The following is a 57,671-nucleotide window of genomic DNA, read 5'->3' on the forward strand; positions in this document are numbered from 1 at the left end:
GCTGCTGTCATCGTCCGGAAATGATGCAGTGATGCTGTTGATACCTTCGCGTTGAATGTCAGAACCCAACTCTTCAGGACTGTGACAACTAGTTACTCCCCATAGAAGAACTACTGCCTGGATGATTGATATAATTTTGTTTTTCATTGTTCTAAGAGTTTTTATTGTTATTTCCATTCATCATATTGCTCAATCAATGAGTTATTCTTCAATTCTTCAGACGGTACAGGAAGGACATATAATTTCTTTATAAACTTGCGGTCCTGTCCGTCGCAATCAACATATTCGTATGTATTGGTAGCACCAATAATTTTGAAGCCATGTGTGCGATAGTTGTTATATTCAATATGAGCTAATTCCCAACGACGCATATCCCAGAATAAATGGCCTTCATAGGCTAGTTCAACCTTTCTTTCATTTCTGTAATCTTTGAACCAAGCTTCGCCTGTAGAGGATTTACCCGGTAAATTCACTTTTACTCTGGCGCGTACCTCATTCATGGCACTTTGGGCTTCCCCGATCTTATTGAGTCGATAAGCTGCTTCCGCTTTGTTCAATAAAACTTCGGCATAGCGAATTTCAACCCACGGTTGGGCGCTTTTCCCATTTTTGACGTCTGTCAGCGTTTCGTCTAACAATTTCCTTAAAAAATAACCGGTTGTGGTTTTGCCGTATGAAGTACCCTGTTCCCGGTAAGGCATAAACACACCATTCTTTCCGTCAAGGCTGCAATCCATCTTTTTCCCTTTCCAGGTACATCCTCTATAGATTACAGTTGCAGCGAAGCGAGGTTCCAGTTGGTCGTATGGAGGAGTTTCATCAGTAATGCCATGCCAGGGTGTCCAGTCTATCTTTTCTCCATTTTTGCTTTCATAACATTCTACCATTTCCTGCGTAGGAGTTCCTGTTGAACCATTGTCATAGCCATCACATTGTGGTACATAATATCGGTCAAAAAGATGATTAGGTCCGTTGGCGGCATCATAATCAAACTCTAGAATCGCTTCTTTATTATTCCCTTTCCATGCATCTTCATATTTGTCTGTCAGACCATATAGCTTGAGCGCAATTACATTATTAGCAGCATCATAGGCATCCTGCCAGCGCTTGGCATATAACATTGCTCTGGATTTCAGTGCATAGGCTGCTCCTTTGGTGATACGCCCTTTGTTTGCCGCATCCCACTCCTTGGGTAAATTATTGGCTGCAAAATCAAGATCGTCGGCTATGAATTGCCAGGTTTCTTCAGCACTACTGCGGGCTTTATTAGTTGATACCGGCAGATCGTCATACAAGATGACGCCTCCATGTCTTTTGGCTAACTGGAAATATACAAATGCACGGAAAAAGCGTACTTGAGCTTCCCAGAGCTTATTTCTGTCTGCTGAAAATTCGGAATATTTTCTTTGTAGAGATAGAAATTGATTTGTTTCTCGGATCTGTTTGTATGCTGTTGAACGTAGCCAGATACTGTATAGACAGTTGTCCGGAGAGATAGCATCCGGTGTTAGCACATAAAGATTAGGATGGCCGGCTCTGTGTCCCAGCGTATATGAACCATACTTAAATGCGTCAGTCAGACTTTCTGTAAAACTTCCGTAGAATTGGGCCTCCCCGAATTGACCGTAATCATGCAGGAGGGGGTAGAAACTATTCACATATTTGTCAACCTGGGTTTCATCTTGCCAGATGATTTCATCACTAACGGTAGTCGTTTGTTTTACTTCATCCAACCAGTCGTTGCACGAACTTAAAGTCAGCAACACAAAGAAGAGTGATATATTAATAGATAACTTTTTCATATAGCGTATATTTTAGAATGTGATTTTAGCTCCAAGTGTATAAGTCCTTTGTTGCGGATAATATCCATTGTTTACAGCTGGAGATTCCGGGTCGATGTTGTACTTAGATACAGCGCTGAAAGTCAGAAGGTTGTATCCCTCGACATAGAGGCGAAGAGCTTCCACTCCCAATGGACTCAACCATTTTTTAGGGAAATTGTATCCTATTTGCGCTGTTTTTATTCTCAAATAGTTTCCGTTACGGTACCAGAATGTAGAGGCCAGCCCGTTATTCAAACTTCTCGGATTGATTTCCAGACAAGGAAACTCTGCATTTGTATTCTCGGGTGTCCAGGAGTTTGCCACCAGATAGACTGGTGCATTACCATTCTGATAGAAAGGACGCGTGAAGGCCGTAGCACTTTGGATTCCGGATGAACCACTTGCCGTATATACCCCGGTTAATGCAACATCGCTACCAAGTCCCCATGATGCCAAAATATCGAAATCGAATCCTTTCCAGTTACCAAATAAATTGAAAGAACCTGTATGGGTCGGTCTTGAGCTTTTACCTACATACCCCTGATCTTGATTGACTGTTATAATACCGTCTCCATTTCTGTCGACATACTTGATATATCCGGGATAAGCCGGTCGGTCAGGCATAGTAGCGGAGTTGGCTATCTCTTCCTCACTTTGGAACAATCCCTGGGCTATGAATCCCATTTTCGAACCGATTTGCTTTCCGGTCAGTCGTCTGTATTCCGGTGTGTTTTCAGAATCACCTGCATATTTGAGCCACCTTCCGTATGCGTATGACCAGATTAATTTAGCTCCATAGCTGAAACTTCCGATTCTGTTCTGATGTGTAAAGGTGACGTCAAAACCTTTATAATCTGCTTTATTAACGTTTGCAGTTGAGAAGTAATAGCCTCCCATGGAAGGAGTGTGTGAACCGGTTACGGAAGATAATTTGTCATATTCATATTTATAGAAAGCATCCAGTTCCATTCCTAATAATCCATTCCATAAAGTTACATCTACTCCAATATTATAGTTGAGGCATTGCGCCCATGTCAAATTGGGATTTCCCAATACGGACGGATAGATAGCTGTCTGACTGGCTCCGCCTATTACGACAGAATTGGGGGATGTGCTCATCGTATTTCTCCATTGGAAAGGCTGGATACCGCTGGTTGCAGTTTTTCCAATACCTGCTCTTAATTTCAGGTTGTCTACCCAAGTAGCATGAAACCATTTTTCATTATTGATTCTCCAGGCAAGAGAGAGACCGGGCAGGGTGACCCAGCGTTTGTTCATACCGCCAAACAGATAACTACCATCGTGGCGTAGTGAAGCTTCCAAATAATATTTGTCAGCGTAATTGTAGTTCAAACGACCTACAAAACCGGCTACGCGTGTTTGGCTGCTGCTACCCGAAGGTATAGCAGGTTGCTCTTTCCCTTCTTTGGTGAATCCTGTGATTTGGTTCAACTCATCCAACTGAATAAAATCTAATCCGGTTCCCGTTACACCGAGATTGTTGCTATTACGTTCCCGTGTTTCGGCCAGTAATAATACTCCGATCGAGTGATCTCCAAATTTGTTATCGTACGTAATACTGGTTTGCGTAGTGAACTCCTGGGCGCGTGATGCCGATTCGGATAATATAGGTGTATCTTTCAAAACACTGTAGTCCTTATGGTAGGTGAGTGTGGTAGTGGCTGCATTAGGTAAATCCATAATCATGACTTCATTCGGCTTGGTTAACTGTTTAGTCATCCCATGAACTAAGTCGTACGCTCCCTGAAATTTTAAACTTAATCCTTTAAGCCAAGGTGTGTCGTATTTCAGACTGAAATTGGACTGCATATATGATTGGTTGGACCTGTTATATCCTGAATCGTATATGGATGCGATAGGAGCTACCGGAGAGCCGGAAGTCGGGGTTGAAACATCGTATATTTTCCCATTATATTCATAAGTATCCTGTACGTATGGCAAAGCATAGCATACCTGTTGGGGAATATTCATCCAATCATCCGGATCGGCAGAAAATTTGGGAGCATCCCGTTTTTCTATACGCCCCGAAACACCTAATGACAGACTAAGTCCTTTAGCCAACTGTGCATCAATATTAGAACGAAGATTCATTCGACGGTATTTGAACTTATCTATATTTCCTTTTTCTTCCAGATAACCGATAGATGTGAAGAAACGAACCTTTTCACTTCCTCCTGATGCTGAAATATTGTGATGTTGGCGAACACCGGTTCCATATACTTTATCGTACCAATTGGTATTTCCCCATCCGTCGACACCCTCGCGCATTTTGCGCACCATGTCGACGGTAAATACTTCCGTATCACCTTGTAGAAGACGGGCTTTATTGTACCAATAAGCATATCCCGGTCCGTCGAGCCATTCTTGTTCTTCTGCATTCTGGCTGATACCCACAGTACCTGTATAGCTAATGGTGACTTTATCTGTTTGTCCCTTTTTGGTTGTGACAATGAATGCTCCATTTGCGTCCAGACCATAAACGGCTACGGCGGATGCATCCTTTAATACAGATACAGATTCTATTTCATTCGGATCGAGTCCGTTGAAGTCACTTGCGCTTCTTCTGATACCGTCAATAACATAGATAATACCACTTTGTCCGCGTATGGACAAGGAGGCATTATCCGCACCGGGTTGTCCACTGGCTTGTACGGCGGAAATACCGGCAACACGTGCACCGATGATATTACTGATTCCCATGGTTGGGGCTTTAAGGATTTCTTTATCGGAGACAGTAGATATAGCGGCGGTCAGACTACCGCGCTTTTGAGTTCCATAGCCTACTACTACGATTTCATCCAGAGAGGAAACATCTTCTTTAAGAGTGATATTGATATTCGTCTTATTGCCTACCTTTACTTCCTGGCTGACCATTCCGATATAAGAGAATACCAATACGTCATTCTTATGGGCATTAATGCTATATTTTCCATCAACATTTGTAATGGTACCAACATTAGTAGTACCCTTGACAGCTACAGATACGCCAGGTAATGGTTCATCATTACCATCTTTCACAAACCCTTTTATTACTTCTTGTGCAAGACAATCGAGAGTGCACATTAAAAGAGTAATAAACAACGAGGTTACTAACCTTGGATTCCATCTGATTTTCTTCATTGCATGATAAGTTTTTAAATATTAGATCGTCGATTTGAAATTTTAATTTCTAACAATAGTCTCTTTAGACCGGTTAACTAGTTAATGATACAAAAGTATTCTGTTTCAAAGACATGCGCGGTGGCAAAAACGAAAAACTATCTTCAAAAAACGAAGAATAATACATCGTTAATCTTCTTTTGGCGTTTTTCTTTTTAAGAACCATTCGAAGAACTTATATATGGTTTCGTTTGATTCGGGAGTAGGATCATGCTTGGGTCTGTTCGTCATTGCCACTCGATGATGATAACCCAAAAGCCGGTTGACTGCGACAGAGTGATTTAATGGAATCCATCTGTCTACATTATCAGAATAACCGCCTGATACGAGAAATGGGCGAGGAGCCAATAAAGAATGGAGTTCATGTAAATCATGCCCCTCTTTGCATAGTCTGGCATAGACACCTGTTGAAGAGTTATTGCCGTTGTTGCTCCAGATATTTTTCCAGGGTGGGGGATAATATCCCAGGTACCAAGGTTCCCAATAATTGATATAATTATCTTTGGTTTCATCAAAGACGATACCTGGATCACTCCAGACGGTACAGGCAAACTTTTCATATAAACAAGAAGCAAACATTGCCCATTTAGCGCCGTAGGAGTGTCCCATGATACCAATTCGGGTAGAGTCGACACTTTCGACTCTGGCTAATACTTCCCATGCATTGGCTGCTGCATAAGCAAGTACTGAAAGAGGTTGCATAGTGGAGTTGTTAATAGTCGGGTAATAGAGAGAGTAAGTCTTATCTTTGGTGGTCTGTCTAGTTCCTAATGAGAGAGTAACGAATCCTCTTTTTGTTAATTGGTAGGCGAAATCTCTATTAGCTTTTCCTCCCCATCCGATAGCAGTTTCCGGTTCGTAGAATACTGTGATAACGGCAGGATGTTTCCCTTTTTTATTCGGTTCCAGTAAATAGCCGTAAGTCTGTTCCAGAGGAGTCCAATAAAAACGCACTAAATGTTGTTTGAAATCTTCGCGTTCTGTGGTTTTTATAATTTCCAGTTTTTGATTGGCGATGATGGCCGGCCAATGACCGATTAGGTTCAACCATTTGTCTTTTATTTCTTTTCTTCGTTTTAGCCAGTCTTCTGCGTTTTTGACTGTATCTCCATTGTAAAATAAAAGAGGATTGCGGTAAGTCCCAAATTTTTCCTGGTACAGTGGTGGTGGGGTAAAGTAAGCGGATAGCTTCTCCCAGTTTCTTTTTGTCTGGTTAATCTTTAATCTTTTGCACCCCATTATTGAGGTGACCCCCAAATAAATAATAATAGGATAGATAATCGTTCTTGTTTTTCCTCTTATGGTATGTCTTCGCATAGTATTAATATCTAAAATGTATTTCGAAAGGTATGAAAACAAAGGTAGGTCATTCTCATGAATGATCTTAATGTCAAAACGAAAAACAGCCTTCAGAAAGCGTTTATTTTATCTTTGTCTAGTCTTTTTCTGCCGGTATTCAATAGGTGAACATCCTTTGAATTTCTTGAAAATCCGGGCAATGTTATTATAGTCTGTAAAGCCAACTTCCATTGCTAAATCGGCCAATGGGCGGTCGGTTGTGAGTAGTAGATCTGCAAGATGATTACACCGGCAGTTCAGAATATACTGATATATAGAGGTGTTCAGTGCATTCTTGAATTTCACTTCGAAGTTTCTGCGGGATAGCGGAATGTTTGCAAGCAAAGACTCTATGGTCAAGTCGGAACCGTAATGGGTCTCTATATACTTCACTACTTCCAGAATATAAGGATCTTTGATATTATGTTTCTCCGTAGATTGCCGTAATTCAATACGGATAGGGTTGATGACGATATTGAAACTGCCTTCGTGTTCCTTTTTTATTTGTTGGTGAATCAGTCTGCCGATAGAATATCCGCCTCTTTCCACTTCGAGTTCTATAGATGAAATAGGAGGGTCGGAGATATTACACATCAGTTCGTCATTGTCCACGCCTAATAAAGCAATTTCTTCCGGAATAGGAATATTCGTCATTTTGCAAGTTTCTGAAATGAACAGGGCATGTGCATCGTCGCAGCAAAATAAAGCAACCGGTTTGGGAAGCTCCTGTAACCATTGGCTGACTTCCATCCTTATTTCATCTTCCTGTTTATCAGATTCGAAACTGAAATACTCACCGCCCATACGTTTCACTTCCTGACGGTAGCCTTGACTGCGTTCATCGGACCAAACCACCCCTTTGACACCAAAATAAGCAAAGTTTCGAAACATCCGTTTAGCAAAGAATTGAGCTGCCATTCTTCCCGTACCTTTATAGTCGCCCGTGAGATTAGAGTAAGTGACACTTCGGTGATGGTAGTTTTGCAATACGACAGGTATATTCAGTTCTTTCTGCAAATCAATCGTATCATTGTTCCATTGTCCGATGATGGCATCCGCTTTCCATTCTTTGGCCCATTTCAAAATACCTTGTTCTCCATACATTGCACTGTAATAGGAGGGGAGGCGGTAAAATAACCAGGGGCCGTTCTCTTTGGAGTATTGTACAAGACCCCGTAGCAGCTTCCTGTCGAACTCACTGGAATAGTCTATCAGTAGAAGAATCTTGATCATAGTTTTATGTTTTTCTTAAGTATATTGTAGGGATGGCACAAATATAGAAGAATTCCTTTGTTTTCCTATAATAAAGATTTAATTTTGTTGCAGCCAACACTTATCTGACACCCGGGTCTCATGAGCACTGACACCCGGGTGTTGGTATGCTTGACACCCGGGTCTCAAGGGCATTGACACCCGGGTGTCAGATAAAACGCGAGTATAAACGAAAAAAGAAAGGAGTATAGACGATGGCAGTGCCTTATGTAGTGAGAAAAAAAGCCGATTTAACATCGGGAGAAAGAAAGGAATTATGGTATGGTGTACCTAAAAGAATGATAGATCCGATTCGGAATAGAGAATTTGCCGAGTATATGGAAAAACGGAGTGGGTTCCATCGTGGGCAGATAGATGGTATATTGACGGAAATGGTTGATGCTATCCGTAGTTTGTTATCTATTGGACAACCGGTTACTATTGAAGGACTCGGTACATTTCATACATCATTGACCAGTCCGGGATTTGAACGTCCCGAGCAGGTAACTCCAGGAAAGGTATCCGTTTCACGTGTCTATTTCGTTGCCTGTCCTGAATTTAGCCGGCAAGTGAAAAAGATGAAATGTACGCGTATACCTTTTAATATATACATGCCCGAAAATATGCTCACCAAAGAGATGAAAAAAGCGGATAAAGAGATGGAACTGGCGGAATTCGAGGGAGAAGGTTTGGGAGTCGACGAATAATTGGATAAAAAGTGATATTGTTTTATTCACTGAATGAAATATAGCTATATTTGTTCAGGGTAAGAACCATATTAAAATATGATTGGAAAATATGAAAAAAGAACTCATTTTTGTATTGTTAAACGGTTTTGCCGATTGGGAAGCCGCACATATTGCTGTTTGCATAAATGCAGGTATAAAACCCGGAAGACCGGTTAAGTATATCACAAAAACACTTTCTCTCACTAAAGATCCTGTAAATTCTATTGGAGGATTCAAGGTTTTACCGGATTACGACATCCAGACTTTGCCCGAAGATTATGCCGGATTGGTGCTGGTAGGCGGAGATAACTGGTTTTCACCCGAAACGGAATCCTTAGTTCCTTTAGTAGAAAAAATGATTCGGGAAAATAAGTTGGTTGCCGGAATCTGCAATGCTTCGGTTTTTCTCGGTAAACACGGATTTCTCAATCACGTAAAGCATACGAGCAATGCGCTCGAATATTTGAAAAATATAGCAGGTGAGAAATATACTGGTGACGCGGATTATATCGAAGAACAAGCCGTTCGAGACGGTAATATCGTTACTGCTAACGGAACTGCTCAGTTGGAATTCTGTCGCGAAATATTATATGCGCTGAATGCCGATGAGATGGAAGTGATTGAAGAAAGCTATTCGTTTTACAAAAATGGTTTCTTGTCGAATGGAAAAAGTCCTCTTTAGGGATTTCATTCCAACGTGAGATTCGAGCATTAGTGAAATTGAAGAAAGTATTTGAATGCTGACAGTTGCCGGGTAAATAAGATAAATTAATACCCTCTCTGTCTTATTTATGAGATAAATACCTATCTTTGTGGCACTTTTTACGAAAAAAGCAAATTCAAATTAATAGATATAGAAAAGAAAATGGCACAAGAAGACGTTTTTAAGAAGCTTGTATCGCATTGCAAAGAGTATGGTTTCGTATTCCCTTCGAGCGATATCTACGACGGACTAGGCGCTGTGTATGACTACGGTCAGATGGGCGTTGAATTGAAGAATAACATCAAGAAATACTGGTGGGACAGCATGGTGCTGTTGCACGAGAACATTGTCGGTATCGACTCTGCCATCTTTATGCACCCTACTATCTGGAAAGCTTCCGGACACGTAGACGCATTCAATGACCCTTTGATTGACAATAAGGATTCTAAAAAACGTTATCGTGCTGACGTACTGATTGAAGATCAGTTGGCAAAGTATGATGATAAAATCAATAAAGAAGTAGCGAAAGCTGCCAAGAGATTCGGTGAATCTTTTGATGAGGCTCAATTCCGTTCAACTAACGGACGGGTATTGGAACATCAGGAAAAACGCGACGCACTTCACACTCGCTTTGCTAAAGCTCTGAACGACGGTGACTTGGAAGAGTTACGCCAGATCATTATTGATGAAGAAATCGTATGCCCGATCTCCGGTACTAAGAACTGGACAGAAGTTCGTCAATTCAATTTGATGTTCTCTACTGAAATGGGTTCTACTTCTGAAGGAGCAATGAAGATTTACCTTCGTCCGGAAACTGCACAGGGTATTTTCGTAAACTACCTGAATGTACAGAAAACAGGTCGTATGAAAGTTCCTTTCGGTATTGCACAGATTGGTAAGGCTTTCCGTAACGAGATCGTTGCACGTCAGTTCATCTTCCGCATGCGTGAGTTCGAACAAATGGAAATGCAGTTCTTCGTAAAACCGGGAACAGAACTTGACTGGTTCAAGAAATGGAAAGAAATCCGTTTGAAATGGCATAAGGCACTTGGCTTCGGAGATGCAAGCTATCGTTATCACGATCACGATAAACTGGCTCATTACGCAAATGCCGCTACTGACATCGAATTCCTGATGCCGTTCGGATTCAAAGAAGTAGAAGGTATTCACTCTCGTACTAACTTCGACTTGTCTCAACATGAGAAGTTCTCCGGCAAGAGCATTAAATACTTTGATCCGGAACTGAACGAGTCTTATACTCCGTACGTAATCGAAACTTCTATCGGTGTTGACCGTATGTTCCTTAGCATCATGAGCGCATCTTATTGCGAAGAACAGCTGGAAAATGGTGAAAGCCGTGTTGTTTTGAAATTGCCTGCTGCTCTGGCTCCGGTGAAACTGGCAGTTATGCCGTTGGTAAAGAAAGACGGTCTGCCTGAAAAAGCTCGTGAAGTTATTGACAGCCTGAAGTTCCACTTCCATTGCCAATATGACGAAAAAGATAGTATCGGTAAGCGTTATCGCCGTCAGGATGCTATTGGTACTCCGTACTGTGTAACAGTCGATCATCAGACATTAGAAGATAACTGTGTGACATTGCGTAACCGCGATACCATGCAGCAAGAGCGTGTCGCTATCTCTGAACTGAATAATATCATCGCAGACAGAGTAAGCATCACTTCTCTATTGAAAACTTTACAATAAACCTTTGACGAATGAGTAAAAAGATCTATTTATTCTCCTTAGTATTGCTGGCTCTTGCGTTCACTGCTTGTAGTGAGACGGAAACTGTAGACAAGTATGATAATTGGCGTTCACGCAATGAATCATTTATTGATTCTTTGGCAAATGTATTTGAAGCGGGAACTGACCCTCAATTACTACGGATTAAAGTGGAACAAGGCAATGATTATATTTATTATAAGACGAAAACTCCGATCAAAGTGAATAGCGTACATACGGAAGTTTTTGGGGAGAATCCGACATCCACAGCAGTTGTGAAGGCTTTTTATAAAGGTACGAATATATTGGGTGAACGTTTTGATGGTTTTGAGGGAGCTGATCCTGTGGATGGCGATTCAAATGCCTCTCAACCGGATACCCCTCCAGTGTCATTCGATTTGTCAGGTAGTGTAATAGAAGGCTGGAAAGAAGCAATTCCTCATATGACAGTTGGTGAACGTTGGTTGATATATATACCTTGGAAATATTGTTATGGCAGTGCGGGAAATAGTAATACAACTCTCATTCCCGGTTATTCAGCTTTGATCTTTGATATTCAGTTGCTTGATGCAGATAGTATTCGGAAGAAGCCGGATCCGTCAAAAGATTAAAAAATATATTGTCATTTAAGAAAAAGTTGTTTGATAGTTTATAGAACGTCAGATAACTTTTTCTTTTAGGTATAAATTGTGTTTTGTTTTTATTTTTTCTTATCGTATTTTATGCTACTCTCCCTAATCTGCAAATGTGTCGGAATCGTCACCTGCTTGATTGTCTTATCTCCTTTTATCTGATCGATAAGTAGTTGGCAGGCAGTTTCTCCCATTTTATAGGTTTGATGCGATACGGCAGATAATTTAGGTTCTACATAATTGGCATGCTGCTCATCCGTATATCCGATAATGGCAATGTCATTCGGTATACGAAGTCCACGGCTTTTGATAACTTCCATAGCTGCAAAAGCCAGCGTATCATTCATGGCAAGGATGGCATCGGGAGGTTGGGGGAGAGATAACAGCGTCTCCGTGGCAATCTTCCCCTCTTCATAATCAATCTTCCGGCAAACGACCAACTCTTTTTCGATAGGAATCCGATTTTCGCGTAGAGCTTCCAGATAACCGTGCTTTCTTCTCTTTACAATATCCAGATGATTCGCTCCTCCGATAAAGGCTACCCGTTTGCTGCCATTATCGAGAAGATGTTGTGTTGCCATTTGTGCAGATTGCACTCCGTCTGCTACCACAGAAGAAAATTGGTCGGTCAGGCAAACGCGGTCGAATAAGATAAGTGGCATATTGATGTTTTTTAAGGCGGATAAGTGGGAAAAATCGGTTGTTTCTTGAGACAGGCAGGCGATAATACCCTCTACCCGCATATTCACCAGATTCTCAATATTCCTTTTTTCATGTTCGTATGACTCATGCGACGTCGTGATAATCACGAAATATCCGTTGGCAATGGCCATATTTTCTATTCCGTTCAGAATAGACGCAAAGAAGTGAGTCACAATATCCGGAATTACTACTCCGATGATGCGCGGTGCATTCTTCCGTAAGCTCATGGCAAAAGGATTGGGACGATAATTCATTTCTTTGGCCAGTTCTTTCGCCTTGGCACAAAGTTCACGACTGATTTCCGGACTGTCTTTCAGTGCTCTGGATACAGTGGGAATCGATACCCCTAATGCTTGGGCGAGATCTTTGAGTGAAGTATGTTTCCGGTTTTCCATTTGAAAGTCTGTAACTTGTATTCTTTTCACAAAGAAAGCACATTCCCGGAAAATTAAAAGCATCTGAAGCAATATTTTTTACGTAAACCGTTACGTTGGTTTTTCGTGAGCCTTCAGTAGTGCTGAAACCATTCCTGACCTATTTTTGTCTCATACAAAATGATTTAAAACCTAAAAGTATGCAATACCATGAAATCGGAAAGACAGGGATGAAAGTGTCATCTCTTAGTTTTGGAGCTTCTTCTTTAGGAGGAGTTTTCCATGATTTGAAAGAAAAAGAAGGCATTCAGGCTGTGTTTACTGCTGTTGAAGCGGGAATGAACTTTATCGATGTGTCTCCTTATTACGGACATTATAAGGCGGAAACAGTTTTAGGAAAGGCACTGAAAGATCTTCCCCGCGACCGTTATTACCTTTCTACCAAAGTGGGACGTTATGGAAAAGACGGAGTGAACCTGTGGGATTACTCTGCAAAACGTGCAACAGAAAGTGTGTATGAGAGCATGAAACGTCTGAATATAGATTTTATCGACCTGATTAATGTGCACGATGTGGAATTTGCTGATTTGAATCAGGTGGTTAATGAAACTCTGCCGGCTTTGGTCGAGCTGCGTGAAAAAGGAGTGGTAGGACATGTTGGAATTACTGACTTGCAACTGGAAAATCTGAAATGGGTCATCGACCATTCACCAAGCGGTACGATTGAATCTGTACTTAACTTCTGCCATTACTGCCTGTGTGATGATAAATTAGCAGATTTTCTGGACTATTTCGAATCCAAAGGAATCGGCGTGATTAATGCTTCTCCTCTTTCAATGGGACTGTTGAGCGAACGTGGTGTTCCTGCCTGGCATCCGGCTCCCCAACCATTGGTAGAAGCTTGCCGTAAAGCCATGGAACATTGCAAGGCAAAAAACTATCCGATTGAGAAACTGGCTATGCAATTCTCTGTCAGCAATCCCCGTATAGCAACGACTTTGTTTAGTACGACTAATCCGGAGAATGTGAAAAAGAACATCGCTTTCATCGAAGAACCTATTGATTGGGAACTCGTTCGGGAAGTGCAGGAGATTATCGGAGAACAGAAACGGGTAAGCTGGGCAAATTCATAAAACAGAATCATTTGTATGGACTATACAATTATTGATGCACACGCTCATCTGTGGATAGAGCAGAACACGGTAGTAGATGGTTTACCCATTCGTTCTTTACAAAATGGACGTTCGGAATTTATGGGAGAGATTCGCCAGATGCTTCCCCCTTTCATGGTGAATGGGGTGAATGATGTGGAGACGTTTCTTTCGAATATGGATTACGCGCAGGTAGCTGCCGCAGTCATCACGCAAGAATTTATTGATGGAATTCAGAATGATTATCTGGCAACAGTAGAGGAACGTTTTTCCAATCGTTTTATCGTTTGTGGCATGTGCGAGTTCCGTAAGCCGGGATTTCTGAATCATGCTAAAGAACTTATTGATAATGGCTTTAAGGCAATCAAGATTCCGGCACAACGGCTATTACTGAAAGAAGGAAGGGTGATGCTGAGCAGTGAAGAGATGATGGAAATGTTCCATTATATGGAAGATAAGGGCATTCTGCTTTCTATTGATCTAGCCGACGGAGCCACACAGGTTCCTGAAATGGAAGAGATTATTCAGGAATGTCCGGATTTGCGGATAGCTATCGGACACTTCGGAATGGTGACTCGCCCCGACTGGAAAGAGCAAATCCGTCTGGCACGTCATTCCAATGTGATGATTGAATCCGGTGGAATCACCTGGCTTTTCAATGACGAGTTCTATCCTTTTAAAGGAGCCATAAAAGCCATCCGTGAAGCGGCTGATTGGGTGGGTATGGAAAAATTGATGTGGGGTTCGGACTATCCGCGTACCATCACAGCGATCACCTACAAAATGTCTTATGATTTTGTAGTGAAGTCTTCCGAATTGACGGAAGAGGATAAAAGACTCTTTTTAGGAGAGAATGCCCGGAATTTCTATGGATTTACAGATCTTCCCGTGCTTCCTTACATCAAGAACATGTCCGAATGATTGAGAAAACAACCTTATCGTAAAACTATATTCATGCCATGAAAAAGAATACATATACAATACCTTTAGCTTTGGTTTTCTGCCTTTTCTTCTTGTGGGCGATAAGCAGTAATCTGCTTCCTACAATGATCCGGCAATTGATGAAGACCTGCGAACTGAATACATTTGAGGCTTCTTTTACAGAGACAGCCTATTGGCTTGCCTACTTCATTTTCCCTATTCCGATAGCTATGTTCATGAAACGATACAGCTATAAAGCGGGAATTATATTCGGACTTATCCTGGCCGCTATCGGGGGACTGCTCTTTTTCCCTGCTGCCATACTAAAAGAATATTGGGCTTACCTTTGCATCTTTTTTATCATTGCCACCGGAATGTGCTTTCTGGAGACGGCTGCCAATCCGTATGTAACAGTGCTGGGCGCTTCTGAAACGGCTCCTCGCCGATTGAACCTGGCGCAGTCCTTCAATGGGCTCGGAGCTTTCATTGCCGCCATGTTCCTAAGCAAACTTATCCTTAGTGGGAATCATTACACACGGGAAACACTTCCTGTAGATTATCCGGGTGGTTGGCAAGCCTATATCCAACTGGAAACGGATGCCATGAAACTTCCTTATCTGATATTGGCGTTACTGCTTATTGCCATAGCGGTTGTATTTGTCTTTTCAAAGTTGCCGAAGCTTGGAGATGAAACAACCTCTTCAGATGCAATGGTGACTGATGCTAAAAAAGAAAAACTGATAGACTTCGGAGTATTAAAACACTCGCATCTTCGTTGGGGAGTGATTGCGCAATTCTTCTATAATGGCGGGCAGACAGCTATCAACAGCCTTTTCCTGGTCTATTGCTGCACCTATGCGGGATTGCCGGAAGATACGGCTACCACTTTCTTCGGACTCTATATGCTGGCTTTTCTTCTGGGACGTTGGATTGGTACAGGCTTGATGGTGAAATTCCGTCCTCAAGATATGCTGTTGCTCTATGCTCTGATGAATATCCTCCTGTGCGGAGTGGTGATGATATGGGGAGGAATGATCGGACTATATGCGATGCTGGCTATCTCGTTCTTTATGTCCATCATGTATCCCACCCAATTCTCCTTGGCTTTAAAAGGACTTGGAAATCAGACGAAGAGCGGTTCGGCCTTTCTTGTAATGGCGATTGTTGGTAATGCCTGTCTTCCGCAGTTGACGGCTTATTTCATGCATGCCCATGAGCATATTTATTATGTGGCTTATTGCGTGCCGATGATTTGCTTTGTATTCTGTGCCTATTACGGTTGGAAAGGTTATAAAGTAATCGATTAATAAAATTTTATCAAATACATATCAAATGAAAGCAGTTCAAATTATCAATCCCTCCGAAATGAAGGTGGTTGAACTGGAAAAACCGACCGTTGGAGCCGGTGAAGTATTAGTAAGAATCAAGTATGTTGGTTTTTGTGGTTCCGACTTGAACACATTCCTGGGTAAAAATCCGATGGTGAAATTACCTGTGATACCGGGGCACGAAGTAGGAGCAATCATTGAGGAAATCGGTCCGGATGTTCCGGCAGGTTTTGAAAAAGGCATGAATGTGACCTTGAATCCATATACCAACTGTGGAAAATGTGCTTCTTGTCGCAATGGTCGTGTTAATGCTTGCGAACATAATGAAACATTAGGCGTGCAACGCAATGGAGTGATGTGCGAATATGCTGTGTTGCCCTGGACAAAGATTATTCCGGCCGGTAATATCTCTTCTCGTGACTGTGCTTTGATCGAACCGATGAGTGTCGGTTTTCATGCCGTATCTCGTGCACAAGTGATCGACAACGAGTTTGTGATGGTGATTGGCTGCGGTATGATTGGCATCGGTGCTATTGTACGTGCCGCTTTGAGAGGTGCAACGGTAATCGCTGTCGACCTGGATGATGAAAAGCTGGAACTGGCGAAAAAGGTAGGCGCCTCTTATGTAATTAACTCCAAGACAGAAAATGTGCACGAACGGATGCAGGAGATCACAGAGAGATTGGGTGCTGATGTTGTGATTGAAGCTGTTGGTAGTCCGGTTACTTATGTAATGGCAGTGGATGAAGTAGGTTTCACAGGACGGGTGGTTTGTATCGGCTACGCTAAAAGTGAAGTTGCTTTTCAAACGAAACTCTTTGTTCAGAAAGAACTGGATATTCGTGGTTCCAGAAATGCCTTGCCGGCAGACTTCCGTGCAGTCATCAATTATATGAAAGAAGGAAATTGTCCGGTAGAAGAGTTGATTTCGAAAGTTGCCAAACCTGAAGGAGCTTTAGAGGCTATGCAGGAATGGGCGGCTAATCCGGGGAAGGTATTCCGTATTCTGGTGGAATTCTAAACTCTCGTCCATATTGATTATAAAAAAGATGAAAGGTTTCATGCTTTTCATCTTTTTTTGTGTCCGAATGTAACGTGAGTGATAGTCTTTGATACGTCGAAATAGGTCTTGTGAGGTAAAATCCGTTAACTTTGCGTTGAAACAAGATAACCTACTAAATATAATAACATGAATACAGGACTAAAATTTGCGCTTGGAGTATGCAGTCTCTCTTTGCTTTTTTCTTGCGCTCAAAAATTACCTTATCAAGACACTTCTTTAACGGCTGAACAGCGGGCGGAAGATTTATTGCCCCGATTGACTCTGGAAGAGAAAGTAGCACTTATGCAAAATGCCTCACCCGCTATTCCGCGCTTGGGAATCAAAGAGTATGATTGGTGGAATGAAGCATTACACGGAGTTGGTCGCGCAGGGTTGGCCACAGTTTTTCCCCAGTCTATCGGTATGGGAGCTTCTTTTAATGATTCGTTATTATATGAGGTTTTCAACGCTGTATCTGATGAGGCTCGTGTGAAATCCCGTATCTTCAGTGAAAACGGTGTCTTAAAACGCTATCAAGGGCTGACATTCTGGACTCCGAATGTAAATATATTCCGTGATCCTCGTTGGGGACGCGGACAGGAGACTTATGGCGAGGATCCTTATCTGACAGGACAGCTGGGAATGGCTGTCGTTCGTGGTTTGCAGGGACCGGAGGATGGTAAATACGACAAACTGCACGCGTGCGCCAAACACTTTGCCGTTCATTCCGGACCGGAGTGGAACCGGCACAGTTTTAATGCGGAGAATATTGCTCCCCGGGATTTATGGGAGACTTATTTGCCGGCTTTCAAAGATTTGGTGCAGAAAGCAGATGTAAAAGAGGTGATGTGTGCCTACAATCGTTTTGAGGGAGAGCCTTGTTGTGGAAGCAACCGTCTGTTAATGCAGATTTTACGTGATGAGTGGGGATATAAAGGGATTGTTGTTTCCGATTGCGGTGCAATCTCTGATTTTTACAGGCCGGGAACACATGGAACTCATCCGGACAAGGAACACGCTTCTGCCGGAGCTGTATTGTCGGGAACAGACTTGGAATGTGGTGGTGAATATGGATCGTTGGCAGATGCAGTGAAAGCCGGATTGATTGATGAAAAGCAGATTGATGTTTCGCTGAAACGTTTGTTGACTGCACGTTTCGAGTTGGGAGAGATGGACGAACAACCTGCCTGGGCGGAGATTCCTGCTTCTACTCTTAATAGTAAGGAACATCAGGATTTAGCCCTGCGTATGGCGCGTGAGTCATTGGTGCTTTTGCAGAATAAAAACAATATTCTTCCTTTGAATACCGGGCTGAAAGTGGCTGTTATGGGACCAAATGCCAACGATTCTGTGATGCAGTGGGGAAATTATAATGGTATACCGGGACATACGGTTACTTTACTGGAAGCTGTCCGTTCTAAATTGCCGGAAGGGCAAGTGATGTATGAGCCCGGTTGTGACCGCACGAGTAGAGAGGCACTGCAAAGCCTGTTTAGTGAATGTAGTATAAATGGTAAGCCCGGCTTCTCGGCAGAATACTGGAATAATCGGACTCATGAAGGAGAAGTGGTTGCCACTGACCAGATCTCTACTCCGTTCCATTTTGCTACAACAGGGGCCACTACATTTGCTCCCGGTGTAGAAATAACGAATTTCTCGGCTCGTTATGAATCCGTTTTTCGTCCTTCACAGTCCGGTGATGTTGTTTTCCGCTTCCAGTTGGATAGTGAAGTAATCCTGATGGTTGATGGGAAACAGGTAGCCGAAAAAGTATATGTCAAGAATCCGACGAATCTCTACACGTTGCAGGCGAAAGCTGGAAAAGAGTATCATATTGAGATTCTGTTTAAGCAACGGAATGAGAGAGCTACATTAGATTTTGATTTGGGTAAACAAGTCGAAATTAATTTGAATTTGGCAGTAGAGAAAGTGAAGGATGCTGATATCGTTCTGTTTGCCGGAGGAATTTCTCCCAGTCTGGAAGGTGAGGAAATGCCGGTGGAAGTGCCGGGATTTAAAGGGGGCGACCGTACGGATATTGAACTTCCTGCTGTTCAGCGCGACTTGCTGAAGGCTTTGAAGAAAGCAGGAAAGAAAGTGGTCTTTATCAATTATTCCGGTTCAGCCATCGGATTAGTGCCGGAATCAAATACCTGTGAGGCAATTTTGCAGGCGTGGTATCCGGGACAGGCAGGGGGTACGGCTATTGTAGATGTACTGTTTGGAGATTATAATCCGGCAGGACGTTTACCGGTCACTTTCTATAAGAATGCAGGTCAGTTGCCGGATTTTGAAGATTACTCCATGAAAGGACGTACTTATCGCTATATGCAGCAAGAACCGCTTTTCCCATTTGGTCATGGCTTGAGTTATACTGACTTTACTTATGGAGAAGCTAAATTGAGTAAGAACACAATCGCCAAAGGTGAAAATGTAGTATTGACCATTCCGGTAAGCAATGTCGGGCAACGTGATGGAGAAGAGGTGGTTCAGGTTTATTTGAGACGTCCGGGTGATAAGGAAGGCCCCTGCTATACCTTGCGTGCTTTCAAACGCATTCATATTCCGGCAGGGAAAACTGAATCGGTAGCTATTCCTCTTACTGGTGAGAATTTAGAATGGTTTGATGTAGAGTCGAATACGATGCGTCCGTTGGAAGGTACTTATGAACTATTGTATGGAGGATCTTCTGATAAGAATCAGTTGAAAACGATTGTAATGAACGTACAGTAATACCGTTTTTGGATTTTGTTTATTTTTACAGATAGACAATCCGGATTTATTTATTGAATGAATAAAGAAAGAACGACCTTGTTCCTTTAAAAGGAACGGGTCGTTTCTTTTAAACCAAGACCCCGTTGCTTTAAAACCAACGGGGTCTTTCTTTTAAAGGAAAATGAGCGTTTGCTACTGCTTGATATTCAATCTTTTACATAAGAGGAAATAAAAGTGCTGAAAGCCTGGCTATATTAGGCCGTGTAGTCATTTATCTTACCATTTTTCTATTTTAGAGTCCTTTTGTAACACCAGAAAAGAATTATGTTACATGCTTGTGGTAAATGTAACCTCCATATAGAAGCCTGTATCGTGATTGTACAGATGCGATGAAATCAAATCGATACATTTGCAAACACTACTATGGAACAGGAAATTATAGAAAATAAAAAGTTATAATATGAGAACATTAAAAATGATTTTGTCAGGCTGGCAGTCAGTAAGCCTTGTTGTATTTATTACGCTGTTTTTTAATATGGAAGTAAGTGGCAAGGGCAAAGTAGCGAAAAATGCTCCTGTCTTTACGCAATTTATTTATCAGGGGGAGGATGCTGTTTATCAAAACAACCCTTTAAAACCGGGTGAGTTTTACAATCCTATTTTACAGGGTTGCTATCCCGATCCGAGTATAACGCGGAAAGGTAATGATTATTATTTAGTGTGCTCATCTTTTGCTATGTTTCCCGGAGTGCCCATTTTCCATTCTAATGATCTGGTGAATTGGAAACAAATTGGTCATGTATTGGACAGAACCTCGCAATTAAAGGTCGAAGATTGTGGTATCAGTGCAGGTGTATATGCTCCTGCGATAAGATATAATCCGAATAATGATACATTTTATATGATAACCACCCAATTCTCCGGTGGCTTTGGAAATATGGTAGTAAAGACTAAGAATCCGGAAGATGGATGGAGTGATCCTATCAAACTTCAGTTTGACGGCATTGACCCTTCTATCTTCTTTGATGATAACGGTAAGGCTTATGTGGTGCATAATGATGCTCCTCCTCATGGGGAAGAGCGTTACTCGGGACATCGTGTCATAAAGATATGGGAGTATGATGTGGAGAATGATAAAGTGATTCCGGGCTCGGACCAGATCATTGTCAACGGTGGGGTCAATATTGAAGAAAAACCGATCTGGATTGAAGCGCCTCATATTTATAAGAAAAATGGACGTTATTATTTAATGTGTGCGGAAGGAGGAACCGGTGGCTGGCATAGTGAAGTGATTTTTGTAAGCGATCATCCGAAAGGCCCTTACCAGCCTGCAAACAGCAATCCTATTCTGACTCAACGTTATTTCCCTGCCAACAGAGAGAATAAAGTAGACTGGGCCGGTCATGCAGACTTGGTGGAGGGACCGGACGGTAAATATTACGGTGTATTTTTGGGAATACGTCCCAATGAGAAAAACAGAGTAAATACAGGACGCGAAACTTTTATCCTGCCGGTGGACTGGAGTGGAACATTCCCTGTTTTTGAGAATGGACTGGTACCTATGAAACCTACCTTGAAAATGCCTTCGGGAGTAGAGAATCAAACGGGCAAAAATGGCTATCTGCCTAATGGAAATTTTGTGTTTGACGATGATTTCTCAACGAAGGCGTTAGACTTTAGATGGATCGGACTTAGAGGTCCTCGTGAAGAATTCGTAGATATGACAGGCAAAGGTTTGCGCATCATTCCTTTCATGACCAATCTGAAGGAAGTGAAACCGACTTCTACCTTGTTTTACCGTCAGCAGCATCATCATTTTACCGCCACGACAACAATGGAGTACAGACCTAAAACCGAGAAAGATTTTGCCGGTATCACTTGCTATCAGAGTGAGCAATATCATTATGTCTTTGGTGTGACTAAAAAAGGAAAAGACTGTTATCTGATATTGGAAAGAACGGAAAAGGGACAAACAACGGTTTTAGGTGAAGTGAAAGTAGAGGCGGAACAACCTTTGACACTGCAAGTGACAGGTAAGGGAGATGAGTATCGTTTTGACTATTCAGCTGATGGCAAGACGTTTACCAATGTAGGGGGAACCGTTTCCGGTGATATCCTTTCTACTAATGTAGCGGGAGGATTTACGGGGGCAATGATTGGCTTGTATGCAACATCTGCCGGTAATTAATTAGAAAAACATCTAATCTTAAAATCATGAAGATACATCATTTATTGGGGGCTATGTGCCTATGTTTTGGCATAGGTACATTGTCGGCACAGAATTATCAGAAAACATCATCCGGTATCAGGACTACTGTGAATGCGGTTGATATCGAAGTACAGTTTTTTGCACCTGCTGTGGTGCGGGTGATAAAGTCACCGGAAGGCGTTGCTTATGCAAAACAGAGCCTTTCTGTCATTGCTAAACCGGAGGAGGTACATTTCAAGACCGCTATAAAGGATAATAGAATTGTATTAAACAGTAGTGATTTAAGTATTTGTGTGGACACCCGTACGGGAGTTGTTTCTTATCTGTCAAAGAGTGGAAAGACTTTATTGACAGAAAAGAACGGTGTGCAGTTTACTCCTTTCGATGATGCCGGAACAAAAACTTATCATGTTTATCAGCCTTTTGCATTGGATAAGGAAGAGGCCATTTATGGTTTGGGGCAGTTGCAAAATGGGAAGATGATTCAGCGGAACATGACTAAAAATCTGGTGCAGGGTAACGTGGAAGATGTGTCGCCATTCTTCCAGTCCACCAAAGGATATGGCGTGTTTTGGGATAATTATTCACCGACTCTTTTTACGGATAACGAGACTGAAACATCTTTCCGCTCTGAAGTAGGTGACTGTGTGGATTATTACTTCATGTACGGGAAGAATGCCGATGGGGTAATTGCGCAGGTACGCAGCCTGACCGGGCAGGCACCGATGTTTCCATTGTGGACTTATGGCTATTGGCAAAGTAAGGAGAGATATAAGAGCCAGGAGGAAGTGGTAGATGTCGTTCGCAAGTATCGTGAACTGGGGGTTCCTTTGGATGGTATCATTCAGGACTGGCAATATTGGGGACATAATTATTTGTGGAATGCAATGGATTTCCAGAATCCGACATTCAATAATCCGCAAAAGATGATTGATGATGTCCATGGAATGAATGCGCACATGGCTATTTCTATCTGGTCGTCATTCGGTCCGATGACCAAGCCTTATAGAGAATTGGACAAAAAAGGAATGTTGTTTAACTTTACTACTTGGCCGCAATCGGGAGTTGATTCATGGCCTCCTGATATGGAATATCCTTCCGGTGTTAGAGTGTATGACGCTTACAATCCCGAGGCTCGTGATATTTATTGGAAATACCTGAATGACGGAATTTTCAAACTGGGAATGGATGCCTGGTGGATGGACTCTACCGAACCCGATCATCTGGATTGGAAACCGGAAGATATGGATACAAAAACCTATTTGGGGTCGTTTAGAAAGGTTCGTAATGCTTATCCGTTAATGACGGTAGGAGGTGTCTACGATCATCAGCGTGCGGTGACTTCGGACAAGCGTGTGTTTATTTTAACCCGTTCGGGATTCTTGGGGCAACAACGTTATGGCGCAAATGTATGGAGCGGTGATGTAGCTTCCACCTGGGAGAGCTTCCGGAACCAGATACCTGCCGGATTAAACTTCTCTTTGTGCGGTATGCCGCATTGGAACAGTGATATCGGCGGTTTCTTTGCAGGACATTATAATAAGAGTTGGAATGACGATAGTGCTTCAAAGAATCCGTTATATCAGGAGCTTTATGTGCGTTGGTTGCAGTTTGGAACGTTCAATCCGATGATGCGTTCGCACGGAACCGATGTTTACAGGGAAATTTATAAATTCGGAAAAAAAGGTGAACCTGTATATGATGCCATTGAGAAAATGATAGGTCTGCGTTACTCTTTGTTGCCTTATATTTATTCTACTTCCTGGGATGTAAGCAACCGTCAATCAAGCTTTATGCGTGCTTTGATGATGGATTTTGTAGATGACCGGAAGGTGTGGGATATCAATGACGAATATATGTTCGGGAAATCAATTCTGGTGGCTCCGATCGCCCACGCACAATATACACCGGAGGCTGTGGTGAAGGTGTCTGAAGAAGAGGGATGGAACAGGGATGGAGCGAAAAAAACGAAAACAGACGTTGCCGTGAATTTTACGGAAGCGAAATCTACTAAAGTTTACTTACCAGCAGGAACGCTATGGTATGATTTCTGGACCAATGAGAAATATGACGGTGGACAGGAGATCACGAAGGAGACTACACTGGCTATTATCCCGTTATACGTAAAAGCAGGCAGTATTATTCCTATTGGTCCACAAGTTCAATATGCAACAGAAAAGCCCTGGAATCATCTGGAGCTGAAGGTGTATATGGGTGCAAATGGGGACTTTATCCTGTATGAAGATGAGTTTGACAATTACAATTACGAAAAAGGTGCTTATACGGAAATTCCGATCTCCTGGAATAATGCATCCCGTAAATTGACGATAGGAGTAAGAAAAGGGGGATATGATGGCATGTTGAAGAGCCGTAAGTTCACGGTGAGCCTGCAAAATGGAGTTCAGAAAACGGTAGAGTATACAGGAAAGGCAATTTCTGTAAAATTCTAAATCAAAGAGGCCGGATTTTATGGGCAGAGACAGAGAAGGGCATAAAAATAAAAGTGACTGGTAATGAGAGTAAATTGTAATATCTGGTAATGGGAGTTGATCGTAATATGAGGTATACTGTTGCATTTATATTGGTTTTCTGTATGTTGGAGATAACCCATGCGGGTAGTCGTATCGAATTTAAGAAAATGCCATGTACCATGTTACAAGGCATTACAGAACGGGAATATACGATATATCTGCCGGATGACTATAACTTGTCCGACACCTGTACTTATCCGGTACTGTATTTATTACATGGGGGAAATTGTTCAAATACCGATTGGGTTTATTCAGGGAACCTGCAAACCGTTGTTGATACTTTGGTTTCTGTCGGTTTGGCTGCAAAGATGATTATTGTGTGTCCGGAAGGAAATAAAAATAATATGATCTGGTTCAATGCCCCGCATTGGAAATACGAGGACTTTTTCTTTCATGAATTTATGCCCTATATCGAAACTCATTACAGAGTAAAGCCGGATAAGAAATATCGTTCAATAGCCGGATACTCGATGGGAGGGGGAGCATCTATTGTTTATGGACTATATCATCCTGAAAAGTTCCATGTTGTATATGGTATGAGCAGCTATCTGCGTAGTCAGTATCTGGAATTTTTGAAGGATGATCCCTCTGCTTCGTGGCGTCAGCAATTGATTGATGATAACAACCCGATTCGAACGATACAATCGGGAACGGCAAGCAAGGTCATGGAATGGAAAAAGATACATTGGTTTATCGATTGTGGTGATAAAGACTTTACGTATGAAGCGAATGTGGATTTGATAAAAGCCTTTCGCGAACAGAACATTCCGTATGAATTCCGGGTAAAAGGGGGAGGACATGACTGGGACTATTGGCGTATAGCGTTGCGTGATGCTATCGTATATGTTTCGCAAAAAATGGAATTATAACAGTACTATTTATGAAAAACCGATATAAAATGGAACGATCTCTGGTGGCATGGTTTATGATTGCCTTTATGATCTCAACGAATGCTTTCACGGCTTTGTCGCAAGTCAAGCAGACTACTTATCTGACAAATGGCATTTCTTGTGATTTGGAACAGGGAATGTTAAAGGTTGAGTTTGTCACCCCGGATATTGTGAGAGTTCAATATACGAAGGAAAACACATGGATGGGAAATGGAACGGATGTTTGTGTTCCGCGTATATCTGATAAACCTGTTCGTCTGAAATATACCAAAGAAACGGATTGTTGCTGGTTGAAATCGGACAGCCTGATGGTCAGAGTCGGTTTGAATACTGCTTCTATCACCTATTTGGATAAAGAGGGGCGATTATTGTTACGGGAAAATCAGAAGATACCCAGAGTCGGAGAAAAGAAAGTGACAGAGCAGGCTATCTATGACGAGCATTCCAAACAGATAAAGAAAACAGCGGATGGTGATAAAGAAATCAAAAGCATTTTGCGTCATGATACCATAGGGCACACCTGGAAATATCGGATTAACTTCGAATGGCAACCATTGGAGGCTTTATATGGATGGGGAGCTCATATGGAAGATTATATGAATCTGCGTGGGAAGGAACTTTATTTATGCCAGCATAATTTAAAAGCTATGGTTCCGGTGGTAAATTCGACAGCCGGCTACGGATTATTGTTTGACGCCGGGTGTGCGATGATGTTTAAAGACAATTCAGAAGGGAGTTTCGTGGAACTTGAAGCAGCCAAACAGATTGATTATTACTTCATGAAGGGCAGGACAATGGATGCCGTAGTGGCCAATTATCGTTTGTTGACGGGTAATTCTCCCATGATGCCTCTTTATCTTTTCGGTTATATCCAATCTAAAGAGCGTTATGTCAGTTCCGATGATTTGATTCATACTTTAAAAGAGTATCGTCAAAGGCAAATCCCAATTGATATGATTGTACAGGATTGGAATTATTGGCCGCAAGGTCAATGGGGAAGCATGAGTATGAATCCTGAATTTTATCCTGATAAAAGAAAACTGGCAGATGAAATTCATTCCCTGCATGCTAAATTAATGATATCGATATGGCCGAATGCCATGAACTGTCCCCAACAGGAGGATTTCAAACGGAAAGGTTTATTATTAAACGGAACTTCTGTGTATGATGCTTTTAATCCATCAGCGAGAGAATTATACTGGAGTTATGCAAATAAAGAGTTTTTTAGTAACGGCTTTGATGCATGGTGGTGTGATGCTTCAGAACCGTTGGATGCCGACTGGACTTTTATGAAGGATGGTTATGGGATTGATAATCATCGGCAGCGTTGGGAATTGAATACAAATTTATTAAGTAGTGTATTGGGAGCGGAACGTAGTCAACTGTATTCCTTATACCATGCGATGGGCATTTATGAGAACCAGCGTTTAGTGAATGAGAATAAGCGTGTTGTAAATCTCACTCGTTCCAGTTATGCAGGTCAGCAACGTTATTCTACGATAACGTGGAACGGTGATACCCGTGCAACCTGGCAATCTTTTGCCCAAATGATTCCCGCAGGACTGAATTTTATGGCTACTGGCTGTCCCTATTGGACTGTGGATATTGGAGCTTTTTTTACGAAGAATGGCGCTCAATGGTTTTGGAAAGGCGATTACGATAAAGGAGTGGCTGATATGGCGTATCGGGAATTATATACCCGAATGTTTCAATATGGTGCATTCTTGCCTGTATTCCGAAGTCATGGTTCCGATACTCCCCGTGAAGTGTGGCGTTTTGGTAAACCGGGCGAGCCTTTTTATGAGAGTCTGATTAAAATGATTCATTTGAGGTATCGTTTGCTTCCTTATATCTACTCTTTGGCAGGAAAGGTGCATCGTGATAATTATACAATGACTAGAGCACTGGCGTTTGATTTTTCAGCAGATACGCGGGTTGCCGATTTGAAAGATGAATTTATGTTGGGTCCGGCTTTGTTGGTTGCCCCTGTTACTACTCCCATGTATTATTCTGTTGATTCCCGTCCATTGGAGAATATAGAGAAGATACGCCGTGTATATTTACCGGCCGGAGCCGGTTGGACAGACTTCTGGACCGGTGAAAAGTATAAGGGCGGGCAATGGATTGTTTCAGAAGCGGCTATAGACAAAATTCCTCTTCTGGTTCGTCAAGGATCGATTATTCCAATGGGGCCGGTTATGCAATATACATCGGAAAAAGTGGATGCCGAATGGGAGATACGGATTTACCCCGGGGCGGACTCTTCATTTACGGTATATGAGGATGAGGGGGATAATTATAATTATGAAAAGGGGAAGTCATCGAGTTTTGAGATGAAATGGGATGATAAAAATAACACATTGACCCTTTCTGATCGTAAAGGCGAATATGCTGGTATGCCTGTATGCCGCAGATTGAAGTTGGTAAGGGTTGATAAGAATTCAGGAACAGGTGTAGAAGAAAATGTCGGTGGAAAGTCCATTGAATATAGAGGAAAACATCTGAAAATAAAAATATGAAATAGTAGAATCTAAAACCATTTAAAATAAAGAATATGAGAAACTTAAAATTCCTTGGTGTGTCGTTCCTATTGGCTATGACTGCCGCCACTTCAGGAGTGGCACAAAATCCTATTATCCAGACAAAGTATACTGCCGATCCGGCTCCGATGGTATATAATGATACAGTTTTTCTTTATACCACTCATGATGAGGATGATGCCGAAGGGTTTAAAATGTTGGACTGGCTGCTCTATACGTCCACGGATATGGTGAATTGGACCGACCATGGCGCGGTTGCTTCTTTGAAGAGCTTTGATTGGGTGACACGCGATAACGGTGCCTGGGCGGAACAGGTGATTGAACGTAATGGTAAATTCTATATGTATTGTCCGATTCATGGTAACGGTATCGGTGTGTTGGTGGCAGATTCTCCTTATGGTCCTTTCAAAGACCCTTTGAACAAACCGTTGGTGTGGCAAAAGGAACATTGGGACGACATTGATCCGACCGTATTTATCGACGATGACGGACAAGCTTATATGTATTGGGGAAATCCGAATGTTTACTATGTGAAGCTGAATGAAGATATGATCTCTTATTCAGGAGAAATTGTAAAATTGGCTAATAAGCCGGAGCATTATCAGGAGGGGCCGTGGGTATATAAACGTAACGGGCATTATTATATGGCTTTCGCTTCGACTTGTTGTCCGGAGGGGATTGGTTATGCGATGAGTGATAAAGCTACCGGACCATGGACTACAAAAGGATATATCATGAAACCTACAGAGAGAACGAGAGGCAATCATCCGGGAATTATTGATTATAAAGGAGATTCTTATGTGTTTGGACTGAATTATGATTTACTTCATCTGGAGACTTTCGATCATAAGGAACGCCGTTCGACATCTGTGGCAAAAATGTATTATAATCCGGATGGAACAATTCAGGAAGTGCCTTATTGGCAGGATACAAAATTGGATCAAATAGAAAATTTCAATCCTTATCGTAGAGTGGAAGCTGAAACAATGGCTTGGGGATATGGCTTGAAAACCGGAAATTTTGAGAAAGGTGGTTTATATGTGACGGATATTGATAATGACGAATACTTGTCTGTACGGGGTGTTGATTTTGGAACAAAAGGGGCGAAGAAGTTTAGTGTCAGTGCCGCTTGTGTTGAAAAAGGAGGAAAAATAGAAATTCGTTTGGATAAGGTGGACGGTCCGATAGTTGGTGTTGTCAGCGTTTCGCCTACAGGAGGAATGGATATCTATAAATTGATGTCATGCCGGATCAAGGAGGCTAAGGGAGTGCACGACCTTTATTTTTGCTTTAAAGGAGAAAAAGGGAAAAAACTTTTTAATCTGGATTATTGGGAGTTTAAATAATATGGATATTATAGAGACTAGAGCTCTAGTCTTTTGATTAAGAATAGTTTATGAGAAAACTTTTTGTTGTATTGGTATCATCGTTGTTTTTAATAACGGGATATGCTAGGGAAATAGCTCCTGATAATACAGGTCTTTTAAGAGATTCATTACCCGCTACATTCCGGAATCCGGTTATAAACGCGGATGTTCCGGATATATCCGTTATTAGGGTAGGAGATGATTTCTATATGATTAGTACTACGATGCACCTGATGCCCGGTGCTCCTGTTATGAAATCCAAGGATTTGGTAAATTGGGAAATGGTAGGTTATGTTTTTGATCGATTGACGGATAATCCCGGTTATGATTTAAAAGAGGGCACTGTTTACGGATGGGGACAATGGGCATCGTCTATCCGTTATCATAATGGCAAATTTTATGTTTTCTTTTCTCCGAATAACAAGCCTTATAAGGGATATATTTACTCGGCAACGGATCCGGCAGGGGAATGGAAATTGGTATCTCGTACACCACATTTTCATGATGCATCTCTCTTCTTTGATGATGACGGACGGGTGTATATTTTTTATGCGACGGGAGCGCTTGCAGAATTGAAAAGTGACCTCTCTGGCATCAAACCGGATGGGGTCAACATGAAGATTTTTGAACGTGATGAAGCGGAGAACGGGCTGTTAGAAGGGAGTCAGGTGATAAAGCACAATGGGAAATATTATTTGCTCATGATTTCATGGCCCAGGAATGGTATTCGTAGAGAAGTGTGTTATCGGGCGGATAAGATAACCGGCCCGTATGAAAAGAAAGTAATTCTGGAAGATGCTTTTGACACCTATGGTGGAGTAGGACAGGGAAATATTGTTGATACGCCTGATGGACGCTGGTATGGAATGATGTTTCAAGACCGGAACGGGATAGGGCGTGTACCTACTTTGATGCCGTGTCGTTGGGTGGATGGCTGGCCGATGTTGGGGGATGAAGAAGGGCGTGTGCCTTTGGCTATGGAGAAGCCGATCCAGGGCTATCCGGAAACTTCTTTAGTGGTAAGTGATGATTTCAGCGACCGGAAATTGAAACTTAATTGGCAATGGAACCATAACCCGTTGGATGAGTATTGGTCTTTAAGTGAACGTCCGGGTTATTTGAGACTGAAAACAAACAGGGTTGTTGATAATCTGTATGCAGCTCCCAATACTATCACACAGCGTATGGAGGGGCCTGCATGTAGCGCTACTGTTTCTATGGATATATCCAGAATGCAGGATGGGGATGTGGCCGGACTTTGTGCATTTAATGGCGACTCTGGTTTGCTTTCTGTTGTAATGAGCGGTGATAAGAAATATCTTACAATGGCCACTAATGTGGTGGAACTGAATGGTCCGGAAAAGACAATTCTAAAAGTGGACGCAATTGAAAAAGAACGGATAGAGCTGACCCGGAATACAATTTATCTACGAATAGACTGTGATTTTAGTCAGCATCGTGACTTGGCTACTTTTTATTATAGTTTGGATAACCAGCATTGGGCAAAGATCGGTCAGGATTTTAAAATGAAATTTGATTATACCAAGTTTTTTATGGGAACGAGGTTTGCCATATTCAATTATGCTACAAAAACGAGTGGCGGTTATGTTGATGTCGACTTCTTTCGTTATCAAAAAGGTGAATATTAATAGGTTGTAAATTAGTGGATTACATCCGCCGTGCTACAAGGGCAAAGATGGATGTAACAGTGGAAATAAAGGGTGTTATTTTGGAAAAGAACCCCGTAACATGAATATGACTGAAGTTTGGTAATGTAGCATATCTTTGCAAAAAAAACAGTAGTACATATTTCTGTTATAAAGATAATTAAAGTATTATGAAGAATACGCAGATGTTACAATCAATTTCGGTCGTCCTATGTTTCTTGTTTCTGTTGGGGGCGGTAACGATGTCATGTAGTTCAAAGAAAGAACAACAATTACCGACTATCGGAAAGTCTGTGGCTCTTTTTGATTATTTTTCTTATAAAGGAAATGATGACTTCTATATTGCTAATCCTCTGTCGGGTGAAGACTATTTTTATAATCCTATCTTACCGGGCTGGTATTCCGATCCCAGTATTTGTACCAATGGAAGAGGTGACTACTTTCTGGTTACATCGACATTTACGTATTATCCCGGTGTTCCTATTTTCCATAGCAGGGACTTGGTGAACTGGAAACAGATCGGTCATGTTTTGAATCGTGCTTCACAATTAGTGAACATGGAGGGACAGAATGTTAGTGGCGGTATTTTTGCTCCGGCCATTTCTTATAATCCGCATAATAAAACTTATTACATGGTGACTACGAATGTAGGAGCCGGAAATTTCTTTGTTAAAACGCAAGATCCGTTTGGTGAATGGTCGGAGCCGATAATGTTGCCGGAGGTCGGAGGTATTGATCCTTCTTTCTTTTTCGATGAGGATGGTAAAGCATATATTGTGAATAATGATGAGGCTCCGGACAATAAACCTGAATATAGCGGACACCGTACTATACGCATACAAGAGTTTGATGTGAAAACGGATAAGACCATCGGTCCCCGTAAGATTCTGGTGAACAAAGGAGCTCAACCGGAGGATAAGCCGATTTGGATAGAAGGCCCTCATTTATATAAAATGAACGGGAGGTATTTTCTGATGTCTGCCGAGGGTGGGACAGGAAACTGGCATTCGGAAGTGATATTTAGTGGTGATTCTCCAATGGGTAAATTTCTTCCCTGGAAAAACAATCCGATTTTGACGCAAAGACACCTGAATTCTGATCGCCCGAATTTAGTGACTTGTGCAGGTCATGCTGACCTTATTCAGGCAAAGGAAGGTGATTGGTGGGCTGTTTTCCTGGCTTGTCGTCCTATCAACAATCAGTTTGAGAATCTGGGACGTGAAACATTTTTGATGCCCGTGAAATGGAGCGAAGACGGGTTTCCATACATGACTCAAGAAGACGATTTGGTACCTATGATTGTGAAACGTACTGGCGTGAAACGTGATACGACAGTTACTTATGGTAATTTTGAGTCAATTGATAATTTTGATTCTCACATACTTGATATGTCATGGATGACTTTAAGGACTTCTGCTTCCGATCTATATTCTTTGTCGGAAACACCCGGATACCTGACCTTGAAGTGTGCCGATGTTAACGCTACGGAAAAGAAAACTCCGGCATTTGTATGTCGCCGCTTGCAGCATCATAAATTTGAATGTACAACCCGTATGTTGTTCGATCCTTCTGATGGCAAGGAGATGGCCGGAATGCTGTTGTTTAAAGATGAGACACACCAATATTTCTTCTGTTTAAGTAAAGCGAGTGAGAATAAATATATTTCGTTGAAACAAATTGGTGAAAAAGAGCAGATATTGGTTTCAGATGAAATAGACGCAAATACCAATGAAGTATATTTGAAATTAGTCTCTCAAGGAATTAGTTACGATTTCTATTATTCAATTGATGGTGAAAAGAACTGGAAATTGCTTTGTAAGGATGTGGATGCCAGTTATCTCTCTACTGCTATGGCAGGTGGATTTACCGGTACTACAATCGGTTTATATGCTACTTGCAAATAAATACCTTTTTATAATAATCTAATACTGTTAGCCATGAAACGTACGTATGATGATAGTTGATAACAAAATTTTGTCAGTCGCTAATAATAAGAGAAAATGTAATTATTAATATCTTATCTTAATTTAATAGTAATGAAGAATGCAAAAAAGAAAAATCAAAAGATTCCCTATTTGCTTCTATTGATGCTATGCTGTTGTATGACGGTTTTGGCACAAAAGGGAGTAACGGTGAAAGGTGTGGTCGTAGATGATAAGGACGTGCCTGTTATTGGAGCATCGATTGTTGTAAAAGGCAATAATTCGATAGGTACAATATCGGATATTGATGGAAATTTTATACTAGCTGTACCTAGTGAAAAAACAGTGCTTGTTATTTCGTATATTGGAATGAAAACAAAAGAAATCCAATCTGCTAAAGGAACAGTGAAAGTAGTACTTGAGGACGATTCAAAGCAGCTTGAAGAGGTCGTAGTCGTAGGATATGGACAACAGAAGAAAGCGAGTGTCATTGGTGCAATTACCCAAACGAGTGGTAAGACACTCGAGCGTGCCGGTGGTGTGTCCAGCGTAGGAGCTGCATTAACAGGTAACTTGCCGGGGGTTATAACCACTGCTACACAAGGAACACCTGGAGCAGAAGACCCAAAAATCTATATTCGTGGTCAGAGTACTTGGAATAATAGTGACCCACTGGTGCTGGTAGATGGTATTGAACGCCCCATGAATAGTGTGGATATTAGCTCTATTGAAAATATTTCAGTGTTGAAAGATGCATCTGCTACGGCGGTTTTTGGTGTGAAAGGAGCGAACGGGGTAATTTTGATTACTACCAAACGTGGTCAGGAAGGAAAGGCGGATATTCGTATTGCAGCCAATGCTACAGTGAAAATACCTTCTAAATTGGCCAGTAAGTATGACTCTTATGATGCACTTGCTTTGCGTAATGAAGCAATCATCCGTGAGATTGGTTTATATCCGGAATCTTGGGATAGCTATACTCCGCAAGACATACTTAATAAGTATCGCAATCCGAAAGATGTGACGGAGGCGGAACGTTATCCGAATGTGGATTGGGCGGACGAAATGGTTAAGAAAGCTACTATGTCCTATAATGCTAATGTTAGTGCGTCGGGAGGTAATAAGTTTGTGAAATATTTTGCTTCAGTCGATTACCTCCATGAAGGTGATATCCTGAAAAAGATTGAGAATAACAAATCGTATGATCCGGGATATGGTTTTAACCGTATCAATGTTCGTTCCAACTTGGATTTCAATCTGACTAAGTCAACTGTATTAACGGCAAACCTTTCCGGTTCGTATGGTGTCAAACAAGATGCTTGGGGACAAGATGATTGGGAATATCGTATTTGGCAAAGTATTTATAGTAATCCGCCCGATTGTTATTTGCCGCGTTATTCAGATGGCACTTGGGGATATTATCCCCCCGACCAGGTAGCCACAGTCAATTCGGCAGCTACATTGGGTAATAATGGTGTGCGGAAAATCAACACTGGTAGAATCAATACAGACTTTACATTAAAGCAAGACCTCGGTATGTTGCTAAAGGGGTTGAATGCCAGAGTTACTCTCTCGTTTGATAACGTTTTCAAGACGCAGGGTGGTGTTTATGATGACGGCAATTTACAATTCAAGTATATTGATCCCAATACCGGACAAGTCACGCTTTCACAACATTATGGCACAAACCAATTCGATTATGTAGTGAATCCTTGGAGCATACGTAAAGATGAAACGTTTGTCAATAAATGGGGAGGTAACGAAAACTCCAGAAAATTGTATTATCAGGCACAGATTGATTATGCGCGTAAATTCGGAGATCACGACGTAACCGTAATGGGACTATTCAGCCGCGATAAATATGCTACGGGCAGTGAATTTGAACACTATCGGGAAGATTGGGTCTTCCGTGGCACTTACAATTATGCTTCCAGATACTTTGTGGAATTTAATGGTGCATATAATGGTTCTGAAAAATTTGGTCCGCAACACCGTTTTGCTTTCTTTCCGTCGGCAGGTATCGGTTGGATGATTAGTGAAGAGAAATTTATGAAATCATTCAAGTTTTTGGATATGCTGAAAGTACGTGCCACTTACGGACAAGTGGGGGATGATAACATCTCCGAACGTTGGCTGTACGTGACACAATGGAAAAATGAGGGAACTTCCGGATTAGGTTCACATGATGGAAATACCAGTCCCTATACGTGGTGGAAAGAAGATAAGATCGGTAACCCGGATATTCATTGGGAAAAGGTTACTAAAAAGAATCTCGGTGTAGAGTTTTCTTTCTTCAACGGTTTGTTTGCCGGTAGTTTCGAAGCGTTCAACGATTATCGTACGGACATTCTTCTGGAAGGTTCAAAACGTGCTATCCCCCCTTATTTTGGAGGAACACCGGGAGTTGCCAATTTAGGTAAAGTTCGGGTGAAAGGTTACGAACTGGAACTCCGCTCTTCCAAAGTATTTGAAAATGGAATGCGGGTATGGGGTAGTTTTAATATGACACACGCTAAAGATAAAGTCGTAGAAGCGGATGACCCGGTATTGAAAGACGAATATCAAAAGCAAGCAAACAAGCAGATCGGACAAACCTATGCTCACATCTCCAATGGCTATTACAATACGTGGGATGAACTTTATGGCAGTACGATATTGAATACATATGATTCGGAAAAACTTCCGGGTAACTTGAATTTTATAGATTATAATGGTGACGGTGTGATAGATACATATGATTCAGTGCCTTATGGGTATCCGGAGAGACCGCAAAATACATATAGCGCAACTGTTGGTTTCGAGTGGAAAGGGTTCAGTGCATTCGTGCAGTTTTATGGTGTCAACAACTGTAACCGTTCTGTCGATCTGAATAGTTTCTCTAATCACTTGAATCGTGCCTATAAGTTAGGAACTTACTGGAGTGCAGATGATACCGGAGCCGACGCTCCGATGCCTCGATGGAATTCTCACGCGGAATATAAAGGTACAATTAATCTGTATGACAGTTCTTATATCCGTCTGAAGAATGTAGAATTGGCTTATACCTTTACACAGTCATGGGTGAAGAAGTTTGGAATCAAGTCTTTACGCATTTATGTGAATGGTGATAATTTGTGGATGTGGAGCCATATGCCGGATGATCGTGAAGTAAATTTAGGTGCATCTTCCGCTTATCCGACAGTAAGACGTGTGAATATGGGATTTAACGTGAACCTATAAAAGAAAAAGTATGATGATAAAAAATATATACAAGTTGATAGCTTGCGGCACATTATTGTTAATGATAGCTGCATTATCTTCCTGCAAGGATTATCTGGATCGTAGTCCGGAGGCAGAGGTTTCTTCTACAGATGCCTTTATCAGCTTTAATAATTTCCAGGGATTTGTTGAAGAGTTATATAGTAGTGTACCTGATTACACCATTTATACTTGGGCCTGCGATTGGATACTGGGTGATGAAATACTGAACAAGGTTGGAGGTATATGGGTCAATGACGAAATGGATAAAGGAAATTCCTGGGTTTGGGACAGTTGGATTTCATGGTTGTCTGCGGCTGATATAAAGACTGATGGTGATACAGGAAAAGGGCTATGGTCTAATGCATGGTATGCTATTCGTAAAGCGAATCTTGGTCTCGAGAATATGGAGAATCTTACAGATGCTACTCCCGAGCAGAGAGATATTATTAAAGGACAGTTGCTGTTTTTCCGTGCTTTCTATCATTTTGAGCTAATGACTTATTGGGGAGGTATGCCTTATATCGACAAAGCGTTTTCTTCTGCTGATAAATTGGACTATCCCCGCTTAAACTGTCACGAAACGGCTGACCGCATTGCACAAGACTTGCGCGAAGCAGCCGACTTGTTACCGGCCGACTGGGATAAAACAGCTACTGGAAAATTAACACTCGGTAAAAACCAGTTGCGTGTATCTAAAATTACGGCATTAGGCTATTTGGGTAAGAACTACTTGTATGCCGGAAGTCCGTTGCTTAACTACGAGTCGACCGGAAATAAAAATTTCGATACGGAGTATTGCCGGAAAGCAGCTGAAGTATTTGCAGAATTGCTGAAATATGTAGATAAGCAAGAAACACAGGTGAAACTCATCGATTGGGAAAACTATAGTTTCCTGTTTTATAGTCATGGTAAGAATGGTGCAATTCCCGGTTATCCGGAGGCGATATTTCAATGTCCGGTATACAATGCTTGGTTGAAGGGATGTCCTTGGGGACCTAGTTCGAACTATGGGGATAGTAAGGCTAATCCTGGTGCTTATAGTTCTCCCAATGCTCGTTTTGTAGAGAATTATGGAACAAAGAATGGACTGCCGATTGATGATCCGGACAACCACCAATATGATAAGACCGATCCTTGGGCTAATCGTGATCCTCGTTTCTATCATAATATCATCTATGATGGAGTGCAAGTGGTGAAAGGGTCTATGCCGGATGCGGATGAGAAGTATCGCTATGCGGATTTGACAACGAAAGGACATAGTCGTGTCAACGATAAATCAGGCCGTACAGGTTATGGATTGCGTAAACTAGTTCCTATGGACAATAATAACTATGACCAGTGGAATGACAATTATATGCATTTGTCATATATGCGTTTAGCCGATGTCTATCTGATGTATGCGGAAGCTGTTCTTCAAGGATATGGATCGGCAACCAGTACCGGACCTGATTATATAACAGCAGAAGCAGCTGTTAATATTATTCGTAAACGTTGCGGGGCTGGCACTGTTGGAGCAAAATATGTGAACGACAAAGAGAAGTTTATGGGTGAAATCATTCGTGAACGCGCTATGGAATTGGGATTTGAAGAAGAATTCCGTTATAATGATTTACGTCGTTGGATGATTGCCGACCAACTGAAATATCGGGAGAAGACTGCCATCTATTTTGATAGAGGAGCCGATGGAAAACCGATCAACATGAGAGAGGAAGTGCTTGTGACTCGTCCTTTTGAGAGTAAGCACTGGTGGTTACCTTTAAGAATCAAAGATGTCTCTAATTATCCAACATTCGGTCAAAATCCGGGATGGTAATCTGTGGGTCTATTTTTTCACTTAAAATGAAAACACAATGAAATATATAAAAATAGGATTGGTTCTGTGTGGAATGTTTTTGATTCCGTCAGTGAAGGCGGTAGGAACAGCTATAGAACCGGAAAGTAAAGATTCATTGGTACACATAGCCTATACGGCAGTGTCCAATAAAGACTTGGCGGGAGGAATTTCCGTACTGAAGCCAAGTGAATACCTGGACAAATCGTACAGTACATACGCACTGGAGGGAGCGGAAGCTTTCGTTGGAGGCAGTAACCTTTGGGGAATGGGCAATGCATTGGTTTTGGTAGATGGTGTTCCTCGTTCTATTGACAATATCACTACTAGCGAGATCGATCAGATTACATTCCTGAAGGGTGCGAATGCGGTTGTTCTGTATGGTAGCAGGGCTGCTAACGGAGTGATTCTGATTACCACCAAACGTGGGAAAGTAGGTGATCGTCAAATTAACGTGCGTGCTCATGCTGGTATCAACACTCCGAAAGCATATCCCCAATATATCGGTTCGGCCGAATATATGACGTATTATAATCAGGCATGTATCAATGATGGCATTGACCCGCTTTATGATAAAGCCACTATCTATAACTACGGTGCGCAGGTCAATCCTTATCGTTATCCGGATGTGGACTATTATTCGTCTGATTATTTGCGTAAATTTTATAACTCTTATTCTGCCGAAGCTGACTTTACAGGCGGTACGGAGCGTGCCCGTTTCTATGCACAGGCAGGCATTCAGAATAATAATTCTTTGTTGAATTTTGGTGAAGGTAAAAAAGAAGGGACTACGCGTTTGAATATTCGTGGTAATGTCGATTTGAAATTGAACGATTATATCAAGACTTATGTAAATGTTTCTACGGTCTTTTATAATAACCATTCGGCATTGGGTGACTTTTGGAATAAAGCTCGCACAATCCAGCCGCACCGTTATTCGCCAATGATTCCTATTGATATGATTGATCCGGATAATCCGAATCTACAGCTACAAATACGGAACAGTCGTCATATTATCGATGGCAAATACTTGCTCGGTGGTTCGCAGCAATATCTCACCAATCCAATAGCCGATGCTTATGCCGGGGGATACATTGCCTATACAAGTCGGCAATTTCAATTTACTGGCGGTCTTGATATTGATCTGAATCAGGTGCTGAAAGGCTTATCTTTTCATGGTGCCATGAGTATCGACTACTCTAACACGTACAATGAGTCGGTGAATAATACTTACGCTGTGTATGTAGCTGATTGGGGCAAAAGTGAGCAAGGTACAGATATAATCAATGGTTTGACTAAGCACAACAAAGATATGAATACGGGAACCCAGAATCTTAGCGATTCTTGGAATCATCAGACTGTCGATTTTAATGTGCATTTTGATTATACTAATACTTTTCAGGAGAAGCACAATGTGTCAGCCATTTTGCTAGGAGCCGCAACTCGTATGCGTCAAACAGGTGACTTCCAATACGAAACGAATGCCAATATGGGTTTGCAGTTGGACTACAATTTTAGTCAGACCTATTATGCATCATTTGGTGGTGCGCTTGTCAATTCTACTCGTCTGGCAAGTGCTCATCGGTTGGCATTCTCTCCGACAGTTGGGTTAGGATGGGTTTTATCAGAGGAGGCTTTTATGCAAAACGCCCGTTCGATCGACCGATTGAAATTGACGGCTTCTGCCGGTATTCTACATACTGATTTGTTATTCCCCACCGATAGTGAGACCGGTCGTCCATTGTACTTTCTGTATGATGCTGTTTATATGGAGGCTCCCGGCTATGGATGGCACGATGGCAAATACAGCAATAATTATACTTCTGTGACACGAGGGGAAAATTTGAAGTTAGGATATGCCAAGCGTAAAGAGATTAATGTTGGTATCGAAGGTTCCTTCTTTAACAATTTGCTTAATATGAAGGCTAATCTATTTTTCACTAAGTTGGAAGATATTCCAGTCATTGCGGCAACTCAATATCCTAGTTATTTTCAATCGGGTTATCCGAAAACTTCATTCATTCCTTATACTAATTTCAATACCAATCAATATCGTGGTTTTGATTTTCAGATAGACTTGAACAAGAAGGTGGGGCAGGTTAATTTGCAAGCAGGCGTATCGGGCACTTATGTTACTTCGAAAGCATTGAAACGTGATGAATTGTACGCTGATTCTTATCGTAATCGGGTGGGGCAACCCACTGATGCTATCTTCGGATTGCAGAGTGAAGGGTTGTTTATGAATCAGGCGGAAATTGACGAGCGCAATATCGAGCAGAAGTTTGGAGAGGTGAAACCTGGTGATATCAAGTATAAAGACCAAAATAATGATGGAGTGATTGATGAACGAGACGAAGTAATGATTGGCCGATGGGGAGCACCTTTCTCTTATGGTGTTCATTTAACAGCTCAATGGAAAGATTTCACTTTGTTTTTATTGGGAACAGGTAGTGTCGGCGGTACAGGTGTTAAAACGGATGACTATTATTGGGTGAATGGAGATAAGAAGTATTCTGTTGTAGTGCGTGACAGTTGGACGGAAAAGAATCCTGGTGCATCATATCCACGTTTGACCACTACTAATGGTAGTAACAATTTTCGTTATTCGGATTTCTGGACTTATAGTACTAATCGATTTGACTTAGCTAAAGTACAGTTGACTTACTCGTTGCCGCATAAAATCATCCAAAGTTCTTTTATCAAAGATCTTAAGGTGTATGTGAGTGGTTCCAATCTGTTGACTATTGCCAAAAACAGGGAAATATTGGAATTGAATCTGGGTTCTCCTCAATGCCGTTTTTATAACCTTGGAGTAAAAGTTGAATTTTAATTCCATTAAAGTTGAATTGACATGAAAAAGAAATTAATAATAATATTAACGTCATGCTGTTTGTGTTTCACTTTTGTCGGTTGTAGCAATTTGTTTGCACCGGAAGATGAAAACAATCGTGGCAAGGAAGATATGGTGAATGATCCCGCGTTCGCCGAAGGGTTACTGCTGAATGCATATGTCCGATTGCCGAATAACTATTCTTTTGATGATGTAGCTACAGATGATGCTGTAACCAATGATGTAAATAATAACTATTTGAAGATGGCTACCGGACAATGGTCGGCCATGATGAATCCGATGAACCAGTGGGAACGTTCCTATACTTCCATTCAGTATTTGAATATGATGTTGGAAGATGCAGACAATATTGAATGGGCCACTACTGGTGAAGGAACCAAAGAATTGTTTAATGATCGCATTAAAGGAGAGTGTTATGGTCTCCGTGCTTTGAATATGTATTATTTGTTGCAAGCTCATGCGGGAAGAACTGCGGATGGCCGGTTGATGGGTGTACCTATCTTGGTTGAATCGCAAAATGGTGAGAGTAATTTCAATTTACCAAGAGATACTTTTGAAGATTGTGTAGAGCAGATTTATAGCGACTTGAGTAAAGCTGAAAGTTATCTGCCTCTTGATTACGAAGACATCGCTGATGCCAGTCAGTTACCGTCTAAATATGCTCACATTTCCTATACGGAATATAATCGTGTATTTGGCTCTTACAACCGTCAACGTATGTCGGGACGCATAGCTAAAGCTATTCGCTCAAAGGTTGCGCTACTCGCTGCCAGTCCGGCTTTCGGTGGTACGGAACAACAGTGGAAAGATGCGGCTGATTATGCAGGAGAGGTACTCGACCTGAATGGCGGTTTGTCCGGTATGGCAAGTAATGGTTTTTATTGGTATGCCCGGGAAAATTCAGCAGAAATTGGTGGTTTGGGTGATGGTAACAATCCTAAAGAAATCCTTTGGAGAACTAATGTAGAAGAATCCAATAATCTGGAGACTGAAAACTTTCCTCCCAGCCTATATGGAAATGGACGTATCAATCCAACCCAGAACTTAGTAGATGCATTTCCTATGCAGAATGGCTATCCTATTACAGACAAGGTAAATGGAAAGTATAATGAAAGTCGTCCGTACACGAGCCGTGATCCTCGTCTGGCTAAATATATTGTCACAAACGGAAGCACCATGGGCCCAAGTGATTCACAGATTTACACAGAGGTGGGTAAAACTGATGATGGTATTAATGCAATCTCTACTTCTACACGTACGGGGTACTATATGAGAAAACTGTTGCGTGAAGATGTGAATCTAAATCCGGTAAGCAGCCAAAAGCAAGTTCATTATTATCCGCGCATTCGTTATACGGAAATATTCCTGAATTATGCTGAAGCCTCCAACAGGGCTTGGGGACCGGATGGTAATGGAGAACATGGATATTCTGCCCGCGATGTCATTGCTGCAATCCGCCAACGTGCCGGCATTGCTCAACCGGATACTTATCTGGAATCAATAAATACTATGGATGAGATGGAAGAACTGATCCGTAACGAACGTCGTTTGGAACTTTGTTTCGAAGGTTTTCGCTTTTGGGATTTGCGCCGTTGGGAGACCAACTTAACGGAAGCAGCACAAGGAGTACGTATCATGGGAACACTATATGCTGATATTACTGTGGAAAATAGAGTGTATCAGAATTATATGAACTATGGACCTCTTCCCTATGAGGAAATATTGAAATGGGATCAACTTCTGCAAAATAAAGGATGGTAAAACGTCAAAGTAATCAATAAAATCAGAAAATATGAAAAAGTTAACTATCTTAAGCATAATGCTACTCGCCGGTGTGCTGACGGCTTGTCACAACCAGGATTGGGAGTTTCCTGACTATAAATATACAACCGTATACTTTGCTTATCAGACTCCTGTACGTACCATTGTACTTGGAGAAGATATCTATGATACAAGCTTGGACAATGCACATAAGTGTAAAATTATGGCTACTACTGGAGGTGTTTATCAGAATAACCATAATATTGTTTTGGATCTTTCCTTGGATGAGAACCTATGCAAAGGATTCACATTTGGAGAGGGTGGTGAAACGGTGGAAGCCATGCCTCATCATTACTATAATTATGATGACTTTGTGAATACTAAACTAACCATTCCCTCTGGTCAGATAGCGGGTGGAATTGAGGTACAGCTCACGGATGAGTTTTTCAAAGATGAGAAAGCAATACAGAATAAGTATGTTATTCCGATGGTAATTAATTCGGTTTCCAATGCTGACTCGATATTGCGCGGAAAGCCGGCAGTAGCAAATCCCAATCGGTTGATTGCCGCAGACTGGGGAACACAGCCTAAGGATTATATCCTTTATTGTATTAAGTATATCAACCCTTGGGATGCTACTTATCTGCGTCGTGGTAAGGAAGTGGTGACTGAAGATGGAGCACAGCGTGAAATTGTCCGTCATGCCAGTTATGTAGAAAAAGATGAAAAATGTGCATTAAATACATACAATCTGAAAACAGTGACGGCTTCATTCAAAACCTATGATAAGAACAAATTGGAAGTTCCATTTACAATGTCACTGACATTCGACGATAATAATAACTGTATTGTGAAACAGAAAGAAGGGGCGGATTATGTAATCACTGGTAATGGTAAGTTTGTAAAAGACGGCGATAAGAAAAGCTGGGGACAGGAAGATCGTGATGCCGTTTACCTCGATTATACACTTACACTTGGTAACAGCAATACGTATGCTATTAAAGATACGTTGGTGGTACTTACCCGGGGTGTCGTGGCAGAAACATTTAAGCCAGTAGCAATCCCTTGAATTAATAAATAGATAAAGAGAAACACGTTATGAAATATTTGAAACATATCTATCTTTTTACCCTTATCATCTTGTTGTCTGCTAGTTGTGTAGACACTGAAGATTATAGACGATTTCAGGTAGACGAACTTGAAATTTCCAAGTCCGACCCGAATTTCCACATCTATTTGTGCTTCGGTCAGTCGAACATGGAAGGTAATGCTGCCATTGAGAATGTGGATAAAGAAGGAGTTAGCTCCCGTTTCCGAATGATGGCTGTGTCGCCTGACGATGAAGAACATCTGGGAAGAATAGCTGGTGAATGGTATACAGCCGTTCCGCCGCTTTGTCGTTGGGATACTGGCCTGACACCTATTGATTATTTTGGCCGTACTATGGTGGCTGAAACATCGGACAACGTGAAAGTTGGTGTTATCATGGTGGCTATGGGTGGTGCAGGTATTGATGCTTTCGATAAGGAAAATTATAAAAAATATTACGGTGAAGCCGATGACTGGCAAAAAGGGTTGATGAATATTTATGGAGGTAATCCTTACGCCAAACTGGTGGAGATGGCAAAAATAGCCAAACAATCCGGGGTTATCAAAGGTATTTTGCTACATCAGGGTGAAACCAACAATATGCAAGAGGATTGGCCGATGAAGGTGAACAAGATTTATACCGACCTGTTGAAAGATCTCACACTCAATAGTGATACTGTTCCTCTGCTGATTGGGGAAATGTTGACCGAAGAGCAAGGAGGGATTTGCCATGGTATGAACAGCATCATTGCCAAGATGCCCTCATTGGTGAAAAATGCCCATGTGATTTCAGCTGAAGGATGCCCCGGCAAAGAAGACGGGCTTCATTTCACGGCCGAAGGCTATCGGGAGTTGGGTAAGAGGTATGCCCAAAAGATGCTTCAATTACTTGTTTTGGATAAGGCGGAAGGAATGCCCAAATTGCATATCGAAGGCCGGTATTTGAAAGATAGTGAAGGTAATATAGTCAATTTGCATGGTTTTGCACAGACATATAGTCCTTACTTCAATGAAAGCATGTGGAGCAACTATGATGTGGATGCTTGTTTGAGATACAATCAGGGGCTGGTTCGTAGAATGCTTGCTGCTGGTTGGGAGATGGATTTTATTCGTTTACATATGGATCCTTATTGGAGCAATACGCCGGGCTGTCAAGCGACAGGTGAAAATGATATCCATTGTTTTGAAGAAGCCCGCTTTAAGAAATATCTGGATCAGGTTTTTGTTCCGATGGCAGAATATGCGATTTCAAAAGGTATGTATGTAGTCATGCGTCCTCCTGGAGTATGTCCGGAAGAAATTGCTGTGGATGATGATTACAATGAATATCTTGTAACTGTATGGGATATTGTTTCCAAGCATCCCAAAATCAAAAACAATTCGCATATTATGTTCGAGTTGGCCAATGAGCCGGTACGTATCGTTGGTTCCGATGGTATTGCCGGAGGAGATGGAGATCCTTGTTTTACCAGCCTCAAGAAATATTTCCAGAAGGTAGTCGATGCTATCCGTGCAAATGCCGATAACATTATTTGGGTTCCCGGATTGGGTTATCAGTCTAATTATAGTGGTTATGCTAATCATCGTATAGAGGGAGATAACATTGGTTATGCGGTGCATTTATATCCGGGGTGGATGAACAGTGACGGAGAAAATGGTGACGGTGGCTCCAGTACAGGTGGTTACCAACCTTTCCAGAACGGATGGGATAGGCAAGTAGGCCCGGTGGCGGATTTTGCACCCATCATTATTACGGAGATGGACTGGGCTCCTGCTAGATATGATGCTTCGTGGGGAAAAGCCATTACTGGAACGTTAGGAGGACCGGGGTTCGGTGCCAATTTTAAATATATTGTTGATAACGCAGGCAATGTAAGTTGGTTGCTTTTCACTAGCCCGCATTTATTGGCCGACTTCAAAGATGTACCTGGTACACCGGGAGCTTATACGTTCTTGGATGATCCGCAAGCTTGTCCATGGCCTATTTATCATTGGTATCAAGATTATAGAAAAGGGACTTCCGATACTGGTGCTTTGAAAGATATTACAGTTGAAGGAGCCGAAGCAGGTATTACTTTAACTACCGGAAGTAGTTCGTACCTGATGGTTTATGCCAACTACGAAGATGGAAGTACTTCTATTGTTTCTTCTAAAGCTTCATTCTCCTGTTCAGATCCTTCTATCATCAGCATAGATGGAACGGGTAAGATGACTGCTCTCAAAGATGGAAATGTAACCATTACGGTGACTTATGGAGAGGCATCCGGCATAAAAACAGCTACGGTGGCAGTTCATGCTACCACTTTCCCACTGTCGGCAGATGCGTTCAATCCGAGTATATGGGAAACTGGAACATACGATGAAACGACACATACCTTAATCACGGGTTCATATGGATTCGGTGGTTGGGAATATACTAATGGCGTAGATTTGTCTGGTTACAAGTACCTAGTTGTCAAATTAGGAAATGACAATACCGCTGATGTAAAATTCCGTTTATTTGATAAGGGATACTGGGAAGGAGCTGCTTCTTATGCTTTTGGTAATTCACGTAAAGTGGTGGTGGAACTTAAGAAGATGAAGAAAGAAGATTCTGGAGCTATATTGAGTCCGAAATCTATAAAGATCATTGGGTTCTGGTCCAATGGAGGAAAGCCTATTATTATTAATGATATCTATTTGAGTAATGATGACGCTGAAAACCCTGTTAAAGATTATTTCTCATTTGATAACCTCAATCCGAATATATGGGACCCGAATCAACCGACTGGTTCTTTTGAACCCAAGACTGGTACATTGATTACTGGTTCATATGGCTTTGGTGGATGGGAATACGATAGTGCCGTTGATTTCTCCGGTTATCACTATTTGGTGGCCGAGCTGGGTGAAGGAACGGAAGCTACGGATGTTGCTTTTCGGGTTTTCGATAAAGGATATTGGGATGGAGAGGCAGCCAGTGTCACATTTAACAATTCCCGTACTGCTGTCATCGATCTGAAGAGTTTGTCGAAGAATGGATCAAAAGTAGATCCATCTCTCAAAATTGTCGGGTTCTGGTCGAGCGGTGGTAAGAAAATAGTTATAAAGAGAGTCTATCTGACGGATATTGTAGAACAACCAGGTGATTTCTCTTTTGATGACTTCAACCCTAGTATCTGGGAAACAGGCTCATTTGATAGAAAAACGCATACTTTTATTGCCGGTCAGTATGGTTTCGGAGGTTGGCAGTATTCTGCTGGCAAGGATTTGTCTACTCACAAATATCTGGTAGCCGAATTGGTCAGCATGGAGGATACCGATGATGTTGCTTTCCGGATTTTTGATGAAGGTTATTGGAATGGGGCAGCTGGGGATGTCAAAGTAGATAAAACGACTTTGCGTGCTGTTATTGATCTTACTAATTTGTCAAAGGAGAAGGACGGTGTACTAACAAAAGTTTCTCCAAATTCTATTAAGATTATTGGTTTTTGGTCTATGGGAGGCAAAGAAGTAGTTATTAATAGAGTTTATTTAACAGATACAAAGGCGAAATAGCTTTTGGAAAAATAAATAAACCGTTTGAATGAAGAGGTTATCCGTAGTGGGTAGCCTCTTTATTCAATATGTAACGTGGAGATATGTATTAGAAACATAATAATATGGTGCATTGGAAAAAGATGCGTTCTTTTGCATATATGTTTGATTGACTGTTAATTCAGACCTGCGGGAAGTCGTAGGTTTTTCAAAGCTAATAAAATGAATATGAAAAAGATAATTTTAGTAAGTTGTTTATTGTGTGTAAGCATATTCGCATTTACACAAGATAAGAATTTCCATATTTACCTTTGTTTGGGACAATCAAATATGGAAGGAAATGCAAAAGTTGAGACACAGGATACGTGTAATGTTAATGAACGTTTTCTGGTGATGGCAGCTGTTGACTGTCCGTCTTTAGGGCGTATCGAAGGAGAATGGTATAAGGCGGTTCCTCCGTTGGTACGTTGCTATACAGGATTGACGCCGGCAGATTATTTCGGGCGTACATTGGTAGAAAGATTACCTGATAATATAAAAGTGGGTGTCATTAATGTAGCTGTGGGTGGTTGTAGGATTGAATTATTCAATGAAGAGCATTGTGAAGAATATATTGCTTCTCAACCGGAATGGATGAAAAATAGTACAAAAGCCTATGATAATAACCCTTACCGCAGACTAAAGGAGTTAGCAAGAAAAGCGCAGAAAGCGGGCGTAATTAAAGGTATCCTATTACATCAGGGTGAATCTAACACCGGTGATAAAGATTGGCCTCAAAAGGTGAAGAGGGTATATGAAAACCTGTTGAGAGATCTGAATCTTCAGGCAAAAGATGTGCCTTTGCTGGTGGGAGAAGTGGTACATGCCGATCAGAATGGTAAGTGTGCAAGCATGAATGAAATAATCAATACCCTGCCACAGGTGATTCCTACTTCATATGTGATTCCTTCTTCAGGTTGTCCTGCGGCAGAAGATGATTTGCATTTTACGGCAGCAGGATATAGAGAGTTGGGAGTGCGATATGCGGAGAAACAGCTTCTTTTGTTGGAGAAAGAGCGCGATTTAGGTATAGCGACTGTTCCGGCATCTACCAACATCCCTGGATATGATTATCCTCGAGTGGATAAAGAAGGACGTGTCCATTTTCGCTTCTATGCTCCACAGGCAAGTAAGATGCAAGTGGATTGTTGCGGAAAGAAGTATGATATGTGGAAAGATACCGGAGGACTTTGGATGGCAACAACTGATCCGTTACCCGTAGGATTCCATTATTATTTTCTAATAGTGGACGGAGTATCGGTAACAGATCCTTCCAGTTATACCTTTTTTGGTTGTTGCCGTATGGCAAGTGGTATTGAAATTCCTGAAGGCGAAGAGGGGGATTATTATCGTCCTCAACAAGTTCCTCACGGGCAAGTTCGCTCTTGTACATATTACTCGGAGACGCAAAAAGAGTTTCGTCGATGTATGGTATATACGCCGGCGGAGTATGAAACTCATTCGAAAAAACGTTTCCCGGTATTATATTTGCAGCACGGCATGGGAGAAGATGAGACCGGTTGGAGCACACAAGGACGTATGAATCATATTATGGATAATTTGATCGCATCTGGCAAATGTGTTCCAATGTTGGTTGTGATGGATAGTGGGGATGTCGAAGTTCCGTTTCGGCCACGTCCGGGGAAAAACATAGACGAAGAAAGGGCATTGTATGGTGCTACTTTTTATGATGTCATCCTGAAAGACTTGATTCCGATGATTGATCGTACTTTCCGTACTAAGACGGATCGTGGAAGTCGTGCGATGGCAGGTCTGTCGTGGGGCGGACACCAGACTTTCAATACTACACTGCCTCATCTCGACAAGTTCTCTTATATAGGAAGTTTTAGCGGAGCTATTTTCGGACTGGATATGAAAACTTGCTTTAACGGAGTGTTTGCTGATGCGAACAAATTCAATAAGGAGGTGAATTATCTTTTTCTTGGCTGTGGTACGGAAGAACAAATGGGTACAAAAAAAATGGTAGATTCACTCCGTGAACTGGGTATCAGGGTCGATTATTATGAATCGCAAGGTACCGGACATGAATGGTTGACATGGAGGCGGTGTCTGAAAGAATTCATACCGCATTTATTTAAATATTAATAGTATGAAAATGAAATTTAGATTTGTAGCGGCAACATTGCTGCTTGGGGGTATTTGGTCGGATAGTCTATTTGCTCAAAATCCGATAGTACAAACTTGTTATACTACAGATCCTGCTCCTATGGTACATGATGGCACTTTGTATGTCTATACAGGGCATGATGAAGATAAAGCCGACTTTTTCTGGATGCAGGAGTGGCGTGTATATTCTACCAAAGATATGGTAAATTGGACCGATCACGGTTCTCCCCTTGCCATTGAATCCTTTGATTGGGCGGACGACCGTGCCTGGGCGGCACAGTGTATCGAGCGTAATGGAAAATTTTACTGGTATGTCTGCCTGCACTCTAAACTGACTAATGCTATGGCAATCGGTGTGGCAGTTGGCGATACTCCTCTCGGCCCTTTTAAGGATGCTATCGGTAAACCGCTTCATGATGGAAGTTGGGATTATATTGATCCTACTGTATTGGTGGATGATGATGGGCGTGCTTATTTATACTGGGGGAATCCGAATATCTATTATGCAGAACTGAATGAGGATATGATTTCACTTAAAGGTGAAGTTACTAAACTGGAACAAACAGTGGAGAGTTTCGGCGCACCTAATCCGGAAAAGCGTGTCAAAGATGTAAAATACAAGGATACTTATACTGAAGGTCCGTGGCTTCATAAACGGGAAGGAAAGTATTATCTTCTTTATGCGGCCGGAGGAGTACCCGAGCATATTGCTTATTCTATGAGTGACGGGCCTCTTGGTCCATGGAAATATATAGGTGAAATTATGCCCTTACAAGATACAGGCTCATTTACTAACCATTGTGGAGTGATAGACTACAAGGATAATTCTTACTTTTTTTATCATACGGGTAAGTTACCGGGTGGCGGAGGTTTCGGACGTAGTGTGGCGGTAGAACAATTCAAATATAATGCGGACGGCACATTTCCCATTATTAATGCTACCCGGGAAGGGGTATCACCGGTAGGTACACTCAATCCTTACGAACGAGTAGAAGCTGAAACTATTGCATTCTCGGAAGGTGTAAAGTCCGAAATTAATGCAAAGACAGGAGTGTATATTTCTGAAATTCATAATGGTGATTATACGAAAGTACGTGAAGTGAACTTCGGTGATAAATCTCCCAAACGGTTCACTGCTACTGTGGCCAGTGCTTTGCGTGGTGGCGTACTTGAAGTGCGTACTGATAGTATAAATGGACCATTAATTGCAGAACTGGCCGTTCCTACAACGGGAGGTTGGGAATGCTGGAAGACCTTGCAGACTGATATTGTAAAACCAGTCACAGGAATACAAGATGTTTATTTTGTATTCAAGGGACGAAAAGGCTGTAAGTTGTTTAATTTTGATTGGTACAAGTTTAGCAAATAGTTATATAAAGAGCAGTGGGGCTACTCTTCTTTTTTGCCCAACTGCTCTTTCATATACATTGAAGGTGGCATTCCATACAACTCCTTAAACGTAGTTGAAAAATTATTAGGATCGGTAAATCCTGTCAACGTAGCTATTTCGGAGATAGTATATTGTTTTTCAGACAATAACCGTGCTGCTTCTTTCAGGCGTATATTGCGGATGAAGTCACGTGTTGTCTGGTTTGTGAGTTCCTTAAGTTTCCGGTGTAAATGCACACGGCTGATACCTACTTCAGTAGTGATCGTTTCTATTGTTAAGTTAGGATTACTGATATTTTCATTGATTACTTTCATAATGCGTTCCATCAACTTCTCATCAGGTGATTTTACTTCCAGCTTCTGAACCTTATTTTCCTGATTCTGCTGGCCGGTAAATACTTTGCGTAACTGTTGACGTGTATTAATCAGGTTTTCTACTGTCTTTTGTAGAATTTCGATATTGAATGGCTTCATGATATAAGCATCAGCTCCGGTGTTCAGACCTTCGAGATTATCTTCTTCCCGTGTTTTCGCAGTAAGCAGAATCACCGGGATATGGTTGAGATTTACATTCTGCTTGATTTTTCTACATAATGTCAACCCATCCATTTCAGGCATCATGATGTCACTAATGACTAAATCCGGAGTTTTTTTAAATATTAGCTCCAATGCTTCCTTACCATTGCAGCTTTCCATGATATGGAACTTATCCGCAAATTCCTTTGCTATATAGTTTCGGATTTCTTCATCATCCTCTACGATTAGTACATGATATTTAGTCTTCACTCTGACTTTCTTTTCTTCTTCATTTTCTATAATAGGAGAAATGATAGGAGCGGTTGATATGGATACAGTTGCCTCTTTTTCATTATTTTCTACTTCTTCGGGGCGCAAATGCTTGTTACCCAGCGGCAATCGGATGATAAAGCGGCAGCCCGGTTGGTTCTCGTTGTTTTCAACGTATATTACCCCATGATGTAATTCCACTAACGAACGGGTGAGATGTAACCCTATTCCTGTACCACCTTTCGGGTTTTGCTGGCTGTTACGAATCTGATAAAAGCGCTCGAAGATATGTTCTTTTTCCTCCTCGTCGATACCGGTTCCGGTATCCGAGATAATTATTTCGGCATATTGTTTTAATGGTTCGGGTAGGGTATTATCTTTTCCTGTACGGATCGTAATGTCTATTTTTCCTTTTTCAGGAGTAAATTTGAATGCGTTTGATAGAATGTTCAGGATAATCTTATCAAAATTAGCCGTATCCACCCATACATTTAAATCTTGAACCTGGCGATGAAATTGCAGTTGAATATTTTTGGTATTTGCCTGTTGATCGAAGGTGGTGCATAAATCTTCGATAAAAGGAATAATATTAGTTTCCTGAAACATCAGGCACATTTGTCCTTTGTCAATCTTTCGAATATCCATCAGCTGATTGACGAGGTTTAGAATGCGTTCTGCATTCCTGTAAATAATATGGTATATTTTCAGACGCTCATTGTTATTCTCATTCTTGATAAGTTTTTGCAGAGGACTGATGATAAGTGACATCGGAGTACGTATCTCATGAGAGATATTAATAAAGAACTGTAATTTGGCTTCATTGATTTGCTCGGCATGGATATGTTGCAACATCTCCTGGTGCATTCTATATCGGTGTCTAATCTGAAGAATAATGATAAATATAATGGTCAGTGATAACAGGCAATAGATAATTTTTGCCCACCACGAGGCATACCAGGCAGGAGATATAAAAATGGTAATTTCTTTTATGTTTGAATAGATGGTGTTATCCTTTGCCCTGATTTTAAAGTTATAGGTACCGGGTTTCAGATTACTGAATGATATACGGTTTACACCTTTGGGCAGGCTAATCCATTTTTCATCGTTTATAGAATAAAGATAGTTTATATGTTCGGGAGCGTTTAGTTCCAGAGTTGCGAATTCGATACTGAATACGTTGTCTTTGTAGGACAGGTAAAACTCCTCTGCTTTGAAAACGGGACAGTTAATGATTGTATGAATACCGGATTTCATTCCTTTTCTTACCGGGCTGTTATGCAAGAAGAAATCGGTAATACGGATGTTCCATTTCTTTGCCGGATTGATAATATCCTGCGGATTGAAATAGGTGATCCCATTCATACCACCAAACCAGATCGTTCCTTGTGAATCTTTGAACGAAGCATTTTTGTAGAACTCATTTCCTTGCAGGCCGTCACCTACGTAGTAATTGATGAACTTATTGTTATTCTTCTGGAATTGAGAAATTCCTGCATTGGTACTTATCCACAGAAAATCATCATCTCCTTCTATCGCATATATAGTATTGCTTGGTAATCCGTTTGTGGTAGTATAAGTCGTTATTTTTTTTGTTTCTTTGTTCCAACTGGACAACCCCTCGGAGCTACCTATCCATATAATTCCGGAAGTATCTTCGTAAATAGAATAAATGACATTTTGTGGTAGTATCTTATAACTCTGAAAATCACTGCTGTTAATGTCTATGCAGTTCACTCCGTCATAAGTCCCCACATATAATTTATTATCACTGGAGTAGTGTAAGCAATTTATCCAGTCGTTTATTAACGAAGTTTCGGATTGCACGGATGAAAACTCTTTTGTTTTAAGGTCGTAGTAAAACAATCCGAATCCCATTGTCGCAACCCAAAGACGTTTGTTATTGTCTTCAGCAAAATCGTATACACGTTGTATATAGTTGTTGTTCTTATCCACTAGTTTGTATTGATAGCTGCATTGCCCTGTTTGTTTGTCCAGTTTTCCCATACCGTTAATGAAAGAACCAAACCAGATGTTATGTTCGGAGTCTTCATATAGCCTTGTAACAGTTGATGGTACAGAGCTCGGATGATTGGTATGTGAGAAATGTTTGACCTGTTCCATGTTCTTTGAGATACCATAAATTCCGTCATTGTCTGTTCCTATCCACAGGATGCCGTTATAATCCTTACAAAATGAAGTAATGCAACTCGAACCTATAATATTCTTATCCATGGATTTATGCCCGATGTATTTGAAACTATTGGTGCGTGCAGGTATCATTATTACTCCTTTTTGATAAATAGCTAACCATAAATTGCCGGAATTATCTTTCAGGATAGAATGCACTTTGGATTTGCTGGAGTCAAAATAGCTGTTGTCAAACCGGTATTCAGAGAGCTCATTCGTTTTATTGTTGTAAATGTTCATACCTTTACCGTCTGTCCCAATATATAATTCATTCGGGCTTGCGGCATAAAGAAAGCTGATAGGAAGTTCTATCTTTTCTTTAAAGTTGGCAGGAACAAAAGTATTGGATTCTGGCTCATAGACAAACAAGCCTTTTCTCATGCTTCCTACATAAATATTGCCTTGTGAATCTTCACAAATACTGTTGATATAGCCGTTGTCTTTAGATAAGTATAGCGAAAGCTGATTGTCCGGATCAAGTCGATATAACCCTTCCTCTCCTTTGGACATCCAGATATTCTGTTTTTTGTCTTCAATCATATAGCCGGGTGAGGCGATGGAAGCATTAATCTGTTGAACAATTAATTGGTTATCTTTGATATATAGTTTGCACAGCACATTCCCCGATATCCATACGTCTCCATTCTTTCTTTCGATAATGGAAACGATATTACTTTCAAATATTTCTCCGTTATCTTCCCGCCTGGCAAGTGGAGTGAAATCATCTGTATCCGGATTATACATTTGGATTCCGATGTATGTGCCGATAAGCAGATGACCTTTGCTGTCTTCAAAAACGGTACGGACAAAACTGTGGGCTAATGAGTGCTCATTATTAGGATCGTGTTTGTAAATGGTGAATTTGGCACCGTCATAACGGTTGAGTCCGTCCTCTGTTGCAACCCAGATGAAACCGTTTCGGTCTTGATATATTTGATTAATTAAACTACTGGATAACTCATTGTCTGTAGTGAACAATTTGGATGATTGTCCATGGCATAGTAAAGAAAAAAATAGCAATAAGGTTGTCAGTGCATTTTTCATAGTCTCATTATTCAATATTTGCGATACAAAAGAAACTAAAAAATGAGGAATATCCTAATAAAAAAGAATATTTAGAGACTGTTTGGAAAGAGGGAATATGATGCTGTAACATGGGGAGTGAATTATGTAACATAAATAAAGAGGATGTAATGTATAAAACATATAACGATACATGAAAGTTTGAAAGTATATGTAGAACAGCGTAAATTTGCCATAAAGGAATAATGACATAAAATAAATGTATAATGAACCATCTGAACACTTTATTATTAGCAATCTTTGTTGTTCTATTTTCTCATAGCTTGGAGATAAATGCTACGGTTTCTCCCGATGGAAAACTAAAGGTTACGGTTTTATCCATGGAAAATAAATCCTACAGTGATGTGGAATTTAGAATAGAATACATGGATAAATGTGTTTTATCCCATTCAAAATTGGGATTGGAAACTGATAGTCGGATTTACGCAGGTAATTTAAGACTAAAATCTATCTCGGAGGCCCGCTTGGTGGTAGATGATTATAAAATGATAACCGGTAAGCGCAGGCATTGTGTAAATGAAGCTAATGAACAAGTTTATTATTTTGAGAATGACAAGCAACAAGAGATGGCGGTCATTTTCAGGGTGTATAATGATGGTATAGCTTTTAAATACGGGCTTACTACAGATACGCCTGAAGAATATATCATAAATGAGCTTACTACTTATTATATTCCTCAAGGTACAAAGAGATGGATGCAACGATATGATCCTGGTTATGAAGGATTTTTTCCTTTGTCAACTGACGGGTCCTTGGAAGATGGATCTGTTCCCGATCGGTGGGGATATCCGGCTCTTATTGAATTGCAGGATTCGTTATTCGTATTATTGACAGAAGCCAATATCCGCCGAGGTAACTGTGGCTCTTTGTTGTACAACGGCGTTGATAACAGTAATTATCAGGTAAGGCTGGCTGAAGAGAAATTGCCGTTCTATAAATCATGGACCTCTCCATGGCGGTTGATGATTGTCGGCTCATTGTCGGATATTGTAGAATCTACGTTGGTAACAGATGTGTCTGATCCTTCTAAGATAGAAGATACTAATTGGATCAAACCCGGGTGTGTTGCGTGGAACTACTGGGCATATAATCATGGTTCAAGAGATTATGAGATTGTCAAAAAATACATTGATCTGGCAGCTGAAATGAAGTGGCCGTATGATTTGATAGATTGGGAGTGGGAGATGATGGAAAATGGAGGTACGGTTCTTGACGCAGTAGAATATGCTTTAAAGAAAAAAGTGACTCCTCTTTTGTGGTATAATTCTAGTACCAATTGGATTGGAGAAGGTGCTCCCGGACCTCTTTACAGACTGAATACTAAAGAGAATAGAGAGAAAGAATTCAAATGGTTACGTGAAATTGGTGTGGCAGGAATTAAAATCGATTTCTTTTCAGGTGATGGTATTTCTACAATGAATTATTATCTCGATTTACTAGAAGATGCAATGAAATATCGGTTAATTCTTAATTTTCATGGAGCTACTATACCTCGTGGATGGCAAAGAACCTATCCACATATGATGTCAGTTGAGGGAGTATATGGTGCAGAATGGTATAATAATAATTCGGTGCTGACTAATAAAGCAGCAGCTCATAATGCTACATTACCTTTTACCAGAAATGTTGTAGGTCCGATGGATTATACTCCTGGAACATTCTCTGATTCCCAGCATCCTCATATCACATCTTATGGGCACGAAATAGCTTTACCTATACTATTCGAGTCTGCTTTACAACATATGCCTGACCGGCCGTCTATATATTATTCATTTCCTACACCTATTCAGAATTACCTGTCACAGTTACCTACTGTTTGGGATGATACCAAGTTATTGGCCGGTTATCCGGGCGTTGAGGCGGTGATAGCTCGGCGTAAAGGTGATACGTGGTATATTGGGGGGATAAATGGGACTGATGAAGAGAGAACACTGCATTTCTCTTTAAATTCATTATCCGATTTAGGAACAGAGGCAATGATTATCAGAGATGGTATGGATGATAGGAATTTGATTACAGAGGAGAATGTACAACTGCGGAAAAAAGAATTTACGATCAACTGTCTCCCTCGTGGAGGCTTTGTGTTAATTGTGAAATAAGCGGGTATTTGTTTATAACTCAACGGGGATTTAAAATTAGAAAGAGATCAATAGTTAGGGGAGGGATGTAGCGTACAATCCCTCCCCTAACTATGTTTTCTGTAATGATGTATTATTTCTTTTCTGTAATAGTGTTTATCACATAGGTTTTGCCTGCCCGTGTTGCAATGTCGTATTCATAGATCTTTCTTAATTCCGGAGATTGAGGAGTTATCTCTTTACTAACCAAAGGCTTTTTCACAAGAGTAGTAGCAAATAATGAGTTCGGGCATTCTCCATTCGCTTGTTTCAGCCCTTTCCCCTTCAGTGGAACATAAGACCGGATACGAAGCGTACCTCCTATCTTTGAGTGAATCACAGCTTTGTTTAATTGGTTATTTTTCCAATCCATATCCACCTCGAAATTACCACGTGCCACTAATCCTTTCACATTTCCTTCTTTCCATGTATCGGGCAATGCAGGCAATAAATGCACAGCACCATCGTGGCTTTGAAGTAACATTTCCGCTACTCCGGCTGTATAGCCAAAGTTACCATCAATCTGGAAAGGCGGATGAGCGTCAAACATATTCGGATAAGTACGTCCCTCCGGATATTCTTTGGCCAGATTATCACTGGGCAATAACTGAATCATGTTTTTGATGATCTGAAAGGCATGATTTCCATCCTGCATACGTGCCCAGAAATTGACTTTCCAACCAATACTCCAGCCGGTTGCCTTATCCCCGCGTTGCAGCAATGTGTTCCGTGCAGCCTGGAATAATTCAGGATTGGCATAAGGAGAAATCTGATTACTCGGATATAACCCATATAAATGAGAAATATGGCGATGCTCATCTTTGGGATTGTCTACATCTTCGAGCCACTCCTGTAGTTGATGATGCTTTCCTATTTGCATAGGAGGCAGTTTATCCAATATTTGTTGGAGTGAATCCTGAAA

33 protein-coding genes and 2 pseudogenes (2 of these 35 only partly in view) are annotated in these 57,671 nt (G+C 41.3%); 27 read left to right on the top strand and 8 right to left on the bottom strand.

Annotated elements, in window-relative coordinates:
• The 5 genes from H8796_RS08310 to H8796_RS08330 form a co-directional block, all read right to left on the bottom strand.
• A protein-coding gene (locus H8796_RS08310; protein WP_117932185.1) for a DUF5018 domain-containing protein crosses the window boundary here: on the bottom strand, nt 1–147 show its 5' end (the start). It extends 1,551 nt beyond the left edge of the window; 147 of the gene's 1,698 nt are visible here — the first part of the coding sequence; its start codon is at nt 145–147; its stop codon lies off the left edge, out of view.
• A gap of 20 nt (nt 148–167) precedes the next feature.
• The gene (locus H8796_RS08315) at nt 168–1,802 is read right to left on the bottom strand and encodes a RagB/SusD family nutrient uptake outer membrane protein (protein WP_022199327.1); all 1,635 of its coding nucleotides are present in this window, start codon (nt 1,800–1,802) and stop codon (nt 168–170) included.
• A 12-nt stretch (nt 1,803–1,814) separates the two neighbouring features.
• The gene (locus H8796_RS08320) at nt 1,815–4,964 is read right to left on the bottom strand and encodes a TonB-dependent receptor (RefSeq protein WP_117932183.1); all 3,150 of its coding nucleotides are present in this window, start codon (nt 4,962–4,964) and stop codon (nt 1,815–1,817) included.
• A 168-nt stretch (nt 4,965–5,132) separates the two neighbouring features.
• Nucleotides 5,133–6,320 carry a S9 family peptidase gene (locus H8796_RS08325; protein ID WP_117932181.1) on the bottom strand — a complete coding sequence of 396 codons (1,188 nt, stop codon included), beginning with the start codon at nt 6,318–6,320 and terminating at the stop codon, nt 5,133–5,135.
• A gap of 108 nt (nt 6,321–6,428) precedes the next feature.
• On the bottom strand, nt 6,429–7,574 hold the full coding sequence (locus H8796_RS08330; protein ID WP_117932179.1) for a DNA-binding transcriptional regulator: 1,146 nt from the start codon (nt 7,572–7,574) through the stop codon (nt 6,429–6,431).
• A gap of 233 nt (nt 7,575–7,807) precedes the next feature.
• Between H8796_RS08330 and H8796_RS08335 the strand changes: the two genes are divergently transcribed.
• The 4 genes from H8796_RS08335 to H8796_RS08350 all read left to right on the top strand — a co-directional run bounded on the left by H8796_RS08335 (nt 7,808) and on the right by H8796_RS08350 (nt 11,356).
• A complete protein-coding gene (locus tag H8796_RS08335) occupies nt 7,808–8,299 on the top strand; it encodes an HU family DNA-binding protein (protein WP_074635946.1) in 492 nt (163 codons plus the stop codon).
• Between the two features lie 91 nt (nt 8,300–8,390).
• The gene (locus tag H8796_RS08340) at nt 8,391–9,002 is read left to right on the top strand and encodes a type 1 glutamine amidotransferase family protein (RefSeq protein ID WP_074635943.1); all 612 of its coding nucleotides are present in this window, start codon (nt 8,391–8,393) and stop codon (nt 9,000–9,002) included.
• A gap of 183 nt (nt 9,003–9,185) precedes the next feature.
• Complete coding sequence (locus H8796_RS08345) at nt 9,186–10,727, top strand: glycine--tRNA ligase (protein WP_087317094.1); 1,542 nt, start codon at nt 9,186–9,188, stop codon at nt 10,725–10,727.
• A gap of 11 nt (nt 10,728–10,738) precedes the next feature.
• A complete protein-coding gene (locus H8796_RS08350; RefSeq protein ID WP_117932177.1) occupies nt 10,739–11,356 on the top strand; it encodes an FKBP-type peptidyl-prolyl cis-trans isomerase in 618 nt (205 codons plus the stop codon).
• Between the two features lie 89 nt (nt 11,357–11,445).
• On the opposite strand, the gene H8796_RS08355 is transcribed toward H8796_RS08350, so the two are convergent.
• Complete coding sequence (locus H8796_RS08355; RefSeq protein WP_117932506.1) at nt 11,446–12,474, bottom strand: LacI family DNA-binding transcriptional regulator; 1,029 nt, start codon at nt 12,472–12,474, stop codon at nt 11,446–11,448.
• Nucleotides 12,475–12,653: 179 nt separating this feature from the next.
• Between H8796_RS08355 and H8796_RS08360 the strand changes: the two genes are divergently transcribed.
• The 22 genes and pseudogenes from H8796_RS08360 to H8796_RS08455 all read left to right on the top strand — a co-directional run bounded on the left by H8796_RS08360 (nt 12,654) and on the right by H8796_RS08455 (nt 50,556).
• Nucleotides 12,654–13,586, top strand: a complete 933-nt coding sequence (locus tag H8796_RS08360) for an aldo/keto reductase (RefSeq protein ID WP_117932175.1) — start codon at nt 12,654–12,656, stop codon at nt 13,584–13,586.
• A gap of 15 nt (nt 13,587–13,601) precedes the next feature.
• Nucleotides 13,602–14,525 carry an amidohydrolase gene (locus H8796_RS08365; RefSeq protein ID WP_117932173.1) on the top strand — a complete coding sequence of 308 codons (924 nt, stop codon included), beginning with the start codon at nt 13,602–13,604 and terminating at the stop codon, nt 14,523–14,525.
• 38 nt (nt 14,526–14,563) lie between these two features.
• Nucleotides 14,564–15,832, top strand: coding sequence for an L-fucose:H+ symporter permease (gene fucP / locus H8796_RS08370; RefSeq protein WP_117932171.1), 1,269 nt, complete (start codon nt 14,564–14,566; stop codon nt 15,830–15,832).
• Between the two features lie 25 nt (nt 15,833–15,857).
• Nucleotides 15,858–16,874, top strand: coding sequence for a zinc-binding alcohol dehydrogenase family protein (locus H8796_RS08375; RefSeq protein WP_117932169.1), 1,017 nt, complete (start codon nt 15,858–15,860; stop codon nt 16,872–16,874).
• A 168-nt stretch (nt 16,875–17,042) separates the two neighbouring features.
• The gene (gene xyl3A / locus H8796_RS08380; protein ID WP_117932167.1) at nt 17,043–19,628 is read left to right on the top strand and encodes a xylan 1,4-beta-xylosidase; all 2,586 of its coding nucleotides are present in this window, start codon (nt 17,043–17,045) and stop codon (nt 19,626–19,628) included.
• Nucleotides 19,629–20,070: 442 nt separating this feature from the next.
• Nucleotides 20,071–21,798 carry a glycoside hydrolase family 43 protein gene (locus H8796_RS08385; protein WP_117932165.1) on the top strand — a complete coding sequence of 576 codons (1,728 nt, stop codon included), beginning with the start codon at nt 20,071–20,073 and terminating at the stop codon, nt 21,796–21,798.
• A 26-nt stretch (nt 21,799–21,824) separates the two neighbouring features.
• Nucleotides 21,825–24,269, top strand: a complete 2,445-nt coding sequence (locus H8796_RS08390) for a TIM-barrel domain-containing protein (protein ID WP_117932163.1) — start codon at nt 21,825–21,827, stop codon at nt 24,267–24,269.
• Nucleotides 24,270–24,412: 143 nt separating this feature from the next.
• A complete protein-coding gene (locus H8796_RS08395; RefSeq protein WP_233530336.1) occupies nt 24,413–25,219 on the top strand; it encodes an esterase family protein in 807 nt (268 codons plus the stop codon).
• A gap of 68 nt (nt 25,220–25,287) precedes the next feature.
• Complete coding sequence (locus H8796_RS08400; RefSeq protein ID WP_370449173.1) at nt 25,288–27,759, top strand: TIM-barrel domain-containing protein; 2,472 nt, start codon at nt 25,288–25,290, stop codon at nt 27,757–27,759.
• 35 nt (nt 27,760–27,794) lie between these two features.
• Nucleotides 27,795–29,126 carry a glycoside hydrolase family 43 protein gene (locus tag H8796_RS08405; RefSeq protein ID WP_117932157.1) on the top strand — a complete coding sequence of 444 codons (1,332 nt, stop codon included), beginning with the start codon at nt 27,795–27,797 and terminating at the stop codon, nt 29,124–29,126.
• 50 nt (nt 29,127–29,176) lie between these two features.
• Nucleotides 29,177–30,796, top strand: a complete 1,620-nt coding sequence (locus tag H8796_RS08410; protein ID WP_117932156.1) for a glycoside hydrolase 43 family protein — start codon at nt 29,177–29,179, stop codon at nt 30,794–30,796.
• A gap of 188 nt (nt 30,797–30,984) precedes the next feature.
• Entirely contained in the window at nt 30,985–32,718 is a 1,734-nt protein-coding gene (locus tag H8796_RS08415; RefSeq protein ID WP_117932154.1) for a glycoside hydrolase family 43 protein, read from the top strand.
• A gap of 132 nt (nt 32,719–32,850) precedes the next feature.
• Nucleotides 32,851–35,955: a TonB-dependent receptor gene (locus H8796_RS08420; protein WP_117932152.1), complete on the top strand. Its 3,105-nt coding sequence runs from the start codon at nt 32,851–32,853 to the stop codon at nt 35,953–35,955.
• A 10-nt stretch (nt 35,956–35,965) separates the two neighbouring features.
• Nucleotides 35,966–37,789, top strand: a complete 1,824-nt coding sequence (locus H8796_RS08425; protein WP_199488036.1) for a RagB/SusD family nutrient uptake outer membrane protein — start codon at nt 35,966–35,968, stop codon at nt 37,787–37,789.
• 37 nt (nt 37,790–37,826) lie between these two features.
• Nucleotides 37,827–40,637 carry a SusC/RagA family TonB-linked outer membrane protein gene (locus H8796_RS08430; protein ID WP_199488035.1) on the top strand — a complete coding sequence of 937 codons (2,811 nt, stop codon included), beginning with the start codon at nt 37,827–37,829 and terminating at the stop codon, nt 40,635–40,637.
• A gap of 21 nt (nt 40,638–40,658) precedes the next feature.
• Nucleotides 40,659–42,419, top strand: coding sequence for a RagB/SusD family nutrient uptake outer membrane protein (locus H8796_RS08435; RefSeq protein ID WP_117932150.1), 1,761 nt, complete (start codon nt 40,659–40,661; stop codon nt 42,417–42,419).
• 58 nt (nt 42,420–42,477) lie between these two features.
• A pseudogene (locus tag H8796_RS25615) lies at nt 42,478–42,921 on the top strand (BT_3987 domain-containing protein); the annotation flags it as partial.
• Between the two features lie 61 nt (nt 42,922–42,982).
• Nucleotides 42,983–43,087, top strand: a complete 105-nt coding sequence (locus H8796_RS25620) for an LPXTG cell wall anchor domain-containing protein (protein WP_366512975.1) — start codon at nt 42,983–42,985, stop codon at nt 43,085–43,087.
• Nucleotides 43,057–43,488 (top strand): annotated as a pseudogene (locus tag H8796_RS25625) (DUF5627 domain-containing protein); the annotation flags it as partial. The gene H8796_RS25620 and the pseudogene H8796_RS25625, both read left to right, overlap by 31 nt.
• 29 nt (nt 43,489–43,517) lie before the next feature.
• Complete coding sequence (locus tag H8796_RS08445) at nt 43,518–47,042, top strand: sialate O-acetylesterase (RefSeq protein ID WP_117932146.1); 3,525 nt, start codon at nt 43,518–43,520, stop codon at nt 47,040–47,042.
• A gap of 207 nt (nt 47,043–47,249) precedes the next feature.
• The gene (locus H8796_RS08450; protein ID WP_117932501.1) at nt 47,250–49,166 is read left to right on the top strand and encodes a sialate O-acetylesterase; all 1,917 of its coding nucleotides are present in this window, start codon (nt 47,250–47,252) and stop codon (nt 49,164–49,166) included.
• Nucleotides 49,167–49,170: 4 nt separating this feature from the next.
• Nucleotides 49,171–50,556 (top strand): glycoside hydrolase family 43 protein, encoded by a 1,386-nt coding sequence (locus H8796_RS08455; RefSeq protein WP_117932144.1) that lies wholly within the window; start codon nt 49,171–49,173, stop codon nt 50,554–50,556.
• 20 nt (nt 50,557–50,576) lie between these two features.
• Here H8796_RS08455 and H8796_RS08460 read toward each other — a convergent pair whose 3' ends face one another.
• Nucleotides 50,577–54,593 (bottom strand): two-component regulator propeller domain-containing protein, encoded by a 4,017-nt coding sequence (locus H8796_RS08460; RefSeq protein WP_117932499.1) that lies wholly within the window; start codon nt 54,591–54,593, stop codon nt 50,577–50,579.
• Between the two features lie 245 nt (nt 54,594–54,838).
• Between H8796_RS08460 and H8796_RS08465 the strand changes: the two genes are divergently transcribed.
• On the top strand, nt 54,839–56,731 hold the full coding sequence (locus H8796_RS08465) for a glycoside hydrolase family 97 protein (RefSeq protein WP_117932142.1): 1,893 nt from the start codon (nt 54,839–54,841) through the stop codon (nt 56,729–56,731).
• Between the two features lie 112 nt (nt 56,732–56,843).
• Here the strand turns inward: H8796_RS08465 and H8796_RS08470 are convergent, their stop codons facing one another.
• On the bottom strand, nt 56,844–57,671 hold the end of the coding sequence (locus H8796_RS08470; RefSeq protein ID WP_117932495.1) for a glycoside hydrolase N-terminal domain-containing protein. 1,605 nt of this gene lie beyond the right edge of the window; only the last 828 of its 2,433 coding nucleotides appear in the window; its start codon lies off the right edge, out of view — the gene reads right to left on this strand; it ends in the stop codon at nt 56,844–56,846.

It is taken from the genome of Bacteroides sp. M10, from assembly GCF_014334015.1.
GTDB classification, from domain to species: Bacteria; Bacteroidota; Bacteroidia; order Bacteroidales; family Bacteroidaceae; genus Bacteroides; species Bacteroides intestinigallinarum.

What these genes read in the sequence shown, in the direction of transcription:
- H8796_RS08315 (WP_022199327.1), bottom strand. Translation starts at nt 1,802, where the DNA reads ATGAAAAAGTTATCTATTAATATATCACTCTTCTTTGTGTTGCTGACT.
- H8796_RS08320 (WP_117932183.1), bottom strand. Translation starts at nt 4,964, where the DNA reads ATGAAGAAAATCAGATGGAATCCAAGGTTAGTAACCTCGTTGTTTATT.
- H8796_RS08325 (WP_117932181.1), bottom strand. Translation starts at nt 6,320, where the DNA reads ATGCGAAGACATACCATAAGAGGAAAAACAAGAACGATTATCTATCCT.
- H8796_RS08330 (WP_117932179.1), bottom strand. Translation starts at nt 7,574, where the DNA reads ATGATCAAGATTCTTCTACTGATAGACTATTCCAGTGAGTTCGACAGG.
- H8796_RS08335 (WP_074635946.1), top strand. Translation starts at nt 7,808, where the DNA reads ATGGCAGTGCCTTATGTAGTGAGAAAAAAAGCCGATTTAACATCGGGA.
- H8796_RS08340 (WP_074635943.1), top strand. Translation starts at nt 8,391, where the DNA reads ATGAAAAAAGAACTCATTTTTGTATTGTTAAACGGTTTTGCCGATTGG.
- H8796_RS08345 (WP_087317094.1), top strand. Translation starts at nt 9,186, where the DNA reads ATGGCACAAGAAGACGTTTTTAAGAAGCTTGTATCGCATTGCAAAGAG.
- H8796_RS08350 (WP_117932177.1), top strand. Translation starts at nt 10,739, where the DNA reads ATGAGTAAAAAGATCTATTTATTCTCCTTAGTATTGCTGGCTCTTGCG.
- H8796_RS08355 (WP_117932506.1), bottom strand. Translation starts at nt 12,474, where the DNA reads ATGGAAAACCGGAAACATACTTCACTCAAAGATCTCGCCCAAGCATTA.
- H8796_RS08360 (WP_117932175.1), top strand. Translation starts at nt 12,654, where the DNA reads ATGCAATACCATGAAATCGGAAAGACAGGGATGAAAGTGTCATCTCTT.
- H8796_RS08365 (WP_117932173.1), top strand. Translation starts at nt 13,602, where the DNA reads ATGGACTATACAATTATTGATGCACACGCTCATCTGTGGATAGAGCAG.
- fucP (WP_117932171.1), top strand. Translation starts at nt 14,564, where the DNA reads ATGAAAAAGAATACATATACAATACCTTTAGCTTTGGTTTTCTGCCTT.
- H8796_RS08375 (WP_117932169.1), top strand. Translation starts at nt 15,858, where the DNA reads ATGAAAGCAGTTCAAATTATCAATCCCTCCGAAATGAAGGTGGTTGAA.
- xyl3A (WP_117932167.1), top strand. Translation starts at nt 17,043, where the DNA reads ATGAATACAGGACTAAAATTTGCGCTTGGAGTATGCAGTCTCTCTTTG.
- H8796_RS08385 (WP_117932165.1), top strand. Translation starts at nt 20,071, where the DNA reads ATGAGAACATTAAAAATGATTTTGTCAGGCTGGCAGTCAGTAAGCCTT.
- H8796_RS08390 (WP_117932163.1), top strand. Translation starts at nt 21,825, where the DNA reads ATGAAGATACATCATTTATTGGGGGCTATGTGCCTATGTTTTGGCATA.
- H8796_RS08395 (WP_233530336.1), top strand. Translation starts at nt 24,413, where the DNA reads ATGTTGGAGATAACCCATGCGGGTAGTCGTATCGAATTTAAGAAAATG.
- H8796_RS08400 (WP_370449173.1), top strand. Translation starts at nt 25,288, where the DNA reads ATGATCTCAACGAATGCTTTCACGGCTTTGTCGCAAGTCAAGCAGACT.
- H8796_RS08405 (WP_117932157.1), top strand. Translation starts at nt 27,795, where the DNA reads ATGAGAAACTTAAAATTCCTTGGTGTGTCGTTCCTATTGGCTATGACT.
- H8796_RS08410 (WP_117932156.1), top strand. Translation starts at nt 29,177, where the DNA reads ATGAGAAAACTTTTTGTTGTATTGGTATCATCGTTGTTTTTAATAACG.
- H8796_RS08415 (WP_117932154.1), top strand. Translation starts at nt 30,985, where the DNA reads ATGAAGAATACGCAGATGTTACAATCAATTTCGGTCGTCCTATGTTTC.
- H8796_RS08420 (WP_117932152.1), top strand. Translation starts at nt 32,851, where the DNA reads ATGAAGAATGCAAAAAAGAAAAATCAAAAGATTCCCTATTTGCTTCTA.
- H8796_RS08425 (WP_199488036.1), top strand. Translation starts at nt 35,966, where the DNA reads ATGATGATAAAAAATATATACAAGTTGATAGCTTGCGGCACATTATTG.
- H8796_RS08430 (WP_199488035.1), top strand. Translation starts at nt 37,827, where the DNA reads ATGAAATATATAAAAATAGGATTGGTTCTGTGTGGAATGTTTTTGATT.
- H8796_RS08435 (WP_117932150.1), top strand. Translation starts at nt 40,659, where the DNA reads ATGAAAAAGAAATTAATAATAATATTAACGTCATGCTGTTTGTGTTTC.
- H8796_RS08445 (WP_117932146.1), top strand. Translation starts at nt 43,518, where the DNA reads ATGAAATATTTGAAACATATCTATCTTTTTACCCTTATCATCTTGTTG.
- H8796_RS08450 (WP_117932501.1), top strand. Translation starts at nt 47,250, where the DNA reads ATGAAAAAGATAATTTTAGTAAGTTGTTTATTGTGTGTAAGCATATTC.
- H8796_RS08455 (WP_117932144.1), top strand. Translation starts at nt 49,171, where the DNA reads ATGAAAATGAAATTTAGATTTGTAGCGGCAACATTGCTGCTTGGGGGT.
- H8796_RS08460 (WP_117932499.1), bottom strand. Translation starts at nt 54,593, where the DNA reads ATGAAAAATGCACTGACAACCTTATTGCTATTTTTTTCTTTACTATGC.
- H8796_RS08465 (WP_117932142.1), top strand. Translation starts at nt 54,839, where the DNA reads ATGAACCATCTGAACACTTTATTATTAGCAATCTTTGTTGTTCTATTT.